This window comes from Prescottella soli, from assembly GCF_040024445.1.
Classification (GTDB): Bacteria; Actinomycetota; Actinomycetes; order Mycobacteriales; family Mycobacteriaceae; genus Prescottella; species Prescottella soli.
The window spans coordinates 2,738,456-2,796,126 of sequence record NZ_CP157276.1 but is presented as its reverse complement, the minus strand read 5'-3'; the positions used below and the strand labels follow the sequence as shown (position 1 = coordinate 2,796,126).

The window sequence follows — 57,671 nt, the reverse complement described above, 5'->3', positions numbered from 1 at the left end:
CAGCAACTCCCGTCGGGCATCCATCGAGGATCGTCGTCGAGAGGAAATGCATGTCTGACAGGAACACCCGCCGCGTGCTTGCAGGCCTGAGCACCTTCGCGGTGGCAGCCGGATTCGCGGTCACTGCGGGTATGGGTTCGGCGAGCGCGGCGCCCGGTTCGCTCACGTGGGATGACGGCAGTAGCCGGTTCACCCGGACGGTGAGCAATACGACGCCGAACGAGGGTGACATCGTGACGGTGTCGACGAAGTTCGAGCGGACCGGGATTCCGGTGGAGTACATCTACGCGGTCAAGGATGCGCATCCCACCTGTCTGACGTACGTGGACGGGTCGGCGAAGGTGGATGGTTCGCCGCGTGGGCTGCAGAGTCAGGCGGCGGATTACGTGCGGGTTCAGGGTTCGAGTATCGAGTGGCCGGTGTATCCGAACATCAATCCGAAGTCGCACACGTTCGAGTTCTCGTATCGGGTGGGTGCGGATTGTGCGCGTGGCGTGGCGTTGCCGACGTCGATGTACTACAGCGGTTCGCTGGGTGACGGTAACTACACGAACAAGGGTCCGGCGATCACGGTCGCCAAGAACACCACGACGACGGCGCTCGCGCAGGTCGCCGGTGCCCAGGTGGGTCAGGCCACCACTCTCGCCGCGACCGTGACCGGTGGCGCACAGGGCGACACCGTCGAATTCCTCGACGGCGGCGCCAAGATCGGGACCGGCATCCTCAACGCGAACGGCACCGCGACCTACGCGTGGACCCCGACCGCAAAGGGCGCGCACGAGTTGATGGCGCGCTTCCCCGGCACCGCGAGGGCCGACGACTCGGAGTCGTCGAGGCAGAACATCGACGTGCTCTCCTCCGACATCCAGTCCACGACGGTGATCGCCGCCGTGACGAACGCCCGGGTCGGCCAGTCGACGACGTTGAAGGCCACGGTGACACCGACGGCCGCTGCCGGTGGCACCGTCAAGTTCAAGGACGGGGGACAGTTGCTCGCAGAGGTCGTCGTCAACGCCTCCGGTGAGGCCACCTACGCGTGGACCCCGACGGCCGACGGCAATCACTCGATCACTGCCGACTACTCCGGACGCGCCGGCGTCGCGGCGTCGACCGGAACTGCGACCGTGAACGTCGCCCCGAAGCCGGCCCAGAACACCGACTCGACCACGGTCATCTCCGTCGGCAAAGCCCAGGTCGGTGTGGCGCAGACGATTTCGGCGCAGGTCACCGGCGGTGCCGGCGGTACCGTGACCTTCAAGGACGGCAACACCGTCATCGGCACCGCGGCGGTCGACGGCAGTGGCCGCGCATCGATCAGTTGGACCCCGGCGGTCCAGGGGCAGCGTGTCATCCGGGCCGAGTACTCGGGATCGGGCACGGTCAACGCCTCCGACGACCAGCAGTCGGTGGCTGTCGCACCCGCCGCCCCGGGCGGAGACGGCGGCCCCGGCGGCGGCACGGGCAGCGCCGGTTCACTCGGCACGATGTTCGGCTCGCTGGGCGGCTGACAGCACATCGATTCACTTCCGGTTCGGGGTCCGCAGGACCCCGAACCGGAAGATCCACTTCTCACCGTGTGACGGCCGGCGAAGTCTGTCGTCGAGAGGAAGTCCATGTCTGACAAGAGAGTTCGCCGGATCATCGGCGGTGTGGGTGCGGTAGCCGTCGCTGCGGGGTTCGTGGCGACGATGGGTGTCGGTTCGGCCGGTGCGGCGTCGGGTTCGCTCACGTGGGATGACGGCAGTAGCCGGTTCACCCGGACGGTGAGCAATACGACGCCGAACGAGGGTGACATCGTGACGGTGTCGACGAAGTTCGAGCGGACCGGGATTCCGGTGGAGTACATCTACGCGGTCAAGGATGCGCATCCCACCTGTCTGACGTACGTGGACGGGTCGGCGAAGGTGGATGGTTCGCCGCGTGGGCTGCAGAGTCAGGCGGCGGATTACGTGCGGGTTCAGGGTTCGAGTATCGAGTGGCCGGTGTATCCGAACATCAATCCGAAGTCGCACACGTTCGAGTTCTCGTATCGGGTGGGTGCGGATTGTGCGCGTGGCGTGGCGTTGCCGACGTCGATGTACTACAGCGGTTCGCTGGGTGACGGTAACTACACGAACAAGGGTCCGGCGATCACGGTCGCCAAGAACACGACGACGACGACGTTGGCCGCGGTGTCGGGTGCGCAGGTCGGAAAGCCGGTGACGTTGAGCGCGACGGTGACCGGTGCGGCACAGGGCGATTCGGTCGACTTCTACGACGGCGGCACCAAGGTCGGTTCCGGCGCGCTGAACGGTTCGGGCGTGGCCACGTACTCGTGGACGCCGTCGACTGCGGGTGCGCGGTCGGTGCAGGCGAAGTTCGCGGGCACGGCGTTCGCGAACGGATCGGATTCGACGGCGCAGTCGGTGCAGGTGGCGGCGCCAGATGTCGCGACGTCGACGTCGGTGCAGGTCCCGGCGACGGCGACCACCGGTGTGCCGGTGACTCTCACGGCGTCGGTGGCCCCGGCGAATGCAGCCGGCACGATGCAGTTCAAGGACGGCGCCGCGAACATCGGTGCGCCGGTGGCGGTGTCGAACGGTGGTGCGAGCCTGGACTACACGTTCACCGCAGCCGGTGCGCACGACATCACCGCCGTGTACTCGGGGGCGCCGGGCTTCACCGGTTCGACGTCGTCGCCGGCGCAGACGGTGACGGTCCGCGACCCGGACGTCGTGACCACGACGACGCTGCAGGTGCCACCCACCGCTGATCTGGGCACGGCGGTGACGTTCACCGCGACCGTCGATCCGGCGACCGCGGCCGGCACGGTGCAGTTCAAGGACGGCGCCGCGAACATCGGTGCGCCGGTGGCCGTGTCGAGCGGCAAGGCGCAGCTGTCGCACACCTTCTCGGTGGCAGGCAACCACAGCATCTCGGCCGTCTTCACCGGAAACACCGGGTTCCTGGGATCGACGTCGGCAGCGAAGAACGTGATCGCGACCAACCCGCCGGCGCAGGACGTGCAGACCTCGACGGCGGTGACGGTTCAGCCGACGGCGCAGACGGGCGCCACCGTGGCGTTGACCGCGTCGGTCACGCCGGCGAATGCCACCGGCACGGTGCAGTTCAAGGACGGCGGCACGGCCATCGGAACGCCGGTGACGGTGTCCAACGGTGCTGCGGGCCTGCAGCACACGTTCACCACGGCGGGATCCCATTCGATCACCGCGGTGTTCACCCCGGGCGCCGGCTTCGCCGGATCGACGGCACCGGCGCAGGCGGTGCAGGTTTCGGATCCGGCCCCCAGTGACGTGGCAACGACCACCGAGGTGACCGGCCCGGGAACTGCGACAGTCGGGCAGGCCGCAAGCCTCACAGCCCGGGTCGCCGGGGCGGCGCAACTGACCGGAACGGTCCAGTTCTACGACGGCGAAACGCCTCTCGGCGCCGCTGTTCCCGTGAACAACGGTGTCGCGGTGCTCGCACACACGTTCACCACGACCGGTGCTCACGCGATCAAGGCCGTGTACTCCGGTGGCACCGGCTCGCTCGCATCGACGTCGGCACCGCAGACGGTGCAGGTGACCGCCTCGGGCGGCGGCACGGACGGCGGCACGGGTAGCGCCGGTTCGCTCGGCACCATGTTCGGCTCGCTCGGCGGCTGACGATCGACACGAGGCCTCACCCGCACGGGCGGGGCCTCGTGACCGATTGCTCGACCAAATGATCGAACTTCCCGCGCCCGGAGTCGGGCCGGCGCAGGAAGCAGTTGTGGCAGATGTTCTGTTGCGCGGTCCGGCCTTTCGATTTCTCCGGAGCCGCGAGCGCTCTGGAGGGAGAATCGACAATGGCCCGATCGACGGCACGAAGAATCTTTTCGGCCACCGCAGTCGGCGCGGTCGCCGCGGGATTCGTGGTGGCTGCGGGTGTGGGTTCGGCTGGCGCGGCCCCGGGTTCGGCGACGTGGACCGATGGCAGCAGCAAGTTCACCCGGACGGTGAGCAACTCGACCCCTGCGGTGGGTGAAACCGTCACGGTGTCGACCAAGTTCGAGCGCACCGGTGGCGTGGTGGAGTGGTTGCAGGCGGTCAAGGACCTGCACCCGACGTGTCTGACGTATGTCAGCGGAAACACGGGCGGCCCGGAGGTTGCACCGGATTACGTGCGGGTGACCGGTAATTGGCCGGTGTACCCGAACATCGATCCGAAGTCGCAGACCTTCAGCTTCAACTACCTGGTGACCGCGGCGTGTGCCCGCGCGACGCCGCTGATGACGACGATGCACTACTCGGGAAGCCTGGGTAGCGGCACGTACACGGACAAGGGTCCGACGATCACGGTGGCGAAGGATGCCACCACCACCACGCTGGCAGCGGTGCCGACTCCGATGCTCACGGGGCAGTCGGTGACGTTGTCGGCGACGGTGACCGGTGCCGCGCAGGGCAACACGGTGGAGTTCTACGACGGCGGCACGAAGCTCGGTGAGAGCCAGATCAACGCTGCCGGCGTCGGCACGTTCGCGTGGACGCCGGCGACGGCGGGAGCGCGGAGCCTGTCCGCGAAGTTCGCGGGCACTGCCGTTGCCAACTCTTCGCAGTCGGCGGCGCAGAACGTGCAGGTGAACGCCCCTGCCGGCACGACGGTCGCGTTGTCGGTTCCGGGTACCGCGCTGACCGGTGCGCCGGTCACGCTGACGGCCAACGTCGCTCCGCAGAACGCGACGGGCACGGTGCAGTTCAAGGACAACGGGACGAGCATCGGTTCCCCGGTGCCCGTGTCGAACGGTCAGGCGTCGGTGCAGCACACGTTCACGGCGTCGGGTGCGCACAGCATCACCGCGGACTTCGTCGGCGGCTCGGGTTTCGTGAACTCGTCGGCGCCGGCACAGACGGTGAACGTCAGCGTGCCGGACGTCGCGACCACGACGACCGTGACGGCTCCGGGTACGGCGCAGGCCGGTGCTGAGGTGACGTTGTCGGCCGACGTCACACCGCATCCGGGTGGCGGCACCGTGCAGTTCAAGGACAACGGCGCCGACATCGGTTCGCCGGTGGCGCTGTCGAACGGTACCGCGCAGCTGCCGTACACCTTCACGACGGCAGGTGACCGCAGCATCACCGCCGTGTTCTCCGGCTCGGCCGGGTTCGCGGGATCGACGTCGGCGGCGCAGACGGTGAATGTCAGCGTTCCGGATGTCGCGACCACGGCCACGCTCACCGTCCCGCCGACGGCGGAGACGGGGCAGCAGGTGACGCTGACCGCGAACCTGGATCCGACGAACGCGTCGGGCACGGTGCAGTTCCAGGAGAACGGTACGAACATCGGTTCGCCGGTGGCGGTCTCGAATGGTGCCGCGAGCCTGCAGCACACGTTCACCACGGTCGGAAGCCACGGCATCGCCGCGGTGTTCACCGGTAACCAGGGCTTCACGAACTCGACCGCGGCAGCGCAGACGGTGACCGTCAGCAACCCGGTCGTCCCGGACGTCTCGACGACCACCACGATCGATGTTCCAGCGACCGCGGTGAAGGGAACAACCACGACGCTCACCGCGACCGTCAACCCGGGCGACGCGTCCGGCACGGTGCAGTTCCTGGACGGGCAGACGCCGATCGGCAGCCCGGCTACCGTGGCGAACGGCTCGGCGTCCCTGCAGTACTCGTTCCAGACCTCCGGTAGCCACAGCATCTCGGCCGTGTTCACCGGTGCCACGGGCTTCCTCGACTCGACGGCTCCGGTCAAGTCGATCGCGGTGACCGATCCGGTGGCCCAGGACGTCACGACCACCACGTCTCTCACCGCCCCTGCCACGGCTCAGACGGGCCAGCAGGTGACGCTGACCGCGAACCTGGATCCGGCGAACGCCGCGGGTTCGGTGCAGTTCAAGGACGGTAACGCCAACATCGGTGGCCCCGTTGCGGTCTCGAACGGCAAGGCGATTGCGCAGGCGACGTTCAACACGGCCGGTCAGCACAGCATCACGGCGGTGTTCACCGGCAGCACGGGCTTCAAGAGTTCGACGTCGGCGGCCCAGACGGTGAGCGTGAGCAACGCGGTGGCGCAGACGACACTGACGGTGTCGGCGCCGTCCGCTGCCCAGACCGGTTCGGCGGTCACCCTGTCGGCGGCGGTGAACCCCGCCAACGCCGCGGGCACGGTGCAGTTCACGGACGGTGGCAGCAACATCGGAGCCCCCGTCCAGGTCTCCGGCGGTGCGGCGAGCCTTCAGCACACGTTCACCGCTGGTGGTGCGCACACGATCGGCGCGACGTTCACAGCTGCGGCCGGTTTCACGGATGCGACCGCATCGACGAAGACGGTCCAGGTGTCCGTCCCGACCCCGGACGACACGGTCACCACGACCACCGCGACCGCGCCCGCAACGGCGACCGTCGGCCAGTCGGTGACGTTATCGGCCACCGTTGCCGGCGGGCAGAACCTGCCCGGCACCGTCCAGTTCTACGACGGTGACACCCCGATCGGCGGCAACGTCGCTCTCGTCAATGGCGTTGCCACGCTGGCACACACCTTCACCACCGAGGGTGCGCATCTCATCACCGCGCGCTACTCCGGCGGGCAGGGTGTGAAGGCGTCGGTCTCGCCGGCACAGACGGTCCAGGTGACGGCCGGCGGCGGTGGAAACACTGGCGGAACCGGTAGCGCCGGCTCGCTCGGCACCATGTTCGGTTCGCTCGGCGGCAGCTAGGCCTTCGGTTCCAGACGAACGCACGCGGCGAGGCCCCGACCTGCACGAGGTCGGGGCCTCGTGCGCTCTCGACCCGAATCGATCGGTTTCCGCCCTGCGCCCAGGCCGCGCCGTCTACAGTGTGAGCGCAATCCACCCGTCGGGGCAGTTGGGGTGAGGCACGGCACGCGTTCGATGAGGGAGAGCGCATGCCGATTTCGGCAAACGTGTTCTCCTGAGCGTGGTTCCGGCATGCGCACATCCGGTAGGCGCTCTCCGCTGCTTCGAGAGGAATGCCTGTGGTTCGATCCATCACCCGACGCGTAGCGTCGGCGGTCGTCGCCGGAGCGATGACCGTCAGCGTGGCTGCTGTCGGTCAAGTCCTGTGGGGGGCCGGCGCCGCGGCCGCGGCCCCGATCTCGCAGACTGTCACCACTTCCAACATCGTGGCGACCAAGAAGGTCGAACCCGCTGTTGCTCACCCCGGTGAGACCGTCACCACCACCATCACGTTCAAGACCAACGGCGGGGTCGATCGTTACCTCGAGTACCTCGTCGACTACCCGCCGGCCGGATACGTACTGCAGAACGTCACCGGCAACGTGTGGCGCAGCGCGTTCGGCAACCTGAACAATCCGTCGCTGTACGACGGTGCGGCCGTGCAGAGTTCGACCGACGGAGCCGTCTCGCTCAAGTGGACCGACGCGTCGGTCGCGCTCGCACTGATTCCCGGGAACGGGCTCCTGAACAAGACCCCGGAGCTGACGTTCACCTACAAGGTGGCCGACGACGCCCAGCCGGGTCCGCGTAGCACCGGGATGTCGTTCAAGCCCTACGCCGATTCGCGCCAGGACTTCAACCCCATGACCGGACTCGCCGTGCAGGTCGATCCCCGCGCGACGACCACCGAGGTGTCCGCGCCGGCCACCGCCGTGACGGGCACCCCCGTCACCCTGTCCGCCACCGTGACGCCGTCCAGCGCCTCCGGCACCGTGCAGTTCCGGGACAACGGAAACGCCATCGGTGCGCCGGTGCAGGTTTCGGGTGGATTCGCGACCATGTCGCATACGTTTGCGGCGACGGGTTCGCACAGCATCACCGCCGTGTTCACCGGAACGGCCACGTTCGCGTCGTCGACGTCCGAGCAGCGGATCGTCGCGGTCACGGCACCCGACGTCGCGACCACGACCACGCTGACCGTCCCGACCGACGCCAAGACCGGCACGTCGGTGCAGCTGACGGCGTCCGTGGCGCCGTCGGGCGCCTCCGGCGCCGTGCAGTTCCGGGACAACGGCGCCGACATCGGCGCACCGGTCCCGGTGTCCGGCGGCGTCGCGAGCCTGCAGCACACGTTCACGACGACCGGTACGCACAACATCGTCGCGGTGTTCAACGCGGGCAGCGGCTTCGTCGGCTCCACCTCACCGGTGCGTACGGTCCTCGTGACGGAACCGGCGCCGGGCGACATCTCGTCGTCGACGACGGTCACCGCACCCGCCAACGCGACGGTCGGCCAGCAGGTCCAGCTGTCGGCCCAGGTCTCCGGCGCCGCGACGCTCCCGGGGACGGTGCAGTTCTACGACGGCAACACCGCGATCGGGACGCCGCTGCAGCTCGTCGGTGGTGCCGCGACGCTGACTTACACGTTCACGACGGCCGGCACGCACGAAGTCGTCGCCGTCTATTCCGGTGGATCGGGTGTCACCGGTTCGTCGTCGGTACCGCAGGTGGTCCAGGTCACCAACCAGGGCGGCGGCCCAGGTACCGGTAGCGCCGGCTCGCTCGGCGGCATCCCCCTGTTCGGTTCCTGATCCCGGAACCTACCGTCGGTCCCCTGCCGTGATCCGGCAGGGGACCGCGTCGTCTGGGGGCGCGAAGTGCTCTCGATCACGCGTCGCCGACTACGCTGCTCTCTGTGGAACCCTTCTACCGAACGATCATCGGCATCGCTCGCGGCGTGTTCGCAGGCCAGGGGCTGAAGTTCACCGTCACCGGCGAGGAACACATCCCGGCGACGGGCGGTGCGGTGGTTGCCATCAACCACACCGGCTACATGGACTTCACCTATGCCGGTCTGCCGGCGCGGGCGGTCAATCGATACATCAGGTTCATGGCGAAGAAGGACGTCTTCGTCCACAAGATCTCCGGCCCGATGATGCGGGCCATGAAGCACATTCCGGTCGATCGCGCCGCGGGCAGCGAGTCGTACCGGGCCGCGGTGCAGGCGCTGCGCGACGGCGAGCTGGTGGGCGTGTTCCCCGAGGCAACCATCAGTCGCAGCTTCGAGCTCAAGGAGTTCAAGTCCGGCGCCGCCCGCATGGCGCTCGAGTCCGGGACCCCGGTGATCCCGATGGTGATCTGGGGCTCGCAGCGGGTGTGGACCAAGGGGTATCCGAAGCGGCTGGGCCGGACCAACACCCCGATCTCGATCGCCGTCGGCGAGCCGATCACGCCGTTCGAACCGGCATCCGAGATGACGGCGCTGCTGCACACCCGCATGGAGGAGTTGCTGCGCGGCGTGCAGGCGAGCTACGAGCACCCGGCGGGCGAGTACTGGGTGCCCGCCCGGCTCGGTGGCGGGGCGCCGACGCTCGAGGAAGCGAACAAGATGGACGCCGCGGAGGCCGAAGCCAAGGCCGCGCGCCGCAGCAAGGAGACCGGGGGACGTAACGCCGCGTCGTGAGTTTGCGCTCATCCGCGCGCTTCCGTCGGCGTACCGCCACCCGTAGGGGCAGAATGGCCCGGTGCCCCCCGAACTCCCCAGCCTCGTCGCCAGCGATGTCGACGGCACCCTGATCGACGACGACGAACGCGTCACCGCCCGCACCCGCGAGGCGGTGCGGACCGTCGTCGCGTCCGGCACCCCGTTCGTCCTCGCCACGGGTCGACCGCCGCGCTGGCTCGGCCCCGTCGTCGAAGGCCTCGGGTTCGCGCCGCTCGCGGTGTGCGCCAACGGTGCGGTCCTCTACGACGCGGAGGCCGACCGTGTGCTCGAGGCCGCGACGCTGCCCGTCGAGACCCTCGCCTGGCTCGCCGACCTGGTCGACTACGAGCTGCCCGGGGCGGGTCTGGCGGCCGAACGGATCGGTGCCACCGCGCACGACACCGCCACCGCGCAGTTCGTCAGCGCGCCGGGGTACGAGCACGCGTGGCTCAACCCCGACCACACCGAGATGGCGCCCGAGGACATCCTGTCCGCGCCGGCCGTCAAGATGCTGATCCGCATCCCCGGCGCCAGGAGCGCCGACATGGCGGCGAAGCTCCGCCCGCTGGTGGGGGAGCGGGCGGACCTCACCTATTCGACGAACAACGGCCTGATCGAGGTGTCGGCGCCCGGCGTGACCAAGGCGTCGGGGCTGCGGCTCGTGGCGCGGCGGCTCGGGGTCGCCGAGTCGGGCATCGTCGCGTTCGGCGACATGCCCAACGACATCCCCATGCTGTCGATGGCGGGACACGGCGTCGCCGTCGAGAACGCGCACCCGGACGCGAAGGCGGCGGCCGACGAGGTCACGGCCACCAACTCCGCCGACGGCGTCGCCCGGGTCCTCGAGCGGATCTGGGCGGACTGAACCCGGAAAACGCCACTGCCCCTTCACGATTCGTGAAGGGGCAGTGGCGTTTTCGGTCGTCCCGATCGGTGATCAGTTGATCCGGACCGGGGCCTCGGAGACCGTGCCGGCCGGGGCCGCGGCCGGAGCCGGGGCGTTGAGGATCGTCGTGACCTGCTTGGTGACCTCGTCGTAGATCATCGAGCCGCGCTCGAAGTCGCTGCGGAAGCCGTTCGAGACCTTGTACTCGTTGGTGATCGGCAGTCCGATGTTGCTCGTGACGCCACCGGATGCCTTCCAGGCGTTGAAGATCTCGCCGACGGTCGAGACCACGCCGCCGTTCGCGGACGTGAAGAGCGCGCCGTTCTGGAAGAAGCCGTACAGCTGTCCCGTTGCCGTGGTCAGCAGGCCGGTCAGCGCGTCACCGAGCATGCCGCGGTTGCCGCCCATGGCGAGCCACTGCCGTGCGATGGGGTTGGAGTCTGCCATCGACAGGATGCCGTTCACGACGGCCGGGATCTGCGCGTTCAGGTCGAGCGAGCCGGCGGGGTTGGGCGCGGGTGTGTTGCCGCCCGAGCTGGGGTTCGTCGGCGGAGTGCTGCCACCGTTGTTTCCGCCGCTGTTGCCGCCGTAGTTGGCCGCGGCGATGTCGCGGATCTGGCCCATCTGGGCGTACGCAGCGCTGCCCGGGCACTCGGTGTAGCCGACGTCGCGGTGCGCGAAGATCGTCGGCAGGACCACCTTCTGTCCCAGCGGGTACTTCGAGTACTGGGTGCCCTCGGAGTACATGGTGACCTGGCCCTTGGGGTTCAGGCCCGCGAGCTTCAGGCGCCATCCGAGGTACTTGCCGACCGACTCGATCGTCGCGGCCGGAGCCGGCTCGTTCACGAAGTTACCCATCATCGCGATACCGACGGTGTTCTCGTTGAAACCACCGGCGTGCGCGCCCTGGACGGGGCGGTCGAGGCCACCGAAGCGGCCCTCGAAGATCTGCCCGTAGCGGTCGACCAGCACGTTGTAGCCGATGTCGCACCAGCCGAGGGTCTGTGCGTGATAGGCGTAGATGCCGCGGACGATGCCCGCGGACTGCTCCCGCGTGTAGTTGTTGCTCTCGGCCGTGTGGTGCACCGTGGCGCCGCCGGTCGAGTCGTCGTAGGTGGGGTTCTGGCAGCGAATGCCCTCGTCCGCGCCCCACGCCCGGCGCGAGATGATGTTGATGCCGTTCACCGACGTCGGCGTGGCGATGTCCGAGAGCTTCGAATCCTGCGGTCCGCTACCGGGATTGATGAGGACTGCCGAGATGTCGTTCGCGGTGACCGTGGCGGCGTGCAGCGGCTTGGACACCGAGGCGGGGACGTAGCCGAGCGGCTGCGGTTCCTCCGTCGACGTGCCCGGCGCCGGCGCCGGTGCGGGTGCCTCCGCGGGGGACGCGCCCGCGTCGCCGGTGGCTGCGGTGCCGGCCTCGCCGGAATCCTTGGGCGTCACCAGGATCTGGAGGGCGTTGGTCTCGCCGACGAAGACGGGATCGGTGCCCTGCTTGCCCGACGATGTCGCCATGTCGGAGCTGCCGGAGTCGATCACGTCGGGAGTGAACCACTCGCCCCACGAGCCGTCGGTCAGCTTCGCGCGCACCTTGGTCACCGTCGACTCGAGGTTCGACGCGGTGAGCGCGACCATCGAGAACGGCTCGTCCCGGGTGATCTCCTTGACCGTCGCGCCGAGCTGATCGGCCGGGATCGTCGTCGCCTCGGGCGTCGGTGCGGGAGCGGCGATGTCGCCGGGCGCAGCCGGTGCGGTCAGCGACGGCAGCGGGATCGAGCCGCCACCCGGAAGCGGGATCTCGGTCGGCAGGGGCAGATCGCGCAGATGGATGTCCGGCAGGTCGAGTCCGGTGAGTTCCTTGAGCGGGATCACGATGTCGGGCACGGACGCGAGCACGACCTCCGCGATCTGCGTGGGGATCGAGGGCGCGGAATCGCTGGCGGAGCGGACGTCCGCGGAATCACTGCTCAGCGCATGGACCGCGAACGGGGTGGCAACCGCCACCGCGGCGACTGCGGCCAGAACGATCGAGTTCCTGGGTCGACGGTGCGGCAAGGCGAATTCTCCTCGTGTTCAGTGCGCGGGGTGTCTTCGTGCGCTGCGAGCGACCTTTCGGCCGAACCGATCCCGGTGGGGTCGGGGTTCGGACTGAATCCTGGGTCCTGTTCCGGGAGGGAGTCCAGGGATCATCCGAGGATGTCTGCAACTTGTGATGCTTATGTTACCGATGTGACTGCAGTTACTTACGTGGCAGATGTTGCCAACACCAGTCACTGTTGCCACACTAGTCGCAACATCCATAACGCTCAACCTTAGCTTGAGCCTTTTCGAGTACCCGGGTCACGGCCGCCCGTTCCGCTCTCCCGCCCGTGACCCACCAGCTGCTACCGCCCCGGAGCTCGAACGATGTCCCGGACTTCAGTGATGAGGAGCGCAGTATGGCGAAACCCCGCCTCCGCACGATGTTGAATCGTGGTGTCCCAATCCGCCGGAAGCGATCCATTGCCGGCCCGTCCACATCGCTCGGCAAGGCCGTCGCGTTCGGTCTCGCGCCGGCGCTCGTCGTCGGCGCCGCGGTGGGCCTGCTCGTCGTCGACCGTGGCGCGAACCCGGAGATCGCTCCCGTCGTCGCCGCGGATACGCCGATCACGCTGAACGGCCACGGCTACGGGCACGGGCGCGGCATGGGGCAGTACGGCGCCTACGGGTACGCCAAGAACCAGGGCTGGTCCGCGGAGCAGATCGTCGGCCACTACTACGGCAACACCACGCTGGGGCGGGTCGACGACCCCTGGGTCGGCGTGCGACTGATCGGCCGCGACGACAAGCCACTCGACGTCTACTCGCCGGCCGGACTGAACGTGGCCGGCCGCTTCTTCGGGGCGAACTCGGCCGCGCACCTCGTCCAGAAGCCCGGTGGTGCCGACGTCGTCGTGACCGACGGGTGCGGCGGTCGCGAGATCTGGCGTGGTTTCACCAACTCGCCGTGGGTCGACCCGGTGAACCTAGGCGGAAACCGTCCGTCGAATGAACACCTGCGGATGTGTGAGGGCAACACCCCGTATCGCGGCGCGATGGGTGCGCTGCGTGACGGCAACGGCGCCTGGCGGACCGTGAACCGCGTCCTGATGGAGGACTACCTCTACGGCGTCGTACCCGCCGAGTCGATCCCGTCATGGGGAGACTCCGGCGGTATGCAGGCGCTGCGCGCCCAGGCCATCGCGGCGCGTTCGTACGCCGCGGCCGAGCGCCGCTACGGGTACGCCCAGACCTGCGACACCCAGTCCTGCCAGGTGTACGGCGGCTCGTCCCGCGAGGACCGCCGCACCACCGACGCCGTGAACACGACGGCCGGCACCGTGCTCAAGCGGGGTAACCAGACCATGGCCGCCGAGTTCTCGTCCTCGTCCGGCGGATTCACCGCCGGCGGCGTCTTCCCGGCCGTGGTCGACGACGGCGACGTCGTCTCGCCGAACCGTAACTGGACGCAGACCGTCAGCGCCGGCGCGATCGCGAACGCGTACGGAGTGGGCGAGTTGATCTCCTTCGACGTGATCGGCCGCAATAACCTGGGCGCCGACGGCGGCCGCGTGACTCGCGTGCGGGTCGTGGGTACGTCCCGCACAGTGGAGGGATCGGGCGACGAGGCGCGCTGGAAGCTCGGCCTCAAGTCGGACTGGTTCACCGTCGGCGGGGGTGGGGGAGCGCCGGGGCCGATTCCGGGGCTGCCGCTGCCGGAGCTGCCGCCGGGTTCGTTGGAGATGCTGGAGACTCTCCCGCTGCCGCCGTTGCCCGGGCTGTCGCCGGGTTCGATCGAGTCGGCGCTCGAGTCGCTCCCGTTGCCGCCGCTCCCTCCGCTCCCTCCTCTGCCGGAGCTGTCGCCGGGCTCGCTCGAGTCGATCCCGTTGCCCATCGCCGCGCCGCTCGATCAGCCCGTCGTCGACACCGAGTCGCCGATCGACGCCAAGTATCGGGAGCTCGGGGGAGCGTTCGGGAACCTCGGTGAACCCACGGGTCCGGAACTGATGTTGGTCGACGAGTCCGGCAAGTTCCGGTCCTACACCGGCGGCACGATCGTGTGGACGCCGACGCTGGGAGCGCGGGTGGTCGACTCGAGCGTGGTCCTGCAGCAGGTGCCGCAGGAGGCCGCCGCCATCACGTAGATCGACCGGACATTCCGAATCGGGCAGGACCCTCGCGCTGCGGGTCCTGCCCGATTCGCGTTTCGCCGCGCTTTCCGCTTGACCTTGACGTTGCGTCAACCTGCACGCTGGGTATACCGACGACGGTCGAGGAGGCGGACACCGTGAACCGAACCGGGGAATGGTCGATCCAGCAGCTGGCGCGGATCACCGGGACGACGAGCCGGACGCTGCGGCACTACGGCAGCCTGGGCTTGCTCGAGCCCAGCCGCATCGGCGCCAACGGCTACCGGTACTACGACCAGCCGGCCCTGGTGCGGCTGCAGCGGATCCTGCTGCTGCGTGAACTGGGGCTGGGACTGGCCGCGATCGCCGACGTCCTCGCCGGCGAAACCGATGCCGCAACTGCGCTGGACACCCACCTCGAGCTCCTCGAGCAGGAACAGGCCCGGCTGGGGCGTCAGATCGCGTCGGTGCGCACAACCCTGGAGAAGACGAGGAGAGGTGAGCCACTGATGGCCGAGGAGATGTTCGACGGATTCGATCACACCCGTTACAAGGACGAGGTGATCGAGCGGTGGGGAGAGCAGGCGTACGAGAGCAGCGACGCATGGTGGCGGTCGCTGTCCGACGACGACAAGTCGGACTTCCGGCAGCGACAGCTCGACATCGCCGCCGACTACGGGCGCGCCCACGCTGCGGGCCTCGCCCCGGACAGCCCGGAGGTGCAGGAGATCGCCGGACGGCACTACGAGTGGGTGGCCGCGGGCTGGCAGGGGCGTCGTCCCGGCGCCGACGCGTTCGCCGGCCTGGGGGAGATGTATGTGGCCGATCCGCGGTTCGCGGAGAACTACGACCGGCACGGCGCCGGCACCGCGGGCTTCGTGCGCGACGCCATGCTCGCGTTCGCCGCGGACCGGCTGTAGCTAGCGCGGGCGGAGGCGGGCGCGCGCGTATCAGGTGGTTGGTGCCACCGGGCACGCGCGTTCCCGCGGTCGTCGCCTACCCTGTCTTCCGTGACTGCCCAAAACGCGCCCCAGTCGTCCGCAGGTCAGTACGACCTCATCATTGTCGGATCCGGATTCTTCGGACTGACGATCGCCGAAAGGGCCGCGACGCAGCTCGGCAAGCGAGTGCTCGTCGTCGAGCGCCGGCACCACCTCGGTGGCAACGCGTACTCGGAGGCAGAGCCCGAGACCGGGATCGAGATCCACAAGTACGGCGCCCACCTGTTCCACACGTCGAACAAGCGGGTGTGGGACTACGTGAACCAGTTCACCGAGTTCACCGGCTACCAGCACCGCGTCTTCGCGATGCACAAGGGGCAGGCCTACCAGTTCCCGCTGGGGCTCGGCCTGGTCTCGCAGTTCTTCGGGCGCTACTTCAGCCCGGACGAGGCCCGAGCGCTCATCGCCGAGCAGGCCACCGAGTTCGACGTCAAGGACGCGTCCAACCTCGAGGAGAAGGGGATCGCGCTGATCGGCCGCCCCCTCTACGAGGCATTCGTCCGCGACTACACCGCCAAGCAGTGGCAGACCGATCCGAAGAACCTGCCCGCCGGCAACATCACCCGCCTGCCGGTGCGGTACACGTTCGACAACCGCTACTTCAACGACACCTACGAGGGTCTGCCCGTCGAGGGCTACACCGCGTGGCTCGAGAACATGGCGAAGGACGACAAGATCGAGGTCCGGCTGAACACGGACTGGTTCGACGTCCGCGACGACATCCGTGCCGCGAGCCCAGACGCCCCCGTCGTGTACACCGGCCCGCTGGACCGCTACTTCGACTACGCCGACGGCGAGCTGGGCTGGCGCACCCTGGACTTCGAGACCGAGGTCCTGAGCGACTGCGGCGACTATCAGGGCACCCCGGTCATGAACTACAACGACGCCGACGTGCCGTTCACCCGCATCCACGAGTTCCGCCACTTCCACCCGGAGCGGGACTACCCCAAGGACAAGACGGTCATCATGCGCGAGTTCTCCCGCTTCGCGGAGAGCGGCGACGAGCCGTACTACCCGATCAACACCCCCGAGGACCGAGCCAAGCTCGAGGCCTACCGGGTGCGCGCCAAGGCCGAGGCCGCGGAGTCGAAGGTGCTCTTCGGTGGACGCCTCGGCACCTACCAGTACCTCGACATGCACATGGCGATCGCCAGCGCACTGTCGATGTTCGACAACACCCTGCGCCCGCACCTCGAGTCCGGTCAGGCACTCGCCGGGGACCTCGCGTGAGCGCGCTCCTGCAGCGGGTCCTGCTGCCCCGCGCCGGTGAGCCGCTCGACGTCCGCAGCCTCTACATCGAGGAATCCGAGACCAACTCGCATCGCGCGCACGCCACCTCGCGCACGTCGGTGTCGATCGGCGCCGAGTCCGAGGTGTCGTTCTGCAGCTACTTCAACGCGTTCCCCGCGAGCTACTGGCGCCGGTGGAGCATCCTCGAGTCCGTCGTGCTGCGGATCGAGCTGTCCGGACACTGCCGGGTCGACGTCTACCGCTCCAAGGCCGACGGATCGCGGATCCACGTGGAGGGCAAGGAGTTCCGCGAGGGCGTCCTCGAGTTCGAGATCGATCTCGGCCCGTTCGAGGACGGCGGCTGGATCTGGTTCGACATCACTGCCGACGCGGACGTCGAACTGCTTAGTGCCGGATGGCATGCGCCGATCGACGCGCCCGGTGAGGCGAACGTTGCGGTGGGTATCCCCACGTTCAACCGGCCCACCGACTGTGTCAAGGCGCTGCAGGCGCTCGCGTCGGATCCGCTGGTGGCCGACGTGGTCAAGAAGGTCATCGTGCCGGACCAGGGCACCCGCAAGGTTCGCGACGAGCCCGGCTTCGACGAGGCCGCGGCCGCGCTCGGCGACAAGCTCACCATCCACGACCAGGGCAACCTCGGTGGCTCCGGTGGCTACAGCCGCATCATGTACGAGGCGTTGAAGAACACGGACTGCGAGCAGATCCTGTTCATGGACGACGACATCGAGATCGAGCCCGACTCGATCCTGCGCGCGCTCGCGATGTCGCGGTTCGCCAAGAGCCCGATCCTGGTCGGCGGCCAGATGCTCAATCTGCAGGAGCGCAGCCACCTCCACACGATGGGTGAGGTGATCAAGCGCGAGAACTTCATGTGGTCCGCGGCGCCGAATGTCGAGTACGACCACGACTTCGCCAAGCGTCCCCTCAGTGATCGCGACCGTTCGCGACTGCTGCACCGGCGCATCGACGTCGACTTCAACGGCTGGTGGATGTGCATGATCCCGCGGCAGGTCGCCGAGGAGATCGGTCAGCCGCTGCCGCTGTTCATCAAGTGGGACGACGTCGAATACGGCCTGCGCGCAAGGACAGCCGGCTACCCCACGGTGACCATGCCGGGCACCGCGATCTGGCACATGGCGTGGAGCGACAAGGACGACGCCATCGACTGGCAGGCGTACTTCCACCTGCGCAACCGACTCGTCGTGGCGGCGCTGCACATGCCCGACAAGAACGGCGTCGCCAGCCTGATCGCCGACACGGTCAAGGCCACTGTCAAGCACCTGCTGTGCCTCGAGTACTCGACCGTCGCGATCCAGAACCTCGCGATCCAGGACTTCCTGGCCGGGCCCGAGCACGTTGCCGAACTGCTGCCGACCGCACTCGGCACCGTGCACGCGCTGCGCAAGGAATACCCGGACGCTGTCGTCCTGCCGTCGTCGACCAGCCTGCCGCTGCCGTCTCGTGAGGACGTCGGCAACGTCAGCCTGCCGACCAACAAGGTGGCCATCGCCACCCGCCTGGTCAAGGGCCTGATCCACAACGCGAAGAAGGCCAAGCCCGAGCACCTCGAGCAGCCGCAGCTGAACGTCCCGACGCTGGACGCGCGCTGGTTCCTGCTGTCGCAGGTGGACGGTGTGACCGTCACCACCGCCGACGGCCGTGGCGTCGTCTACCGCAAGCGGGACCCGCGGATCGCCGCGCGCCTGTTCAAGGAGTCGCTGCGCCTGCGCCGTGAACTCGCCGAGCGTTTCCCCGAACTCAAGCGCGAGTACAAGGCCGCCGTGCCGGAGCTGACCAGCAAGGAGAGGTGGGAACGTGTCTTCGGCATCTGAGGTCCGGATCCTGCAGACCGTGCAGGGCACGATCGGCTCCAAGCCGGCCGTGGTCCGGGCGGCGCGCGGACTGTCGCACTTCGGTGAGCACGCCCTCGGCTGGGTCGCCGTCGCGGGTGTCGGTGCCGCGCTGGACAAGCCGCGCCGCCGCCGCTGGGCCGGTGTCGCCGTCGGCGCCGTCGGCGCCCACGCGGCGTCGATCGTCATCAAGCGTGTCGTCCGCCGCCCCCGCCCGAACGACCCGTCCGTACAGGTCAACGTGTCGACGCCGAGCAAGCTGAGCTTCCCGTCGTCGCACGCCACGTCCACCACTGCGGCGGCTGTACTTCTCGGTCGGCTCACCGGGCTACCCTTGCCTGCGGTACTGGTCCCGCCGATGCTGATTTCGCGCCTGGTTCTGGGCGTGCACTACCCGACCGATGTCCTGGCCGGGTCGGCACTCGGCGCCGTGTCCGCGGCTGCCGTGCTGCGGGCCGAGCAGAAGTTTGGAGTGAAATGAGCGAGGAGCCGGCGGTCGTCACCGGACCCCCGAAGACCCTGGCCGGCGGCATCGTCAAGGCCGTCCGCCCGCGGCAGTGGGTCAAGAACGTGCTCGTGCTCGCGGCGCCGCTCGCGGCCGGGTCCGTCACCGAGGTCGACGTCCTGCTGCCGGTCGCGCTCGCGTTCGTCGTGTTCTGCATGGCGGCGTCGGGCATCTACCTCGTCAACGACGCGATGGACGTCGAGGCCGACCGGGCTCACCCGACCAAGCGGTTCCGGCCCATCGCGGCCGGGGTGCTGCCGGTCAACCTGGCCTACGGCATGGCGTTCGTCCTGCTGGCCGGCTCGATTGTGCTGTCGTTCGCCGCGAACTGGCAGCTCGCCGTCGTCATGGCCGTGTACATCGCGATCCAGCTGGCGTACTGCTTCGGCCTCAAGCATCAGGCTGTGCTCGACATCTGCATCGTCTCGTCGGGCTTCCTGCTGCGCGCGATCGCCGGTGGTGTCGCCGCCGAGATCCCGCTGTCGCAGTGGTTCCTGCTGATCATGGCGTTCGGGTCGCTGTTCATGGCGGCCGGCAAGCGGTACGCCGAGCTGCAGCTGGCCGAGCGCACGGGCGCGAAGATCCGCAAGGCCCTGCAGAACTACACCGGCACCTACCTGCGCTTCGTGTGGACGCTGTCGGCCACCGCCGTCGTGATCTGCTACGGCCTGTGGGCGTTCGAGCAGGATCGCGCCAACGACACCAACTGGTTCGCGATCTCGATGGTGCCCTTCACGATCGCTATCCTGCGTTACGCCGTTGACGTCGATGGGGGCGAGGCGGGGGAGCCGGAAGAGATTGCACTGGGCGACCGGGTGCTCCAGTTCCTCGCGATTGCCTGGATCGGAGTAGTAGGTGTCGCTGTCTACCTCGTCTGAGCCGACACGCACAGCCGACGAACCCGCGGTGGAGCCGCGCCCGCAGGGCGCCTGGATCTCCCGTGCGGTGTTCGTCGGCGGTGTCGTGCTCACAGCACTCCTGTTCGCGTGGGGTGCGTGGCAACGACGGTGGATCGCCGACGACGGGTTGATCGTGCTCCGCACGGTCCGGAACCTGCTCGCCGGCAACGGTCCCGTGTTCAACGCAGGCGAGCGGGTGGAGGCCAACACCAGCACGCTGTGGACGTACCTCGTCTACGCCTTCGGGTGGATCACCCAGGCCCGGCTCGAGTACGTGGTGCTCGGCCTCGCGCTCGTGCTGTCGGTGTCCGCGGTCGTCCTGGCGATGATCGGCACCGCCCGCCTGTACCGGGCACGCTTCCGCGGCGGTGTCGTGCTGCTGCTCCCGGCGGGCGCGATCGTGTACATCGCGGTTCCTCCCGCCCGCGACTTCGCGACGTCCGGGCTCGAGAGCTGCCTCGTGATCTTCTGGCTGGCGCTGGTGTGGCTGCTGCTGGTCCGGTGGGCGCAGAACCCCGCGCCGTCGTGGCGGTCGGTCCTACTGCTGGCGTTCGTCGCCGGTCTGGGACCGCTGGTCCGGCCCGAGATGGCGATCGTCGGAGGCCTCGCGCTGCTGCTGGTCTTCCTCGCGCCCATCGGCTGGAAGCTGCGCGCGTGGATCGTCGCGGCCGCGGGTCTCGCTCCGGTCGCGTACCAGATCTGGCGCATGGGCTACTACGCCCTGCCCTACCCGAACACCGCTGTCTCCAAGGACGCGGGCGGCGCCAAGTGGTCCCAGGGATTCGCCTACCTGTGGAATCTGGTGGGGCCATACGTGCTGTGGCTGCCGCTCCTGCTGCTCGCGGTCGCGGTCGCCATGGCGTGGTGGCGCGAGCCCGCCCGTCCCGCGGACCGTCCGGAACGTGATGTGGATCACTCCGCGGGGGGCGTGTGGGCGCGATACTCGCGGCGACTGCATTCCCCGGTGGCCGTTGTCGTCTTCATTCTCGGGTGTGGATTGATCCTCGCGATCTATTCGATTCGCGTCGGCGGCGATTTCATGCACGGCCGTGTTCTGCTCCCCGCACTCTTCTGTTTCCTCATTCCGATCTCGGTCATACCGATTCGCGTTCTGCCGCGTTCGGAATGGGGGCGAAACAATGCGACGCTCGCGTTTGCGGTTTCCGCGGTCGCGTGGCTGGCCACGATGGTGTGGGCAATCGCCGCCGCGAACACGGTCGGCATGCCCGCCGGGTCGGCCGTCGGGAAGTCCGGCATCGTCGACGAGCGCGCGTTCTACTCGCTCAACACGGGCCACCGGCACCCCATCCTCGCCGAGGACTACCTCGACTACCCGCGGATGCGCGCGATGGTCCAGGCCATCGCCGACACCCCGGACGGCGGCCTGCTGCTCCCGACGCCGTCGTTCACGAACTGGGACGTCGTCCCGCCGCCCGTGCCGATCCCCGAGGGCGGTGCAGGGCACACCGTCTACTTCCTCAACCTCGGCATGACGAGCATGAATGTCGGTCTGGACGTGAAAGTCCTGGACCAGATGGGTCTCGCGTATCCGATTGCGGCGCATACCGAGCGACTCGAGGGCGGTCGGATCGGTCACGACAAGGTGCTCTACCCGGACTGGGTGGTCGCCGACACCGGAATGGTCCCGGTCCACCCCTGGCTGCCGTGGTACCTCGACGAGGACTGGGTGGCCCAGGCTCGGGTGGCCCTCACGTGCCCCGAGACGGTGGAGCTGAAGGAGTCCTACAGCTCCGAGTTGGACTGGCCCCTCTTCAAGCGAAATCTGCGGAATGCCCTCGATTACGCCGGCTATCGATTCGACCGGGTCCCGAAGTACGAGATCCAGCGCTGCGACCTCGAGATGCCCGAGCCGCTGGGTAATCGCTGAGTCTGTCGTCGGGTCGCCGACCACCGGGAATGACATCTGTGTGAGTCATTCCGGGGGTCGGCGGCCCTGTGCTTTTCTTCACGGCGTTCGGCAGTTCTCGCTGCTATTACGGTGAACGGCGCGTTTCATCTCGGATCCGTAACGCGGAACATGCGCGAAACGATGTCTGGGTGGGCCGGAATGGACCCCCGGGCAACCAGACCGGAATGTTTGTCACAGTTCGATCTGTCGCATACAGTCCACGTCGCGCAGTGTGACCTTGAGCAGTAACTCCGCCGACGTACGCGTCGGCGAACGAGTGGCTGCCCACCGACGGAGTCCACCGGGGCCGCCCAGCGGACGCCGGAGATGAAGAAAGAGAGCAGTGTTCATGCGTTTAGCTCGACCAAGGCTGTCGCAGCGTCTCAAGCAGCGCCTACTCGGTATCTCCGCCGTCGCGCTCGTTCTGCCGATGGCAGCCGGAGTCGCCGGCACGGCGGTCGCCTCGGCCGCACCGGTCGCCCATCGGGCGCCCGCCGGTGGCTACGAGGAAGTCTTCGTCGACTCGAGCATGGGCCCGATCAAGGTCCAGATCCAGTGGGCCGCCCGCGGAGGCAACGCCGCCCTGTACCTGCTCGACGGACTGCGCGCTCGCGACGATCGCAACGCTTGGAGCTTCGAGACCAACGCGCTCGACCAGTACCGCAACGACAACCTCACCCTGGTGATGCCCGTCGGCGGTCAGTCGAGCTTCTACACGGACTGGTACGCGCCCAGCAACCTGAACGGCCAGAAGATCACCTACAAGTGGGAGACCTTCCTCACGAAGGAGCTTCCGGCGTACCTCGAGACCCGCGGTGTCTCGCGCAGCAACAACGGTGTCCTCGGCCTGTCGATGGGTGGCTCGGCCGCGCTGACCCTGGCCGCCTACCACCGCGACCAGTTCAAGTTCGCCGCTTCGTTCTCCGGCTACCTGAACATCTCCGCGCCGGGCATGCGTGAGGCCATCCGTGTCGCGATGCTCGACTCCGGCCGCTACAACGTCGACTCGATGTGGGGACCGCCGTGGAGCCCGGCGTGGCTGCGCAACGACCCGTTCGTCTTCGCGCCGAAGCTCGAGGGCTTGTCGATGTACATCTCGGCGGCCAGCGGCCTGCCCGGTCAGTACGACCACCCGAGCAAGGCCATCGACTACTACAACACCGCCAACGCGATGGGTCTCGAGGCGATCTCGCTGATCAACACCCGCGCCTTCCAGGTTCGCCTCGCGTCGCTGAAGATCCCCGCCACCTACAGCTTCCCTGCCAACGGCACCCACTCCTGGGCGTACTGGTCGGCCGAGCTGTGGAAGGCCCGCGGCCAGATCCTCGACACCCTCAACGCCTGGTGACGAGACCATGAGCTGAGCCGGTATGCCGCCTCCCGCGTCCTGCGCGGGGGGCGGCATACCGCGTTCGGCGGAACCCGATCCGCCGATACAGATTTCGCAAATTCACTATCCCAACAGCGCGGCAAACCCACTCCGAAGCTCGTTCCGTGTAGTAAGGAAGCGATCTTCCGGTCAGCCGGGGAGCCCCGCTACTACGAAGGAGTGTTGTCCCGATGCGAGTAGGTCTCGAGCGGCCCCAGCGCCGCGATAGAGCAGGGGGTGGGTGGCGCAAGCGGGCGCTCGGCTTCGCCGCGGCCGCGCTCGTGCTGCCGATCGCCGCGGGCCTGACGTCGGGTGGCACTGCTGTCGCGCAGTCGCTCGGCACGCCCGACTCGCCTTCCGTCACGCAGACCGCGGTCGGATCGGTAAACCGCGTCGACTGGCTCTCCGACCGCCGCGTCGCGGTGTGGGTCAACTCGCCGTCGATGGGCATCCCGATCCAGGTTCAGCTGCTGCTGGCCCGGGACTGGAACGCCAAGCCCGACGCCAAGTTCCCGGTCGTCTACATGCTCGACGGCATGCGCGCGCGCGACGACGAGAACGGCTGGACCATCGAGACCGACGCCGAGTCGTTCTTCGCCGACAAGAACGTCAACGTCGTGCTGCCGGTCGGCGGCCAGTCCAGCTTCTACGCCGACTGGATGGACCAGAACAACGGGCAGAACTACAAGTGGGAGACGTTCCTCACCAAGGAACTCCCGCCGATCCTCGAGAACGACTGGCGCAGCACCCAGACCCGTGGCGTCGTCGGCCTGTCCATGGGCGGCACGTCCGCGATGATGCTGGCGGCGCGTAACCAGGGCTTCTTCAAGTTCGCCGGTTCGCTGTCGGGCATCCTGACGACCACCACGCTCGGTATGCCGCAGGCCATCTCGTTCGCCATGCAGGATGCCGGTGGATTCGACGCCACCGCGATGTGGGGCAACCCCACGAACGACGAGTGGGCGGCACACGATCCGTACCTGCTGGCCGACAAGCTCAAGGGGATGAGCCTCTACATCTCCAGCGGTAGCGGCACCACCGGCCCGTACGATCAGCCGTCGGCCATCCCGGGCATCAGCACCAACTACGCCGGCATGGGTCTCGAGATCCTGTCGCGTCTGACGTCGCAGACGTTCACCACCAAGCTGCGGAAGCTGAACATCCCGGCGACCGTGAACTACCGTCCGTCGGGCACCCATTCGTGGCCGTACTGGGAGTTCGAGCTGCACCAGCTGTGGCCGCAGCTCGCGGGCGCACTCGGTGTCGAGGTCGACAAGCCGGCCTGCAGCCCGTCCGGTGCCTTCGCGCCGGTGGCCAACGGCAACAACTGGATCGGCGACTGCCTCACCGGTCAGTACTCGGTGGCGGGCGGAACCGCGCAGGACTTCCGCCATGGGCGAATCTTCAGCTCGGGCGACGGCACCCACCCGGTCGCGGGTCGTATCGGCGGCGCCTACCAGGCTGCGGGTGGACCGGCCGGCGTCCTCGGAATGCCGACCACCGACGAGATCGCACTCAATGACGGCCGTGGCCGCCTCAACCACTTCCAGAAAGGCTCGATCTACTGGACGCCGCAGACCGGTGCACACGCCGTGAGCGGTCCCATCAGGGACGAGTGGGCCAAGCAGGGCTGGGAACGCGGTCCGCTCGGATACCCGACCGCCGACCAGATCAAGACCCCGGGCAAGGAGGGGCTGGTCCAGAGCTTCGAAATCGGGGCCATGTACTGGAACCCGCAGACCGGCACCAACGCTGTGCAAGGTCTGATCATGAAGAAGTACTCCGAACTGGGTTACGAGAACGGCTGGCTCGGCTTCCCGGCGACCAGCGAGAACGTCATCAAGGACGGCGGCCGCTTCAACCGCTTCCAGAACGGCAACATCTACTGGAGCCCGGCCTCCGGTGCGTGGTCCGTGAAGAACGGCCCGGTCTTCGACGCCTGGGCGTCGGCGGGCTACGAGAACGGCCGCCTCGGCTTCCCGATCTCCGACCAGTTCGACATCGCCGGCGGCGTGCAGCAGAACTTCCAGCACGGCGTCATCACCGTCAAGGGCGGTAAGGCCGTAATCGGCTGACCGTGAGTTGACCTGGTGCGGGCGGTGGCCGGATCTCACGATCCGGTCACCGCCCGCACGTCATCTGTAGCCTGTTCCCAGAGTCGGTACGGGTGCGCCCGCCGACACGACACCGCAAACTCGAGGACTGATATGTCGCACTTCTCCCGTACCCGTTCCGCTCTGGCTCGCACGGTCGCCGTGGGCGCGTTGAGCCTCGTGGCCGGTGGCCTGCTCGTCGCCTGCGGCGACGACGATTCCTCCGCGAAGGGTAGCCCGACGACGACATCCGCCGCGTCCACCACGACGAGCCCGAAGGCGGCCGCCAAGAGCGGTGCGTCGCAGGCGTCGGAGGCTCCCGCGGCCACCAGCGACCAGTCCGACGCTCAGGCCGAGCAGCCACAGGCGGTCCCGAGCGGCTTCCCCGGCCCCACCGAGGTCCCGGTCTCGCCGCGCGCGCAGTCCTACCTGGACGGGCTGAAGAAGGAGGGCATCACGCCCGTCGCCGACGGCGTCATCGCCATCTCCACGGCCGACTACATCTGCGCCGCAAAGGAGCAGGGCAGCTCGCAGCAGGAGATCACCACGTTCGTCACCGCAGCCGTCGGCAGCGAGGCGAGCGCGGCGGGCCAGGAGCTGACCGCGGAGCAGGCCGGGAAGAACGCCGAGGTCTACATCCGTGTCGCGCAGGCCGAGTACTGCAAGTAGCGGCAGATGAGTGTGAGCAGCCGCGGAACGCGGAAGTCCGGAAACAACCGGGGGCGTAGGCGCTTCGGGATCGTCGCTGTCGTGGCGGCGGTCCTGGTGCTGCTCCTGGTCCTGCTGGCGATCTGGTACGTCCTGGCGGGGCGGGTGCCCACGCCGGCGCCCCCGACGCCGCCGGGGCCGACGCCGCCGAGTGCACAGCCGGCGGACTGCCCGGACGTCCAGGTCATCTCGGTGCCCGGGACGTGGGAGTCCAGCGCCGCCGACGACCCGCACAACCCGACGGCGAACCCGGCGTCGCTCATGCTCAATGTCACACGGCCTCTGCAGCAGTCGTTCTCGCCTCAGCGGGCCGACGTCTACACGGTTCCGTACGTGGCGCAGTTCTCCAATCCGATCGCGCTTCCGCCGGACGGTCAGGAGTCGTACAACAACTCCCGCGCCGCCGGGACCGCGGCGACGATCGACGTCATCGAGCGGCGGCACGCCGAGTGCCCGCTGACGACGTACCTGCTGACCGGTTTCTCACAGGGTGCGGTCATCGCGGGTGACGTCGCGGCGCGCATCGGCGCCGGCGACGGCCCGGTGTCGCCGGATCTGGTGTTGGGCGTGGGTCTGATCGCCGACGGCCGGCGGGATCCGGTGGCAGCGCCGACCGTCGGTCCGTCGGTAGCCGGCGTCGGCGCCGAGCTGTCCCTTGCGGGACTGAAGATTCCGGGCATCACCATGACCGGTGCACGCCCCGGAGGGTTCGGGGCACTCGGCGATCGGGCGGTGCAGATCTGCGCACCCACCGACGGCATTTGCGACGCCCCCGCGGACGCGCTCAAGGTCGGGAACTGGCTCAGCAGCGCGTCCCGGCTCACCGAGTACTACAACAATCCGGTTCACGCGCAATACAACTCGTTCGTCGTCGACGGAAACGGGACAACCGCGACCCAGTGGATCACGAACTGGGCCACGGAGAAGGTCGATTCGGCGCCCTCACCGGCGCACGAGTAGCGAGTCTCGCCCGAGTCTGCGCGAAGCGCCTCCCTGACTCGTCTGCGGGCGGTAGTGTCCCACCTCGCGACCCGAGCACGGGTCGCGGGGGTGGGTCCCTATGCTGATGGGTTGGTGCCCGTGGGGTGCCGCCCTGCCTGCATGCGTGAATGAGGAAGAAGGCTTTGATGAGTTCCACCGACGGCTCGGGCGTCAGCTCTGGCGTCCAGGCGCCGCGTAAGTTCCGGTTCGCGGCCGGTGGCGAGGGTAACGCCGAGGAGGGCGGTGCCCGTCGATTCGTCAAGCTCGCACAGAAGGCCGAGGAACTCGGCTACGACAGCTTCATGATTCCCGATCACCTGGGCAACCAGGTCGGGCCCATCGCGGCGCTCGGCGCACTCGCGATCGCGACCGACAAGATCCGCCTGGGTACGGCCGTGCTCGCGAACGGATTCCGGCACCCCGCAGTCCTCGCGAAGGACGCCGCGACCATCGACGTCCTGTCGGGCGGCCGGCTCGAACTGGGCATCGGCGCAGGCTGGATGAAGGAAGAGTTCGACAAGGGCGGCATCGAGTACGAGCGACCCGGTGTCCGAATTGCGAAGCTCGAGGAGTCGCTCCAGATCCTGGACACGCTGCTGCGTGGCCAGGAGTGCAACTTCGAGGGCGAGTTCTACAAGATCAGCGGCCTCAAGGGCAGCCCCCGCCCGCGGCAGGGGCCTCGCCCGCCGATCGCGGTCGGCGGCGGCGGTCCCAAGATGCTCGCGCTGGCGGCCAAGTACGCCGACATCATCTCGGTGGCCACCCCGACCAGCTCCGACGGCCGGCTGAAGCTGTCTGGCATCACGATGGAGCAGACGATCGCGCGCGTCGAGCGGATCCGCGAGGCCGCGGGCGATCGCTTCGACGACATCGAGCTCAACTGGACCATCACGGCGATCATGGTCACCGACGACCGTGAGCAGGCAGCTGAGATGGCGCTGGCCGCAATCGACCAGGGCTTCCCGCCGAACATCGAGGCGGACGTCACACTGTCGGTCGAGGAGATCTTGAACTCGCCGTACCTGGCAATCGGCACCTACCAGGAGATTGCCGACCAGATCCGTAACGTACGGGAGAAGACGTCGATGTCATATGTGGGCGTATTCCCGACTCAGCTGGAAGCTTTCGCGCCGGTGATCCCGTTGCTCCGAGGCGAGTGAGCCGATGCACATCTGTAACATGTTGCTGGTTTCGAGCCGATGGACTGACTCGTAGGTGTGTCGTCTGCGTCCAGATGGTTGCAAGTCGCTACAACTAGGGACTGTAGCGACGACCAGCGAAAACCAGCAGGCAGAACCGACGAAGTAGTGACAATGCAAATGAATCCGCGCGGCGAAGGAAGTCTGGGGCGCAACCATGTCCGTTGATGGTTGTGTGATCGCTTCGACAGGAGAAGGAATGAACGCAATGTTCGACGACTACCTCGACGAACAGGGCCAGATTCGGCTCACGCCGGGTCACACGTTGGTCGACTATGTCGACGACCACACGCGCAACAACGCAAGCGAGCTGGTGTACCGCTACATCGACTACTCGCGTGAGCGCGACGGTGAGGCTCACGAGCTGACGTGGGGTCAGTTCGGTCTGCGTCTTCGTGCCGTCGCGGCGCGCCTGCAGCAGGTGACCCAGCCCGGTGACCGCGTCGCGATCCTCGCGCCGCAGGGCCTGGACTACGTCACGTCCTTCTTCGCGGCCATCCACGCCGGACGGATCGCCGTCCCGCTGTTCGATCCGGACGAGCCCGGTCACACCGACCGCCTCCACGCGGTCCTCGGCGACTGCGAGCCGGCCGCGATCCTGACCGCGACGTCGTCCGCCGCTGGAGTGCGTCAGTTCTTCCGCTCGCTGCCCGCCGCGAAGCGTCCCCGGATCATTGCCGTGGACGCGATCCCGGACAGCGTCGGAGAGACCTGGGTCCGTCCCGAGGTCGGCCTCGACGACATCGCGTACCTGCAGTACACGTCCGGCTCCACCCGCACCCCGGCGGGCGTCGAGATCACGCACCGCGGCGTCGCCACCAACGTGCTGCAGATGGTCGACTCCATCGGTCTGAGCGAGCACTCGCGCGGCGTCACCTGGCTGCCGCTGTACCACGACATGGGCCTGCTGACGGTGATCCTGCCCGCGCTGGGCGGCCAGTACATCACGATCATGAGCCCCCGCGCGTTCGTGGCGCGTCCGCACCGCTGGATCAAGGAACTTGCCGCGGTCGCCGACGGCGCCGGCACCTATGCGGCGGCACCGAACTTCGCGTTCGAGCACGCCGCCGTCCGGGGCCTGCCCAAGGAGGGCGAGCACCTCGACCTGAGCAACGTCATCGGCCTGATCAACGGCAGCGAGCCGGTGACCGTGTCGTCGATGCGCAAGTTCAACGAGGCGTTCGCGCCCTACGGTCTGCCCAAGACCGCGATCAAGCCGTCGTACGGCATGGCCGAGGCCACGCTGTTCGTGTCCACGACCCATCCGGCCGAGGAAGCCAAGGTCATCTACGTCGACCGCGACGAGCTCAACGCCGGCCGCATGGTCCAGGTCGACCAGGACGCGCCCGGTGCGGTCGCGCAGGTCGCCTGCGGCGAGGTCTCGCGTAGCCAGTGGGCTGCCATCGTCGACCCCGACACCGCGTCGGAGCGCCCCGAGGGGCATGTCGGCGAGATCTGGCTGCACGGCGACAACATCGGCCAGGGCTACTGGGGTCGTGAGCGGGAGACCGCGGAGACCTTCCACAACAAGCTGCTCGAGCGGCTGCCCGCGGGCTCGCACGCCGACGGCGCCGCCGACGACGCCAACTGGCTGCGCACCGGCGACTACGGCGTCTACGTGGACGGCGAGCTGTACATCACCGGCCGCGTCAAGGACCTGGTGATCGTCGACGGACGCAACCACTACCCGCAGGACCTCGAGTACTCGGCTCAGGAGGCCAGCGCCGCGCTGCGCCCCGGCTTCGTCGCCGCGTTCGCGGTGCCGGCCAACCAGCTGCCGGCTCAGGTGTTCGAGAACTCGCACTCGGGACTGGCTTTCGACCAGGACGATGCGTCCGAGCAGTTGGTCATCGTCGCGGAGCGTGCTCCGGGCGCTGGCAAGGCGGATCCGCAGCCCATCGCGGACACCGTTCGCGCTGCCATCTCGTCGCGTCACGGCGTCACCGCGCGCGACGTGCTGTTGGTCCCGGCCGGCTCGATTCCGCGTACGTCCAGCGGAAAGCTGGCGCGCCGCGCCTGCAAGGCGGCGTACGTCGAGGGCACGCTGCGCGGCGGTCACGTCCAGATGGCGTTCCCCGACAGCATTTCCGACTAGTCCTTACCTGACCGATTGCTTGGTGATTTGATGGCTGAACACGAGATGACGGTCGCGCAGCTGCGCGAATGGCTGCGCAACTGGATCGCGGAGGCCACCGGGCAACCGGTCTCGGCGATATCCGACGATCGACCGATGGAGGAGTTCGGCCTGTCCTCCCGGGACGCCGTCGCGCTGTCGGGTGAGATCGAGGACCTCGTGGGTGTCACGCTCTCGGCCACGATCGTGTACCAGAATCCGACCATCGCCTCGTTGGCCACGCGCATCATCGAGGGTGAGCCGGACGTACCGGAGGACGCCGACGACGGCGCGTACTACCGCGGCGGCTTCCCGGCCGGGCAGTCCCACGACATCGCGATCGTGGGTCTGTCCACCCGCTTCCCGGGCTGCGGGCAGACCCCGCAGGAGATGTGGAAGCTGCTGATCGAGGGCCGCGACGCGGTCACCGAGCTGCCCGACGGCCGCTGGACCGAGTTCACCGCCGACCCGTACGTGGCGGCGGCCGTCGAGAAGGCCGCCACCAAGGGCGGCTACCTCGACGACGTGCAGACCTTCGACGCGGAGTTCTTCGCGATGTCGCCGCTCGAGGTCCAGAACGTGGACCCGCAGCAGCGGCTGGCGCTCGAGCTCACGTGGGAGGCGCTCGAGCACGCGCACATCCCGGCGAACCAGCTCAAGGGCCGCGAGGTCGGCGTGTTCCTCGGCTCGTCGGCCAACGACTACCAGCTGCTCGCGGTGAGCGATCCGGCGTCGGCGCACCCGTACGCGCTGACCGGTACGTCGACGGCCATCGTCGCGAACCGTGTCTCGTACTTCTACGACTTCCGCGGCCCGTCGATCGCGCTCGACACGGCATGCTCGTCGTCGCTGGTCGCGGTGCACCAGGCGGTGCGCAGCCTGCGTTCGGGCGAGTCGGAGATCGCGCTCGCCGGCGGCGTGAACATGCTGCTCGCCCCGCCCGCGACGCTCGGCTTCGACGAGGGCGGCATCCTCACCGAGGACGGCAAGATCAAGGCGTTCTCGTCCGACGCGAGCGGCATCGTCCGCGCCGAGGGCGGCGGCATCGTCGTGCTCAAGCGTCTCGAGGACGCCGAGCGTGACGGCGACTCGATCCTCGCGGTCATCGCCGGTACCGCCGTCAACCAGGACGGCCGCTCCAACGGTCTGCTCGCGCCCAACCCGGACGCGCAGGCCGACTGCCTCCGCCACGCCTACCACGACGCGGGTATCGCGCCGTCCGGCGTCGACTACATCGAGGCGCACGGCACCGGCACGATCCTCGGCGACCCCATCGAGGCGGACGCCCTCGGTCGTGTCGTCGGCCGTGGACGCGACGACGACAAGCCGGCGCTGCTGGGCTCGGCCAAGACCAACTTCGGTCACCTCGAGGCCGCCGCGGGCGCCGCGGGCCTGATCAAGGTCGTGCTCGCGATGCAGGAGGACGTCATCCCGGCGTCGCTCAACTACGCGGGCCCCAACCCGTACATCCAGTTCGACAAGGCGCACCTGCAGGTCATCCCGGAGGCGACGGCGTGGCCGCGCTACACCGGCACGGCCGTCGCGGGCGTGTCCGGCTTCGGCTTCGGCGGCACCAACGCGCACGTCGTGGTGCGTGAGTACACGGGTCCCGCGAAGACCGACGACGTCGTCACGGAGCCGGTCGACCTCGACAACGAGAACACCACGATCGAGGCCGAGGCCGAGCGGATGCTCGCCGAGGCTGCCGAGTCCGTCGGGCTCGACGAAGCATCGGACGCCGTCGAGGTCGCGGAGACCGCGGTCCTGCTGGCGGTGTCGGCGTCGATGCCGTCGCGCCGTCGCCGCGCCGCCGAGGACCTGGCCAACTGGTTCGAGACCGAGGAGGGAAGCCGCACGCCGCTCGCCGACGTCGCGCGCACCCTCGCCAAGCGCAACCACGGCCGTTCCCGGGCCGTGGTCATCGCGAAGAATCACGCCGAGGCCGTCACCGGCCTGCGCGCCGTCGCGGCCGGCAAGCCCGCCCCGGGTGTGCTGACCGCGGACGCGCCCGCCGCCAAGGGCCCGGTCTGGGTGTTCTCGGGTTACGGCTCGCAGCACCGCAAGATGGCCAAGCAGCTGTACATCGAGAACTCGGTGTTCCGCGCGGCCGTCGACGAGGTCGACGTGCTGATCGAGGACGAGGCCGGCTACTCCATGCGGGAGAAGTTCCTCGACGACTCGCTCGACTACGACGTCGAGACGTCGCAGGTCGGCATCTTCACGATCCAGGTCGCGCTCGCGAAGACGCTGCGCCACCACGGCGCCGACGCGTCCGCGCTGGTCGGGCACTCGATGGGTGAGGCCGCCGCCGCGTACGTCTCGGGCGGCCTGTCGCTCGAGGACGCTGTCCGCGTCATCTGCTCGCGGTCGCGCCTGATGGGCGAGGCCGAGGGCCTGCTCGAGGGTGACGACATCCGCCTGATGGCCCTCGTCGAGTACAGCGCCGCCGAGATCGAGCAGGTGCTGCCGGACTTCCCGCACCTCGAGGTGTGCGTCTACGCGGCCCCCACCCACACCGTGATCGGCGGTCCCGAGCCCGAGGTGAACGCGATCGTCGCGCGCGCCGAGGCGGAGGAGAAGCTCGCCCGCGTCCTGCAGACCAAGGGCGCCAGCCACACGTCGCAGGTGGACCCGCTGCTCGGCGAGCTCGCCGCCGAGCTGGCCGGCATCGAGCCGCACAAGCTGAAGATCGGTCAGTACTCGTCGGTCGACCAGGACGCGTTCTACCCGGCCGGGCACGCGCCGATCCACCCGGTCGAGTACTGGACCAAGGGCCTGCGGCACAGCGTGTACTTCACCAACGCCGTGAAGCACGCCGTCGACGCCGGACACACCACGTTCGTCGAGCTCGCGCCCAACCCGGTGACGCTGATGTCCGTCGCGGCCACCGCGTGGGCCGCCGGTGTCGCCGACACGCAGCTGATCCAGACGCTCAAGCGCAAGGAGGACGAGCCGCTCGGTGTGCTGACCGCGCTCGCGCAGCTGTACGTCCACGGCCACGCCGTCGACCTGCCGTCGCTGCTGCCCGCCGGCGCCTACGCCGAACTGCCGCGCACCGCGTTCCTGCGCAAGCGGCACTGGATCGACGCGCGAGTGTCGTCGTCGGGCAACACCCGGGTCCCGGGTGCGCACGTGGCGCTGCCGGACGGCCGCCACGCGTGGGAGGTGGAGGCGTCCGCCGTCACCGATCTGAACGCCCTCGCGACCGCGGCCGCGTCGCAGCTGTTCGCGGACGTCGCGCTCACCGGTGCCGTCGCGCACGGCGAGGTGCCGTCGGCCGGAACCCTCACCACAACGCTGGTCCCGCACCTCGGTGGTGCGTCCGTGCAGGTGCACGGGAAGGCCGGTGGCTCGTTCGCGCTGCTGCTCGACGCCGTCGTGTCGTCGGGTGAGGCGCTGCCCGAGCCGGTGGTCGCCGTCGTCGCCGCGAAGCCGACGGTGTCGGACGAGGTGTCGGACGAGCCCGCCGAGAGCTTCGGTGACCGCTGGGATCCGCAGAGTTCGCAGACCCTCGAGGACCGGCTGACGATCATCGTCGCGGAGTCGATGGGATACGCGCCGGAGGACCTGCCGGGCGAGATCCCGCTGGTCGAGCTGGGTCTGGACTCGCTGATGGCGGTCCGCATCAAGAACCGCGTCGAGTACGAGTTCGACATCCCGCAGCTGCAGCTGGCGGCGGTGAAGGACGCGAGCATGCACGACGTCGCGAAGTACCTGCGCTACGCGGTCGAGAACCGCGAGGAGATCGCGGCGATGGCCGCGCAGCAGCAGGCGGAGAAGGACGCGGGGGAGACCGTCGCGGCCGCCGCTCCGCCCGTCGCCGAGCCGGTCGACGAGGCTCCCGCCGAGTCCGGCGAGGTGGACGTGCCGCCGCGTGATGCGGCCGAGCGTCTGACGTTCGCGACGTGGGCCGTGGTGACGGGCAAGTCGGCGAAGAGCATCTTCGCGACGCTGCCGATCCTCGACGACGAGACCGCCGAGAAGATGGCGGCGCGGTTGACGGAGCGGGCCGGCGGCGAGATCACCGTGGACGACGTGCTGGACGCGGAGACGGTCGAGCAGTTGGCGGAGACGGTGCGTCAGCATCTCGAGGACGGTCTGAAGATCGACGGTCTGGTGCGGACGTTGCGTCCGCGGTCCGAGGGTTCGGATGCGGTGCCGGTGTTCGTGTTCCATCCGGCGGGTGGGTCGACGGTGGCGTACGAGCCGCTGCTCAAGCGTCTGCCCGCGCACACCCCGATGTACGGGCTCGAGCGGGTCGAGGGCCCGATCGACGAGCGCGCCGCGACCTACGTGCCGCTGCTGCGCGAGATCCAGGGCGACGGCCCGTACGTGCTGGCCGGCTGGTCCCTCGGCGGCGTCCTCGCCTACGCGGTGGCCCGTCAGCTGCGCGAGCAGGGCGCCGACGTCCGGATCGTCGGCCTGATCGACACCGTCATGGCCGGCGAGAAGGTCGAGGACACCCCGGACGAGATCCGGGCCCGCTGGCAGCGCTACGCGGCGTTCGCCAAGAAGACATACGGCGTCGACGCGCCGCTGCCGTTCGACCGCCTGGCGGAGGCCGGCAGCGACGAGGAGCAGATCGGGATCCTCATGGACCTGCTCAAGCTGAGCGGCGCCAAGATCCCCGGCGGCATCATCGAGCATCAGCGCACGTCGTGGCTCGACAACCGGGCCATCCAGACGGCGGACCTGCAGCAGTACGACGGCGACGTCGTGCTGTACATGGCGGACAAGTACCACGACGACGCGATCAACCTCGAGCCCTCGTTCGGAACGCGTCAGCCCGACGGCGGCTGGGGAGAGGCGGCGAAGAAGCTGGAGGTCGTCTACATCGGCGGCGACCACATCCAGATCGTCGACGAGCCCTACATCTCCAAGGTCGGCGCGGACCTGTCGAACAAGCTGTCCGAGATCGAGAAGCGGAGCAACTGAGTGAGCACCACCACCGCAGAAAAGCTTGCGGAACTGCACGAAAAGCTCGAGCTATCGAAGGCCCCGGGTAACCCGAAAGCGATCCAGAAGCGCAAGGACAAGGGCCTGCCGACGCCGCGTGAGCGGATCGACATGCTGCTCGACCCGGGCACCTTCGTCGAGATGGGACAGTTGGCGCGTCAGCCCGGTGATCCGTCCAGTCCGTACGGTGACGGTGTCGTCACCGGTCACGGCATGGTCGACGGTCGTCCGGTCGCGGTGTTCGCGCACGACCAGACCGTCTTCGGCGGTGCGGCCGGCGAGATCTTCGGCCGGAAGGTCGCCGCCGTCAACGACTTCGCCATCAAGATCGGCTGCCCGGTCGTCGGCATCAACGAGTCCGCGGGCGCGCGGATCCAGGACGCCGTGACGTCGCTCGCGTGGTACGCCGAGATGGGTCGCCGCCAGGAGCCGCTGTCGGGCATGTGCCCGCAGATCTCGATCATCCTCGGCAAGTGCGCCGGCGGTGCCGTCTACGCCCCGATCAACACCGACATCGTGATCGCGACCGAAGAGTCGTACATGTTCGTCACCGGCCCGGACGTCATCAAGTCCGTGACCGGCGAGGACGTCAGCCTCGACGAGCTGGGCGGCGCCCGCAACCAGGCCGAGTACGGCAACGTGCACCACGTCGCGGCCGACGAGAAGGCCGCGTTCGAGTACGCACGCCAGTACCTGAGCTACATGCCGTCGAGCTGCACCGAGAAGCCCCCGATCATCAACCCGGGTCTCGAGCCGGAGATCACCGAGGACGACCTGTCGCTCGACGCGTTCATGCCCGACGCCGACAATGCCGGCTACGACATGCACGACATCCTCATCAAGATCTTCGACGACGGCGAGTTCCTCGAGGTTCGTAGCCAGTCTGCGCAGAACCTCATCACCGGCTTCGCGCGGGTCGACGGCCGCCCGGTCGGCGTCGTCGCGAACCAGCCGATGCAGCTGTCGGGCGCGCTCGACGCCGCGGCGTCGGACAAGGGCGCGCACTTCGTACGGGTCTGCAACGCGTACGACATTCCGCTCGTGTTCGTCGTCGACACCCCCGGGTTCCTGGTCGGTGTGGAGCAGGAGAAGGTCGGCGTCATCAAGCGCGGCGGCCGCTTCCTGTTCGCGTACGTCGAGGCGACCGTCCCCAAGGTCACCGTCGTGGTGCGCAAGGCGTACGGCGGAGCGTACGCGGTGATGGGCTCCAAGCAGCTCGGCGCCGACGTCAATCTTGCGTGGCCCACCGCGCGCATCGCCGTCATGGGTGCCGAGGGTGCGGTCAACCTCATCGGTCGCAGGCAGCTCGAGGCCGCCGGCGAGAACGCCCCCGCTGTCCGCGCGCAGCTCATCAACTTCTACAACGAGCACGTCGCGACGCCGTACATCGCGGCCGAGCGCGGCTACATCGACGCCGTCATCGAGCCGTCGACCACCCGCCTCGAGATCCGCAAGGCACTCACCCTGCTCCGCGACAAGAAGGTGTTCAAGAACCCGCGCAAGCACCACTTGCTCCCGTTCTGACCCTGCTCCGAAGCTGAAGGGACCGTTCATGCGCTGGCAGCGCATGAACGGTCCCTTCAGCCGTTCGAGGAGGTCGCCTGCGATGCCATCCGCAGCGGCGGACGGGGTCGGGTGCATGCCAGTTCGTAGTGGGCGCGCAGGTCGGCCAGTGCTCGATCCGGTGCGTCCCGGAGCTGACGTGGAATGACGGCGAGGACGATGATGCCGGCGTTCTGCATGCGGGCCCGTCGCGCGAGCGTTTCCTCGTACTCGTCCGGTGACAGGTGCCAGTCGAGTGAATCGATCTCCCAGGCAAGTGCCACCTCGTCGATCCATCCATCCGGTTGGGCGATGAATTCACCTGTAGTGCTTTCAATTCGACGGTTGAAGTCCATGGTCGGCAGGCCGCTGCGGAGCCACAGTGCCCGGGCGTCGGCTTCTGCAAGGGAATGGACGTCGGCGCTCACCTCGCGAAGGATCTTGCGAGGAAGGGCGGATCCGCGGTTGCTGCCGGCATCCAGTTCGCGTGCCAACGCAGCGGCCGTGACATCGCCACACTGAACTGCCTCGGCAATAAGTGCCCGCGCCGAGCGCGTGGTGGTGCAGCGCCGTGCCGCGTCGAGCAGTGCTCGTGGCAGTGGACTGCACGCGAGCCCGCTCCGGGTCACCGGCGCCGGCAGTCGGATTGTCCGCTCCACCACCAGAAACCCGGTCGATTGCGTCCGCTTGGCGTGTGCGATCAAGACGTGCACGTCGGAGAACGATTCGGACGATCGGTATCCGTGCTCGGCGAGAGCGGCGCGACCGGTGAGCATCGAGTCGGGCCCGCAGTAGAGGAGGGCGGCCGTGCGCCGTTCGCGCTGGCTCGGCACGCCGTTGTGCATGAGGACGAGGCCGGGAAGAATCCGTTGCCACGGTCCCTCCGGTCGGCAGCGGAAGCTGATGGCCGAGCCCGACATTCCCGCCGCGAGCAGGTCGCGCACCCGCACGATCCCGTTGATCGTAAAGCGGCGGAGCTCGTTCACGGCGTCCGCATTCCAGTTTCGTACTCCCACGCCCACAGCATGGCGCCGGGGCCCGACCTCCAGGACCGCTGAACGCCGTCGAAGTCCCGGCCTGTGGATAGCCGCAGTCGCTGTGGAGAAGCGCTCCGACGGAGAAGCTGAAGGGTCCCCTCACACGCTGACAGCGCATAAAAGGACCCTTCAGCTCTCAAACAGCGACAGCTACGGCTCGTACACCCGCATGGTCCCCGGCGACCAGAAGCCGGACCGGTTGATCTGCTCGGTGCTGACGTCGGCGGGCTGGGCGTCGGGGTAGTACCGGTCGTACCGCTCGAGGGAGCCCCAGTCGCGCGCCCAGTCGTTCTTCAGGTACGTCGGGACGGTGGTGGCGCCGGCGAGCATTTCGGTCCAGCCGAGGGGTCCGCCGTTCTCGAGGGACTGCCAGGTGTCGGTGGAGCTGACGGCGAGCGGCCGGTCCGGAAGGATCCGGTAGTTCGGCATTTCGGCGATCCCGTTGAGGTGGTCGAAGGGACGCTGGCACGGGAACTGCAGGCCGACGGCCCAGTCGAGCAGGACGGGCTGCTCGTTGCCAACGACACTGCTGAGCGATTCGAGCTTGGGTACGCGCGGCGGCGTGAACGCGAACCACTGGTCGCCGGTGAGGTTGGGGTCGGCGGCGTTGATCCGCACGACGTCGGTGTCGGCGGGCAGTTCGTCGAGTGGGATCCGCAGGTTCCGCCACGACGGCGCGGGGCCGATGTCGCGGGGCACGTAGGTGCCCTGGATGTCGACGCTGCCGTCGGGCTGGAGCTTGCCGTACTCGAGGTTGAGTGGCTGGCCGTAGTTGGTCTGTCCGCTGATCTGGTCGACGGACCAGATGCGGCCGGCGGCGGAGATCACGACGAGCGGGGAGTCGTCGCTGCGTTCGGGCAGCCGGTACCAGCTGGAGACGACGGACGCCTGCTGCTGGACGCCGTCCTGGTAGCTGCCGAGGATCGGGGTGTGGGCGGGGTCCAGTCCGAACGGCAGTTTGACGGTGCTGCCGTTGATGCCGCGGGCGCCGACGCCGCCGGTGGTGCCGGACCCGCTGCCGGTCTCGAACGTCGGCCCGATGCTCTGGCTGTCGGTGTTGCCCATGCCGGCCTTGACCTCGACGTAGTCGGCGGTGAGGTCGCCGGGCACGCCGTTGGGGGTGAAGCCGACAGGTTTGCTGCCGGCGAGGGGATCGTTCGGGTCGGCGAGCGGGTTCTTCGGATCGAGGACCGGGCTGAGTGCGCCGGCGTTGGGATCCTGTTCGACGAGGACGTCCTCGGCGAGACCGCACGTCTTGCCGGTGAGCGCCTCGATGTTGGAGCGTGCCAGCGAGTACGCGGGGTACTGCGACACCGCGCCCTTGAGTAGCGACAGCACCTCGAAAAGCACCATGAGGCCGGCGACGAGGGTAAGCGGCGCGGCCGCGAACTTGCGGATCCGTCGGCCCTTGGCGCTGCTGGCCTGCTCGGGCGGCGGCGCGTAGCCCTCACGCAGGTACTGCCACGCCACGAGGGCGAGCGACAGCCCGAACAGCGCCAGGAACAGGGTGCTCGATTGGCGGCCGCCGAGGGAGACGGTCTTGTCGAACCACGGCACGCCGTAGCTGGACACGTACCAGTAGCCGTTGATACCGGAGAACGTCAGCGCGAGCACCAACAGCAGCCCGGCCAGGAACATCGTGCGGTTGCGGCGCGAGCGCAGCGCGCTGGCGGACACGACGACGGCGGCCAGCGCGGCCAGCGATCCGGCGATGCCGGCGTACGCCCCGAAGTGGTGGGTCCACTTCGTGGGGTTGAACATCATGAGGAAGATCGTTCCGAACACGATGCCCATGAGTCGCCACGACGGCCCGGCTGCGACGCCGGGGATCCGCTTGCGGCGCAGGAACACGAACAGCACCGTGAACAGGCACAGCAGCATGATCAGGAACGCGAACCGGCGGGCCAGGGAGCCGTCGGTGGTAGGCAGGAGCAGCCAGTAGTAGCGCTGGAAGTCCTGGTACCACTCGACGTTCGGTCCGATGATGGTGCGGACGCGGGTGGCCTCCATGACGGCGGCGAACGTCTGGTCGGCGAACACGACGACGAGGACCAGGGTTCCGGCCGCGGTGAGCGGCAGCAGCTGCGACAGCGTGCCGATCCGGTGGCGGCGTCGGACGATCAGGCGGGTGAGCGGGCGCAGTCCGGCGAGCAGCGCGGCGATGCACATGAGGCCGGTCGGGGCGGCGGCGAGCGTGAATGCCCCGATCAGCGCGGCGATCGCGGCGGGGAGTAGACGTCCGGTGGCGATGGCGCGTTCGATCGAGCACCACGTCAGCAGCGCGCCGACGGCGACGATCGGTTCGGGGCGCAGGCCGTTGTTGTAGGGCAGCCAGAACGCGAGGAACACCAGGCCGCCGGTCCACAGTGCGACCGAGTTGTTGCGCACGGCGCGACCGAGGCGCGGGATCACCTCGCGGCTGATCACCATCCAGCACAGGATCGCGGCGATCAGCGCGGGCAGGCGCATCCACGGGCTGGCGGTGGAGACCTTCGCGAACGCGGCGAGGACGTCGTAGTACCAGCCGAACGGGGCCTCGGGGACGCCGAACCAGCGGAAGTAGTTGGCCATGTAGCCCGAGTGCTCGGATGCGCGGGCCATGGTGAGCAGGTAGCCGTCGTCGGCGGTGTTGGCACCGAAGAAGTGCCAGCCGACGAGGGTGCCGACGACGACGGCGTCGACGCCGGTGATCTTCCACCAGCGGGCGGGCAGGAAGCGGCGGGAGCGGCGGCCGTCGACACCGTCGAGGCGGTGCAGGGCCACCAGCGACACGATCGTCGCCAGCACGGCGCCGAGCATCGCGACGAGCTTGATCACCGTCGGGCTCGACGAGAACCGCGAGTCGACGTCCATGGTGAAGCTGAGGCCGGGGACGGACTTGCCGTCGAGGTCGGTGAAGATGCCGACGACCTGCGGGCGGTAGTCGTGGAGCAGTTCGCCGGTGACGGGCTTGCCATCGTCGGTGAGGCCGACGAACTCCGCGGTGGTTCCGGTGACGTCGGAGGCGATCCGGATCTCGGTGCACTGCCCGGACTCGACGTCGGCGCGCGGCGCCGACGCGACGATGACGTTGCGGTCGAGGACGTCGACGGTCTCGGAGGAGACGCGCACGAACATCGCGTTGACCGCGGCCTTCTCACCCTGCGGTGGCGCGGTGGCGAGCAGGATGCCACCCGCGTCCGGCAGTTCGGCGACGGCCCGGCAGGGGATGGTCGCCGACAGCGACACCGGCACCTGCGAGACCAGCGGGGCCTCGACGTTGGCGGCGACACCGTTCTCGGGCCACGACACGGTCGCCGCGGTCTGCTCGACCGGCAGGAACGGCGTCGCCAACGCCAGCAGCACACCGATCAGACCGGTCACGACGGCGATCAGCCGCGCCTTACGGACGTCCGTGTCGCGGGCTGTCGAAGCCGGGGGCGGAGCGCTGGCTTCGGGACCGGGCGCGGGGGCTGTTACAACGTCTGGCACGGTTGTCGATCGTAGGCGAGATGCTTCCGTTACCTAAACGAGGTCGACGGCTCTCAGCTGGTTCACAGGCTGGTCAGGCGGGCGGGGTCTCCCGGATCGGACCGGGCGACCACAGACCCGATCTGGTGGTCTGCTCGACGTCCACGTTTGCCGGCTGCGCCGACGGGTCGATCGGCGTGAACCGCTCCAGCGAACCCCAGTCCCGGCGCCAGTCGTCGGCCAGGTACGTCGGGACGGTCTGGGCGCTGCGCAGCAGCGGGGTCCAGCCGAGCGGTCCGCCGCCGATGGCGTCCTGCCACGCGTTGGTGGCCTGGGCGCCGACGCGGTCGGGAAGGATCCGGTATTCGGGTACCTCGGCGACGCCGTCGCGGTGGTCGAAGGGCCGCTGGCACGGGAACGCCAGGCCCACCGACCAGTCCAGCAGCACCGGTGCGTCGCTGCCGACGACGGTCTGCAGCGTCTGCATGTGTGGCACGCGGGGCGGGGTGACGGCGAGCCACTGGTCGGGCGCGAGTGCGGTGTCGGACGCCACCAGCCGGACGGCGTTCGCGTCGGCGGGCAGCTGATCGAGCGGCACCCGCAGGTTCCGCCACGACGGGGCCGGTCCGATGTCGATCGGCGCGACCCGGCCGCGCACGTCGACGTTGCCGTCGGCGGTGCGGGTGCCGTACTCGACCTCGAGCAGTCCGCCCTCGGTGACCAGGCCGTCGGCGTCGACGGAGTGGATGCGTCCGGCCGCGGCGATCGTCAGGATGGGGGCGTCGTCGCTGCGTTCGGGCAGCCCGTACCAGCCGGTGACGAGGTCGGCGGCCTGCTGGTCGCCGGACTGGTGGCTGCCCAGCACCGGCGTGGTCGCCGGATCGAGCCCGAACGGCAGGCTGACGGTGCTGCCGTTGACGCCGACGGTGGTGGCGGTGCCGCCGCCGGTACCGGCACCGGTGCCGGTCGGCTCCGTCTTGGAGTTGGAGTCGGTGCCGCGGTCGACGCTGTTGGCGCCGCCGGTCGCGACGTTCTCCTTGTCGGCGGTGAGGTCGCCGGCCACGCCGTTCGCCGTGAACCCGGTGGCCGTGGTCGCGCCGAAGGCTCCGGCCCCGGCCTGGTCGCCGGGCGGGTTCAGCAGCTTCAGCGTCGCCGCGTTCGGGTCGTTCTCGACGAGGACGAAGTCCGCGAGCGCGCACGTGCTGCCGGTCATCGAGCGCAGGTTCGACTGCGCGATCGAGTACGCCGGGTACTGCGCGACGGCGCCCTTGAGCAGCGAGAGCACCTCGAACAGCACGACGGCGGCGGCCGCGAGTGTGAGCGGCGCGGGCGACCAGCGTCGGATGCGGGCGAGTCGACCGCCGTTGCCGTTGCCGTCACTGCGGGCCTTCTCGTACGGCTCGCGGAGGTGGTACCAGGCGGCCAGCAGCAGCGCGAGCACGGTCAGCCCGAGCAGCGCGGTGGAGAAGCCCTTGCCCGCGATGGACGGCGGCTTGTCCCACCACGGGACGCCGTAGCTCGAGACGTACCACCAGCCGTTGGACCCGGTGAACGACAGCGCCAGGATGAACAGCACTCCGGCCGCGAACAGGGTCCGGTTGCGCTTGGACCGCAGGCTGGCACCGGCCACCGCGACGGCGGCGAGCGCGGCCACGGAACCGGCGAGACCCGCGTACACGCCGAAGTGGTGGGTCCACTTGGTCGGCGTGAAGCTCATCAGCAGCAGCGACGCGAAGATGATGCCGAGGATGCGGCGGGACGGCCCGAGTGAGGTGCCGGGGATGCGGCCCCCGCGGCGCAGCATCATCATCACGCACACCACCAGGCACAGCAGCATGACGAAGACGCCGAAGCGGCGGGCCAGCGAGCCGTCGGGGGAGATATTGAGCAGCGCGTCCCAGCGCACGCGCTCGTCGAACCACGGGACGTTGGGGCCGACGGCGGTGCGGACACGGGTGGCCTCGAGGACCGAGGCGAGGGTCTGGTCGGCGAACACCGCGACGAGCACCACGGTGCCGGACGCGAGGATCGGCGCGATCTGCCCGACGACGCCGACCTTCCGGCTGCGGCGCACGACGATCTGCACGATCGACCGGGCCCCGGCGATGAGTGCGGCGATGGCGATCATCCCGGACGGGCCGGCGGCCAGGGAGAACGCGGCGATCAGCACGGCGACCGCGGCCGGCAGCACGCGACCGGTGGCGATGGCCCGTTCGATCGAGCACCACGTCAGCAGCGCGCCCAGGGCGATGATCGGTTCGGGGCGCAGGCCGTTGTTGTAGGGCAGCCAGAACGCGAGGAAGACCAGTCCGCCGGTCCACATCGCGACGCTGCTGCGGCGCACCGCCGTGCCCAGCCGCGGGATGACCTCGCGGCTGATGATCATCCAGCAGAGGACGCCGGCGATCAGCGCGGGCAGGCGCATCCACATGCTGGCGGTGCTCACCTTCGCGAACAGCACCAGCACGTCGTAGTACCAGCCGAACGGGGCCTCGGGGACGCCGAACCAGCGGAAGTAGTTGGCCATGTAGCCGGCGTGCTCGGATGCGCGGGCCATGTTGAGCAGGTAGCCGTCGTCGGACGTGTTGGCGCCGATGACGTGCCACAGCAGCAGTCCGCCGATGACGACGGCGTCGATGCCGGTGAACTTCCACCAGCGGGCCGGCAGGAAGCGGCGGCCCCGGCGGCCGTCGACGTTGTCGAGGCGGTGCAGTGCGACCAGTGACACGATCGTGGCCAGGACGGCGACGATCATCGCGACCAGCTTGATCAGGGTCGGCGTGGACGAGAACCGGGAGTCGAGGTCGGCGTGCACGTCCAGGCCCGGCGGCGGGGTGCCCTGCAGGTCGGAGAAGATGCCGACCATCTGCGGCCGGACGTCCCCGCTGATGGTGGTGGCGTGCTGGTCGGGCAGCCCGGCGACGGCGGCGGTGGTGCCCTGCGCGTCCGACGTCACGACGATCTCGGAGCAGCCCTCCAGGTCGCTCACCGGCAGCGACAGCAGCGAGGTGTCGCGCAGGACCGCCCGCAGCCGCGCGGGTTCGGTGTCCGAAGCGGCGTCGACCTTGATCACCAGGCCGTCGGCCTCGGTGCGCCCGGCCTGCGGGGGAGCGGTCGCGACCAGCGCGCCGCCCTTGTCGGCGAGCTGCCCGACGGCGGTGCACGGGATCGTCACGTGCAGCTGCTGCGGGGTGTACGACACGAGCGGTGCCTCGACGCTGGTGAGGCTGCCGTTCTGGGGCCAGCTCACCGACGACGCGTCCTGCTTCACCGGCAGGAACGGTGTCGCGATCGCGAGGATCGCGCCGAGCAGTCCGCTGACGATGGCGACGAGGCGGGCGACCCGCACGTCCTTCGCGGAGGCGCGTTCGGCGGCCGGGGCTGGGGCGGTGAGGACGTCGGGCACGTTCATCGACTCTAGGTGAGGGGCTCGATCAGGTCAGATTCCGCACGTCCCACACCCAGACGCCGTCGACGCGTCGGCCGGGGAAGCCGAGAAGTTGGTCGACGGTGGCGCGGAGCACCTGATCGTTCTTCCCGGGTGGCAGCACGACGACGTCGGCGTTCCAGAACCTCAGGTCGTCGAGCGCGGTCGCGCGGGTGGCGTCGTCGATCGTCGGTGTCACGCCGGTGTTCTGCGTCTTGCCGAGCAGCATCGCGGTCGGCCGGTCGTCGGGGCCGTACTTGCCCTTGTCCTCGGGCCCGGCGGGGCCGACGAAGTAGCCGCCCGCGATCGGGTAGCCGAAGTTCTGCTGCACCTGCCACTGCAGGGCCTTCGCGTCTTCGGGGCGCGGCAGCGGGACCGTGACGACGGATCCGTCGGACACATACGAGCGCCACGTTCCGTCGGCGAAGAACGCGGGCACCGGTGCGCGGTGCGCGATGGGGGCGGGTGCGGGGGCCAGCGGCAGCAGCGACACCGCCAGCCAGCCCAGCCACAGCAGCGTCGTCGACCGCTGGCCGTTGCGGCCGGCCGCGATCGCCCGGTCGGTGCCGAGGGCCAGCAGGATCGCGATGGCCGGGATGCAGCCCATCGCGAAGCGGGACTCGAGCACGGACTCGAGCAGCGGCAGCTTCGCGAACCACGACCACGGCAGGGTGATGCCGGTGTCGTTGTGCGCGACGGTCAGTTCGACGCCCATGGACAACACAGCGAGCACGACAAATGTCGCGGCGGCGGCACGGGCCAGTCGCACCCGCCACAGCCACACCGCGGTCATCGCGACCAGCAGCAGCAGCGGCCAGCCGAAGAAGGCGTTCTCCTCGGTGGCATTCATCGACAGGCCCACCGCGGATCCCGGGTCGCCCGCGAGGGACTGGGAGGGGAAGCGGGTGAAGGCGTTCGCGTCGTTGCCGACCGGGCCGTGCTCGATCGAGTGGTAGCTCTGCGGTCCCAGGAACTGCCACCACAGCGGGACGGCGACGATCGCGAGCGTGACGACGCCGGCCACGCACAGTCCCTTGAGTCCGCGTCGGGCGGCGGCGATCGCGTCGCCGGGTCGTGCTGCGCCGTAGGTGATTCCGAATATCGCGAACGCGATCGAGTAGATCAGCAGTGGCTCTTCGCCGAGGAAGATCTGGTAGGCGACGGCCAGGCCGAGCATCACGCCGTTGCGGACGGGACGTTCGCCGCTGCCGAGGCGGATCACCAGCAGCGCGATGAACGGCAGCAGGAACAGCGCCACGAAGTTGGGGTGGCCGTTGGTGTGCGAGATCATCGCCGGCGCGAAGCCGCAGAACAAGCCGCCCACGGCGGCCGCGAGCCTCGACGTCACGACGTGCCGGGACAGCACCCAGTACCACGCGGTCGCGGTGCCGGACAGGCCGAGCGTGAGTGCGAGCGTGAAGGTGACGGTGGGGCCGAACAGCAGCGTGATCGGCGCGAGCGGGACGCTCACGCCGAACATCGCGGTGTTGGCCATGAAGTTCACGCCCAGCGGGTAGTTCTGCAGCGTGCTCGACAGCGGATTCTCGAAGTTGGCGAGCGAGTGGGCGGTGACCGCGAAGAACCACTCCCACATCGTCTGGTCCTGGCCGCTGGTGACGAGATACCCGTCGCCCAGGTGCCGCCACTGCCGGCCCAGCACGAACAGTGCGAGCGCGACGAACGACGCCGTGGCGACGGCGTCGGCGGGGGTGATCCGGATCCGGCGCGCCGGCGTCGGCGTCGCGGTCGTGGTGGTGGTGGTTGCGGCCGCGGTGTCCCCGTCGACCAGATGCAGGGTCTCGCTCACGCGTCCCCCTTCCGTCGCTGGACGGGTGGGGCGTGGCGCCGCGCAGCCGTCGGTTGGCCGGAGGCGAGAATACCGCAGCTAGCTGGGGGCTAGCTGTGAGAAGTTGCCGTCCCGAAACCTGGGGTGGGCATAGGGGACAAGGCGACCGGGTGGAGCCGAGCCGGACGCGCCGATGTGCAACTTGAGGGTTGCATCGCCGGCGGCATCCTGCAATTCTGGGGTTGCAGATAATTCTCGACGTACGAAGGGATGGACCGATGGATGTCTTGGATCGAATCGAGCGGGAGATCGCGATCGACGCCCCCGCGGCGCGAGTGTGGAAGCTCGTGAGCGAGCCGGGTTGGTACATCAACGACGAGCGGATCGTGACGCACCGCATCGAGCGCCGCGGCGACTTCGACGTCGTTCACGACCCCGACCACGGCGCGTTCGCGTTCGCGACCGTGGAGCTGGACGAACCCCGCTACGCGGCCTTCCGGTGGTTCACCGACGTCGAGGCGCCGGACGGGGCGTCGACACTGGTGGAGTTCCGGATCGAGGAGATCTCACCCACGAGTGTCGTATTGCGGGTCACCGAAAGCGGATTCGCGTCGCTGCCCGAGGGTGCGGCGGAGCGGCGCAGCCGGTACGACGACCACGTCGGGGGCTGGCGGATCGAGATGGCGCTCGCGAAGAGTCACGTGGAGGAGGCGGTCGATGCGGTCGGGTGAATCCCTCGATCCGCCCGTGGTGTTCGCGGCCCTCGCCGACGACACCCGCTGGAGCATCCTGCTCCGGCTCGGCCGGTCTCCGGCGTCGGCGTCGGCGCTCGCCCGCGAGCTTCCGGTGTCGCGGCAGGCGATCGCCAAGCACCTCGCGGTGCTGCAGGACGTGGGGCTCGTCGAGTCCGAGCGCGACGGTCGCGAGGTCCGATTCGTCGCGGTCGGGGCTCGGTTGAACGAGGCGGCCACAGCGCTCGAGCGGATCGCCGCCGGGTGGGATCGCCGCCTGGAGCGGATCAAGATGCGTGCCGAGGCGCCGGACCGGGATTGAGACATGAGCGGTGGATTTCCTGTTCTGCGGCTGTATCGGAGCCCGTCCGGGGCGGAGGCCTCGCATGTCCTCTGCTGCGTGCGGCACCCCGACTATCGGGGGTGGTCGACAGACGACGAGAGCGCCGCCGCGCGGTTACTGGAGCAAGCGATCGAATCCATGCTGGTCGGGTCGGGGGTCGATCCGTCCACGCTGACGCTGATCGGTGAGCAGCAGGGGTACCCGGTCGGCGATCGGCTGTTCGAGACGCCGGCGCCGGAGCGCGCGATGGTCTCGTACGCGTTCCTGCGTTCCTGCGCTCCGGCGGACCGTGGATCGTGCTCGGCCTCGACGTCGAAGCGGACGATTTCTGGGGTGAGGTATCCGAGGACGAGGACCTGCGTGTGCTGGACCCGGGCCCGCCGCTGTCGACGGTGTCCGCCACGGTGCTCACGGAACTCTGACGGCCGCGGTCACACCGTGAATCCCGTCAGGATGCGCGCCGAGGTGACCGATCCGGACTGACCGTATCGGTCTGGAGCGCCGCGGCGATCTCGTCGAGGGAGATGTCGAGGACGCGCGCGACGGCGGTGATCGTGAAGAACGCCGGCGTCGCGATGCGGCCGGTCTCGATCTTGCGCAAGGTCTCCACGGAGATCCCCGCGTCGAGGGCGACCTGCACCATGCTCGTCTCGCCCCGCGCGGATCGCAGCAGCTCGCCGAGCCGCTGCCCACGTTCGAGTTCCTCCGCCGTCAACGGCACGCGCACCATGCTGCCTATAGTAATACCGGTATAGTTATTCGAACCGGAGGTGTGCAGTGGTCGAACTCAAGACCGAATCGGAGATCCAGGGGATGCGGACGGCAGGCCGCGTGGTCGCGGACGCACTCGCGGCCGCACGTGACCACGCGCAGGTGGGGGTGAGCCTGCGCGAGCTCGACGTCATCGCCGCCCGCGTCATCTCCGACGCCGGTGCGGAGCCGCTTTTTCTCAACTACCGACCGAGCTGGGCCCCGACCCCGTTCCCGGGTGTCATCTGCGCGTCCGTGAACGATGCTGTCGTGCATGGCATTCCGTCGGACTATCGGCTGCGCGACGGTGACCTGGTGAGCATCGACGGCGGTGCGAGGCTGAACGGCTGGTGTGGCGACTCGGCGATCAGTTTCGTCGTCGGCGCCGCGGATCCCGCCGACGAGGCGCTCGTCGCGGCCACCGAAGAGGCCCTCCGCCTCGGTATCGAGGCCGCCCGGGTCGGGAACCGTCTCGGCGACATCGGTGCCGCGATCGGCACGTTCGCCCGGAGCCGTGGCTTCGGGCTGCTCGCCGACCACGGCGGACACGGCATCGGCCGTGTCATGCACGAGAGCCCGGACGTGCCCAACGAGGCGCGTGCCGGCAAGGGGATGCGACTGCGCGCCGGCCTGGTCCTCGCGATCGAACCGATGCTTATCGCCGACGGCTCCGACGACTACCGCCACGACGCCGACGGCTGGACCCTGCGGACGGTGACCGGCGCCCGCGCCGCGCACAGCGAGCACACCGTCGCGATCACCGACGACGGCCCGGTGGTGCTCACGGCCCGGCACTAGGCTGCTCGTATGCCGGACTGGACGCCGATCTCCGACGCGCTGCGCCGCGCGGGGGTGCGGGACGTCCGGGACGACGGCACCACGCGGGCGATGTACTCGTCGGACGCGTCGCTGTACCGGGTGCCGCCCACGACGGTGGTGTTTCCGCGTGCGGTCTACGAGGTCGCCACGGTGCTCGACGTCTGCCGCGCCGAGGGGGTTCCGATCACGGCGCGCGGCGCCGGGACGTCGGTCGCGGGCAACGCGGTCGGCCCGGGGGTGGTCCTCGACTTCAGCCGCTATCTCGGCCGGGTGCTCGACGTCGATCCGCAGGCGCGCACGGCGGTCGTCGAACCGGGTGTCGTGCAGGCGACCCTGCAGCGTGCGGCGGCGCCGCACTGGCTGCGGTTCGGTCCCGACCCGTCGACCCACAACCGCTGCACCATCGGCGGGATGCTCGGAAACAATGCATGTGGCGCAAGGACTCTCGGCTACGGCCGCACGTCGGACAACGTCGTCGGTCTCGAGTTCCTCTCCGGCGCCGGGGAGGAGCTGTCGCTGCCCGCCGCGACCGATGCCCCGATCCTCGCGGCCCTGCGCGACGTCACCAGTACCGGATTGGCCACCATCCGAACGGAATTCGGCCGCTTCGGACGCCAGGCGTCGGGGTACGCGCTCGAACACCTGCTGCCGGAGAACGGCTTCGACGTCCGGAGGTTCCTCGTCGGCAGCGAGGGCACGCTCGGCATAGTCACGCAGGCGACCGTGCGTCTGGTGCTGGATCCGGCACACCGGGTGCTGGTCGCGCTGGGCTACGACGACATCGCGTCCGCCGGCGACGACTCCAAGGCCGTGCTGGGTTTCCGTCCCACCGCGTGCGAGGGCATCGATTCGCGCCTGGTCGACGTGGTCCGCGACCGCCGCGGGTCGCAGGCGGTGCCCCCGCTGCCGCGGGGTGCGGCGTGGCTGTTCGTCGAGATCGCGGGGGACGCGCGTGACGAGGTGCTGGGCCGGGCACAGGCACTGGCGAAGGGGTGCGGTGCGATCGACGCCCTCGTCGTCGAGGATCCCGCGCGGGCCGCGGCCCTGTGGCGGATCCGGGAGGACGGTGCCGGCCTGGCCGGGCGCAGCCCCGCCGGCAAGCCCGCCTACGCGGGTTGGGAGGACGCCGCGGTCCCGCCGGATCGGATGGGCTCCTACCTGCGCGACTTCGACGCCCTGCTCACCGACTTCGGCATCACCGGCCTGCCGTACGGGCACTTCGCCGACGGGTGCCTGCACATCCGGCTGGACCTGCCGATGGACCGGCCCGACGGCACCGCCGTCTTCCGTCGTTTCCTCACGTCTGCCGCCGAACTGGTCGCACGCTACGACGGGTCTCTGTCCGGTGAGCACGGCGACGGTCGCGCCCGCAGCGAACTGCTGCCGCTCATGTACTCGCCGGACGCGTTGCGCCTGTTCGGCGCCGTCAAGCACGTCTTCGACCCCGACAACGTCCTCAATCCCGGCGTCCTCGTCGACCCGCGGCCCGTCGACGCGGACCTGCGCGTCCCGCAGACGTCGCCGCTGCGCCGGAACCTCGCGCTCGCGTACCGCGACGACGGCGGCGACTTCGCCCAGGCCGTGCACCGCTGCACGGGTGTCGGGAAGTGCCGCGCCGACACCACCGGCACCGGCGGCGTCATGTGTCCGTCCTATATGGCGACGCGGGAGGAGAAGGACTCGACCCGCGGACGCGCCCGCGTCCTGCAGGAGATGGTCAACGGCAGCCTGGTGGGGGAGGGGTGGCGCTCGCTGGAGGTGCACGACGCCCTCGAGCTGTGTCTGTCGTGCAAGGGCTGCGCGTCGGACTGTCCCACCGGCGTCGACATGGCGTCCTACAAGTCGGAGGTCCTGCACCAGAGCTATCGGAAGCGGCTGCGTCCGGTCTCGCACTATTCATTGGGGTGGCTCCCGCGGTGGGCGGCGATCGCGGGACGGGCGCCGAAACTGGTCAACGCCGTAACTCGGCTGCCCGGTGTGGCACCGGTCGCGTTGACGCTGGGCGGTGCCGATCGTCGACGGAACGTCCCGCAGTTCGCGCCCACGTCGTTCCGGCGCTGGTTCGCCGCGACCGCCACCGAGCGCCGCACCACCGGCGACCCTGTCGTGCTGTTCGTCGACACCTTCACCGACCACTTCACGCCCGAGGTCGGGATCGCGACGGTCCGGGTGCTCGAGGATGCGGGCTTCCGGCCGCGCCTCACCCAGAGGCGCCAGTGCTGTGGCCTGACGTGGATCACCACCGGTCAGCTCGACGCCGCCCGCCGCATCCTCGGCCGCACTGTGACGGCGCTGGCCGACGAAGGTGTGCCGATCGTCGGGATGGAGCCGTCGTGCACGGCAGTGCTGCGCGCCGACAGCCTCGAACTGCTCGGTACCGACGCCTCGCGCGCCGTCGCCGAGTCCACCCGCACCCTCGCCGAACTGCTCACCGACCGCGACGGCTGGGAGCCGCCGGATCTCTCGGGCACCTCGGTCGTCGCGCAGCCGCACTGTCACCATCATGCGGTGATGGGATGGGGAGCGGACGCGACACTGCTGCGTCGGGCCGGCGCCACGGTGGAACGTCTCGGCGGGTGCTGCGGGCTCGCGGGGAACTTCGGGGCGGAGAAGGGGCACTACGAGGTGTCCGTCGCCGTCGCCGAGCACCAGCTGCTGCCGGCGGTGGCGCGGGCGCGGCCCGGGAGTGTCGTCCTCGCCGACGGCTACTCGTGTCGGACGCAGATCACCGACCTGACTCGACGTGAGGGCGTTCACCTGGCCCAACTCCTGGCCGAACAGGGACAACAGGGCTGAGGCACAATCCAGCCATGGTCTCCACACCGGTCCTCGTCACGATCATCTCCGTCTGTATCGGATTCGTACTGTTCGTCCTGGCGGCGAGCGGCGCGCGGGGGCAGTGGGACAAGCGCCTCGTGGGCGGGCTCCTGGTCGCCGCCGTCCTGTGCCTGACGGCCGTGCCGCTGTCGGTCGCCCTGAGCGCGGCGGTGTGACTCCCGTGCGTGGGGGGAACACCTGGCCCGGCGAGTGGCCGCCGACGGCCCGTCAGATCGCCGTGGCAACCGACGACGCCATCACCGCGGCGCGCGTTGGTTCGCGTGAGCAGTTGACCGAAGTGCTCGACGACATGGTCGCGCTGCCGTTCGAGCAGGTGACGATCGTCCATGCCGGTGTCGTGCGGGCACTGCTGGAGGACCTGCACCCCGACGGCTTCTCCGGGGAGGACATCCAGGGGGCGCTGACGCGGGTCGCCGGCGCCGCGATCACCTGGCTGCCGGACCTCGACGTCACGGCGCTCGCCGCGGTCCTGACCGGTTCCCTCGGTCTCACCGAGATGAGCGACGACGCCCAGAGGATCGGCCAGGCCGACTATCTCCGCAGTGCGGTGTTGGTGATGGCCGATCTGCTCGCGACCGCCGATGTCACTGCCGACCGGTACATCCGCGCCGCCATCGGCGAGATCGCGCGGGCCGAGACCATCGAGATGCCCTGAACTGGCTGCAGGACCGCCGAATCGCAGGGGAATTCTGCAACTCACCGGTTCTGACCTGGCGATTTGGCAATCTTCCGCCGGCTCGCGTAACTTATTCCAGGTCAGAGCGACACGGACACCGACCCGCCGCGATCTTCACAGGTCAGCGAGGGAAAACGAGGTTGTACGGGGAGCGCCTGGCGAATCTGCTGAAACTCCTGCGGGGGCCGGATTTGCATCCGGTGCCGGTGCGGGTTAGGCTGGAACGGTTGCCCCGGAACGAGGAACTGCAAAGTTTCGAGTGATGGTGTGCGCGTGTTCTTTGAGAACTCAACAGTGTGTCGATGAATGTCAGTGCCAATTTTGGTACTCCACCACTTTTTGTGGTGGGTATTTGCTGATCGTCTCATTCTTCCGTCTGGGATGGTCAGCGCAAACAGCTAGTTTGAGTTTATTTTGCTAGTGATTTGACTCGATGTCTATGACTGATTAGTGGCTTCGGCTGCGAAATCTAGAGTCTTCAACGGAGAGTTTGATCCTGGCTCAGGACGAACGCTGGCGGCGTGCTTAACACATGCAAGTCGAGCGGTAAGGCCCCTTCGGGGGTACACGAGCGGCGAACGGGTGAGTAACACGTGGGTGATCTGCCCTGCACTCTGGGATAAGCCTGGGAAACTGGGTCTAATACCGGATATGAGCTCCTGTCGCATGGCGGGGGTTGGAAAGGTTTACTGGTGCAGGATGGGCCCGCGGCCTATCAGCTTGTTGGTGGGGTAATGGCCTACCAAGGCGACGACGGGTAGCCGGCCTGAGAGGGCGACCGGCCACACTGGGACTGAGACACGGCCCAGACTCCTACGGGAGGCAGCAGTGGGGAATATTGCACAATGGGCGAAAGCCTGATGCAGCGACGCCGCGTGAGGGATGACGGCCTTCGGGTTGTAAACCTCTTTCAGCAGGGACGAAGCGAAAGTGACGGTACCTGCAGAAGAAGCACCGGCCAACTACGTGCCAGCAGCCGCGGTAATACGTAGGGTGCGAGCGTTGTCCGGAATTACTGGGCGTAAAGAGCTCGTAGGCGGTTTGTCGCGTCGTCCGTGAAAACTTGGGGCTCAACCCCAAGCTTGCGGGCGATACGGGCAGACTTGAGTACTGCAGGGGAGACTGGAATTCCTGGTGTAGCGGTGAAATGCGCAGATATCAGGAGGAACACCGGTGGCGAAGGCGGGTCTCTGGGCAGTAACTGACGCTGAGGAGCGAAAGCGTGGGTAGCGAACAGGATTAGATACCCTGGTAGTCCACGCCGTAAACGGTGGGCGCTAGGTGTGGGTTTCCTTCCACGGGATCCGTGCCGTAGCTAACGCATTAAGCGCCCCGCCTGGGGAGTACGGCCGCAAGGCTAAAACTCAAAGGAATTGACGGGGGCCCGCACAAGCGGCGGAGCATGTGGATTAATTCGATGCAACGCGAAGAACCTTACCTGGGTTTGACATATACCGGAAACACCTAGAGATAGGTGCCCCCTTGTGGTCGGTATACAGGTGGTGCATGGCTGTCGTCAGCTCGTGTCGTGAGATGTTGGGTTAAGTCCCGCAACGAGCGCAACCCTTGTCCTGTGTTGCCAGCGCGTAATGGCGGGGACTCGCAGGAGACTGCCGGGGTCAACTCGGAGGAAGGTGGGGACGACGTCAAGTCATCATGCCCCTTATGTCCAGGGCTTCACACATGCTACAATGGCCGGTACAGAGGGCTGCGATACCGTGAGGTGGAGCGAATCCCTTAAAGCCGGTCTCAGTTCGGATCGGGGTCTGCAACTCGACCCCGTGAAGTCGGAGTCGCTAGTAATCGCAGATCAGCAACGCTGCGGTGAATACGTTCCCGGGCCTTGTACACACCGCCCGTCACGTCATGAAAGTCGGTAACACCCGAAGCCGGTGGCCTAACCCTTGTGGAGGGAGCCGTCGAAGGTGGGATCGGCGATTGGGACGAAGTCGTAACAAGGTAGCCGTACCGGAAGGTGCGGCTGGATCACCTCCTTTCTAAGGAGCATTCTCCAGTCGAGGGCCGACACAGGTTGTGTCCTCGCTGGCAGAGGCCGTTTAGTCCCCACATGTGGGACTGCGGTTGCTCATGGGTGGAACACTGACAAGCATTTTCTTCATGACTGCCGGCCCGAGTGCCGGTGGGAAGAGAGTTATATCGGCGCACTGTTGGGTCCTGAGAGAACACGCAAGTGTTTCCTCGAAGGAAGAAACGACAAGCGGGAAACGCAGGTCATACCGCAGCGGGAACGGGAGTTCCGGTTGGTCCGGTGTCTGCACGAGTTTTCTGCTTGTGTGTTGTTTGAGAACTGCACAGTGGACGCGAGCATCTTTGTTGTAAGTAATTAAGAGCGTACGGTGGATGTCTTGGCACCAGGAGCCGATGAAGGACGTAGGAGGCTGCGATAAGCCTCGGGGAGCTGTCAACCGAGCTGAGATCCGAGGATGTCCGAATGGGGAAACCCAGCCACAGTGATGTGTGGTTACCCGCGCCTGAATATATAGGGCGTGTGGAGGGAACGTGGGGAAGTGAAACATCTCAGTACCCACAGGAAGAGAAAACAACATGTGATTCCGTGAGTAGTGGCGAGCGAAAGCGGATGAGGCTAAACCATGGGTGTGTGATAGCCGGCGGGCGTTGCATTCGTGGGGTTGTGGGATCCGTCTTGTCAATTCTGCCGGATTGGCCGACAGTAAGAAATCATCGTGTTAGTCGAAGTGGTCTGGAACGGCCCGTCGTAGAGGGTGAAAATCCCGTAGACGAAAACATGGTGACTGTCGTGACGGACACCCGAGTAGCAGCGGGCCCGTGAAATCTGCTGTGAATCTGTCGGGACCACCCGATAAGCCTGAATACTCCCTGGTGACCGATAGCGGACTAGTACCGTGAGGGAAAGATGAAAAGTACCCCGGGAGGGGAGTGAAATAGTACCTGAAACCGTGCGCTTACAATCCGTCAGAGCCTTCGCACCTTCGGGTGGGGGGTGATGGCGTGCCTTTTGAAGAATGAGCCTGCGAGTTAGCGGCATGTCGCGAGGTTAACCCGTGTGGGGTAGCCGTAGCGAAAGCGAGTCCGAATAGGGCGAGTCAGTGGCATGTTCTAGACCCGAAGCGGAGTGATCTACCCATGGCCAGGGTGAAGCGACGGTAAGACGTCGTGGAGGCCCGAACCCACTTAGGTTGAAAACTGAGGGGATGAGCTGTGGGTAGGGGTGAAAGGCCAATCAAACTCCGTGATAGCTGGTTCTCCCCGAAATGCATTTAGGTGCAGCGTCGCGTGTTTCACTCTGGAGGTAGAGCTACTGGATGGCCGATGGGCCCCACAAGGTTACTGACGTCAGCCAAACTCCGAATGCCAGAGTGTGAGAGCGCGGCAGTGAGACTGCGGGGGATAAGCTTCGTAGTCGAGAGGGAAACAGCCCAGATCGCCGGCTAAGGCCCCTAAGCGTGTACTAAGTGGAAAAGGATGTGGGGTCGCGAAGACAACCAGGAGGTTGGCTTAGAAGCAGCCACCCTTGAAAGAGTGCGTAATAGCTCACTGGTCAAGTGATCCTGCGCCGACAATGTAGCGGGGCTCAAGTACACCGCCGAAGCCGCGGCATTCACATAACACCCACTTCCTCCTGCGGGGGGTTGTGCAGTGGTGTGGATGGGTAGGGGAGCGTCGTGCAGCCATGGAAGCGCCGGAGTGATCCAGGTGTGGAGGCTGCACGAGTGAGAATGCAGGCATGAGTAGCGAAAGACGAGTGAGAAACTCGTCCGCCGAATGACCAAGGGTTCCTGGGCCAGGTTAATCCGCCCAGGGTGAGTCGGGACCTAAGGCGAGGCCGACAGGCGTAGTCGATGGACAACGGGTTGATATTCCCGTACCCGTGTGAACGCGCCCCTGGTGAATCAGTGATGCTAAGCGCCCTGAAGCCACTTTCGAACCTTCGGGTTCTCCGGTGTGTGGATGCGCGTGAACCGATCTGGTAGTAGCCAAGCGATGGGGTGACGCAGGAAGGTAGCTGAGCCAGTCAGTGGTAATACTGGTGTAAGCGTGTAGGGCGTGGCCTAGGCAAATCCGGGTCACATATAGCCTGAGACGTGATGCGTAGCCGATTGAGGCGAATTCAGTGATCCTATGCTGCCGAGAAAAGCCTCTAGCGAGCTTTCACACGGCCCGTACCCCAAACCGACACAGGTGGTCAGGTAGAGAATACTAAGGCGATCGAGATAACTGTGGTTAAGGAACTCGGCAAAATGCCCCCGTAACTTCGGGAGAAGGGGGGCCTCGTCTGGTGATCCAACTTGCTTGGTGAGCTGGGTGGGGCCGCAGAGACCAGAGAGAAGCGACTGTTTACTAAAAACACAGGTCCGTGCGAAGTCGTAAGACGATGTATACGGACTGACGCCTGCCCGGTGCTGGAAGGTTAAGAGGACCGGTTAGCCAGTAATGGCGAAGCTGAGAATTTAAGCCCCAGTAAACGGCGGTGGTAACTATAACCATCCTAAGGTAGCGAAATTCCTTGTCGGGTAAGTTCCGACCTGCACGAATGGCGTAACGACTTCTCTGCTGTCTCAACCACAGACTCGGCGAAATTGCATTACGAGTAAAGATGCTCGTTACGCGCGGCAGGACGAAAAGACCCCGGGACCTTCACTATAGCTTGGTATTGGTGTTCGGTTCGGTTTGTGTAGGATAGGTGGGAGACTGTGAAGCATGCACGCCAGTGTGTGTGGAGTCGTTGTTGAAATACCACTCTGATCGTATTGGACATCTAACCTCGGACCATGATCTGGTTCAGGGACAGTGCCTGGTGGGTAGTTTAACTGGGGCGGTTGCCTCCCAAAATGTAACGGAGGCGCCCAAAGGTTCCCTCAGCCTGGTTGGCAATCAGGTGTCGAGTGCAAGTGCACAAGGGAGCTTGACTGTGAGACTGACAGGTCGAGCAGGGACGAAAGTCGGGACTAGTGATCCGGCACCGGCAAGTGGAAGCGGTGTCGCTCAACGGATAAAAGGTACCCCGGGGATAACAGGCTGATCTTCCCCAA

34 protein-coding genes and 2 rRNA genes (1 of these 36 cut by a window edge) are annotated in these 57,671 nt (G+C 67.9%); 30 read left to right on the top strand and 6 right to left on the bottom strand.

What is annotated here, in order from left to right; all coding sequences use genetic code 11:
* The first annotated feature begins 50 nt into the window (after positions 1-50).
* The 6 genes from ABI214_RS13075 (at position 51) to ABI214_RS13050 (ending at position 10,236) form a co-directional block, all read left to right on the top strand.
* Positions 51-1,508, top strand: coding sequence for an Ig-like domain-containing protein (locus tag ABI214_RS13075; RefSeq protein WP_348602973.1), 1,458 nt, complete (start codon positions 51-53; stop codon positions 1,506-1,508).
* A gap of 105 nt (positions 1,509-1,613) precedes the next feature.
* Positions 1,614-3,647: an Ig-like domain-containing protein gene (locus ABI214_RS13070; RefSeq protein ID WP_348602972.1), complete on the top strand. Its 2,034-nt coding sequence runs from the start codon at positions 1,614-1,616 to the stop codon at positions 3,645-3,647.
* Positions 3,648-3,829: 182 nt separating this feature from the next.
* On the top strand, positions 3,830-6,688 hold the full coding sequence (locus tag ABI214_RS13065; RefSeq protein ID WP_348602971.1) for a beta strand repeat-containing protein: 2,859 nt from the start codon (positions 3,830-3,832) through the stop codon (positions 6,686-6,688).
* A 278-nt stretch (positions 6,689-6,966) separates the two neighbouring features.
* Positions 6,967-8,478 carry an Ig-like domain-containing protein gene (locus tag ABI214_RS13060; protein ID WP_348602970.1) on the top strand — a complete coding sequence of 504 codons (1,512 nt, stop codon included), beginning with the start codon at positions 6,967-6,969 and terminating at the stop codon, positions 8,476-8,478.
* A gap of 104 nt (positions 8,479-8,582) precedes the next feature.
* Positions 8,583-9,350, top strand: coding sequence for a lysophospholipid acyltransferase family protein (locus tag ABI214_RS13055; protein ID WP_348602969.1), 768 nt, complete (start codon positions 8,583-8,585; stop codon positions 9,348-9,350).
* A 61-nt stretch (positions 9,351-9,411) separates the two neighbouring features.
* Positions 9,412-10,236, top strand: coding sequence for an HAD family hydrolase (locus tag ABI214_RS13050; protein ID WP_348602968.1), 825 nt, complete (start codon positions 9,412-9,414; stop codon positions 10,234-10,236).
* Between the two features lie 72 nt (positions 10,237-10,308).
* On the opposite strand, the gene ABI214_RS13045 is transcribed toward ABI214_RS13050, so the two are convergent.
* Complete coding sequence (locus ABI214_RS13045) at positions 10,309-12,312, bottom strand: N-acetylmuramoyl-L-alanine amidase (RefSeq protein WP_348602967.1); 2,004 nt, start codon at positions 12,310-12,312, stop codon at positions 10,309-10,311.
* A gap of 383 nt (positions 12,313-12,695) precedes the next feature.
* On the opposite strand from ABI214_RS13045, the gene ABI214_RS13040 reads away from it, so the two are divergent.
* The 15 genes from ABI214_RS13040 (at position 12,696) to ABI214_RS12970 (ending at position 36,763) form a co-directional block, all read left to right on the top strand.
* Positions 12,696-14,420 carry a SpoIID/LytB domain-containing protein gene (locus tag ABI214_RS13040; protein WP_348602966.1) on the top strand — a complete coding sequence of 575 codons (1,725 nt, stop codon included), beginning with the start codon at positions 12,696-12,698 and terminating at the stop codon, positions 14,418-14,420.
* 143 nt (positions 14,421-14,563) lie between these two features.
* The gene (locus ABI214_RS13035; protein ID WP_348602965.1) at positions 14,564-15,325 is read left to right on the top strand and encodes a MerR family transcriptional regulator; all 762 of its coding nucleotides are present in this window, start codon (positions 14,564-14,566) and stop codon (positions 15,323-15,325) included.
* Positions 15,326-15,415: 90 nt separating this feature from the next.
* Positions 15,416-16,636 (top strand): UDP-galactopyranose mutase, encoded by a 1,221-nt coding sequence (gene glf / locus ABI214_RS13030; RefSeq protein WP_348602964.1) that lies wholly within the window; start codon positions 15,416-15,418, stop codon positions 16,634-16,636.
* Positions 16,633-18,489, top strand: coding sequence for a glycosyltransferase (locus tag ABI214_RS13025; protein ID WP_348602963.1), 1,857 nt, complete (start codon positions 16,633-16,635; stop codon positions 18,487-18,489). Before glf ends, ABI214_RS13025 begins: the two co-directional genes overlap by 4 nt.
* Positions 18,473-18,988, top strand: a complete 516-nt coding sequence (locus ABI214_RS13020; RefSeq protein WP_280761515.1) for a phosphatase PAP2 family protein — start codon at positions 18,473-18,475, stop codon at positions 18,986-18,988. Before ABI214_RS13025 ends, ABI214_RS13020 begins: the two co-directional genes overlap by 17 nt.
* On the top strand, positions 18,985-19,890 hold the full coding sequence (locus ABI214_RS13015) for a decaprenyl-phosphate phosphoribosyltransferase (RefSeq protein ID WP_348602962.1): 906 nt from the start codon (positions 18,985-18,987) through the stop codon (positions 19,888-19,890). The genes ABI214_RS13020 and ABI214_RS13015 overlap by 4 nt, the downstream gene beginning before the upstream one ends.
* A 28-nt stretch (positions 19,891-19,918) precedes the next feature.
* On the top strand, positions 19,919-21,799 hold the full coding sequence (gene zomB / locus ABI214_RS13010; RefSeq protein WP_348602961.1) for a flagellar motor control protein ZomB: 1,881 nt from the start codon (positions 19,919-19,921) through the stop codon (positions 21,797-21,799).
* Positions 21,800-22,169: 370 nt separating this feature from the next.
* The gene (locus tag ABI214_RS13005; RefSeq protein WP_348602960.1) at positions 22,170-23,168 is read left to right on the top strand and encodes an alpha/beta hydrolase; all 999 of its coding nucleotides are present in this window, start codon (positions 22,170-22,172) and stop codon (positions 23,166-23,168) included.
* 212 nt (positions 23,169-23,380) lie between these two features.
* Positions 23,381-25,264 (top strand): alpha/beta hydrolase-fold protein, encoded by a 1,884-nt coding sequence (locus ABI214_RS13000; RefSeq protein ID WP_348602959.1) that lies wholly within the window; start codon positions 23,381-23,383, stop codon positions 25,262-25,264.
* Positions 25,265-25,396: 132 nt separating this feature from the next.
* On the top strand, positions 25,397-25,951 hold the full coding sequence (locus ABI214_RS12995; RefSeq protein ID WP_348602958.1) for a DUF732 domain-containing protein: 555 nt from the start codon (positions 25,397-25,399) through the stop codon (positions 25,949-25,951).
* A 6-nt stretch (positions 25,952-25,957) separates the two neighbouring features.
* On the top strand, positions 25,958-26,950 hold the full coding sequence (locus ABI214_RS12990) for a cutinase family protein (RefSeq protein ID WP_348602957.1): 993 nt from the start codon (positions 25,958-25,960) through the stop codon (positions 26,948-26,950).
* Between the two features lie 167 nt (positions 26,951-27,117).
* A complete protein-coding gene (locus ABI214_RS12985) occupies positions 27,118-28,131 on the top strand; it encodes an LLM class F420-dependent oxidoreductase (RefSeq protein ID WP_348602956.1) in 1,014 nt (337 codons plus the stop codon).
* Between the two features lie 238 nt (positions 28,132-28,369).
* A complete protein-coding gene (gene fadD32 / locus ABI214_RS12980) occupies positions 28,370-30,265 on the top strand; it encodes a long-chain-fatty-acid--AMP ligase FadD32 (protein WP_348602955.1) in 1,896 nt (631 codons plus the stop codon).
* Between the two features lie 45 nt (positions 30,266-30,310).
* Positions 30,311-35,218 (top strand): polyketide synthase Pks13, encoded by a 4,908-nt coding sequence (pks13, locus tag ABI214_RS12975; RefSeq protein ID WP_348611593.1) that lies wholly within the window; start codon positions 30,311-30,313, stop codon positions 35,216-35,218.
* Complete coding sequence (locus tag ABI214_RS12970) at positions 35,219-36,763, top strand: acyl-CoA carboxylase subunit beta (RefSeq protein ID WP_348602954.1); 1,545 nt, start codon at positions 35,219-35,221, stop codon at positions 36,761-36,763. It begins immediately after the preceding gene.
* 56 nt (positions 36,764-36,819) lie between these two features.
* On the opposite strand, the gene ABI214_RS12965 is transcribed toward ABI214_RS12970, so the two are convergent.
* The 4 genes from ABI214_RS12965 to ABI214_RS12950 form a co-directional block, all read right to left on the bottom strand.
* Entirely contained in the window at positions 36,820-37,701 is an 882-nt protein-coding gene (locus tag ABI214_RS12965; protein ID WP_408587516.1) for a hypothetical protein, read from the bottom strand.
* Positions 37,702-37,968: 267 nt separating this feature from the next.
* Entirely contained in the window at positions 37,969-41,289 is a 3,321-nt protein-coding gene (locus tag ABI214_RS12960) for an arabinosyltransferase domain-containing protein (RefSeq protein WP_348602952.1), read from the bottom strand.
* A 73-nt stretch (positions 41,290-41,362) separates the two neighbouring features.
* Positions 41,363-44,680: an arabinosyltransferase domain-containing protein gene (locus ABI214_RS12955; RefSeq protein WP_348602951.1), complete on the bottom strand. Its 3,318-nt coding sequence runs from the start codon at positions 44,678-44,680 to the stop codon at positions 41,363-41,365.
* A 22-nt stretch (positions 44,681-44,702) separates the two neighbouring features.
* Positions 44,703-46,502 carry a glycosyl transferase gene (locus ABI214_RS12950; RefSeq protein ID WP_348602950.1) on the bottom strand — a complete coding sequence of 600 codons (1,800 nt, stop codon included), beginning with the start codon at positions 46,500-46,502 and terminating at the stop codon, positions 44,703-44,705.
* Positions 46,503-46,759: 257 nt separating this feature from the next.
* On the opposite strand from ABI214_RS12950, the gene ABI214_RS12945 reads away from it, so the two are divergent.
* The 3 genes from ABI214_RS12945 (at position 46,760) to ABI214_RS12935 (ending at position 47,977) form a co-directional block, all read left to right on the top strand.
* Complete coding sequence (locus ABI214_RS12945) at positions 46,760-47,212, top strand: SRPBCC domain-containing protein (RefSeq protein WP_348602949.1); 453 nt, start codon at positions 46,760-46,762, stop codon at positions 47,210-47,212.
* Positions 47,199-47,534: an ArsR/SmtB family transcription factor gene (locus tag ABI214_RS12940; RefSeq protein ID WP_348602948.1), complete on the top strand. Its 336-nt coding sequence runs from the start codon at positions 47,199-47,201 to the stop codon at positions 47,532-47,534. Before ABI214_RS12945 ends, ABI214_RS12940 begins: the two co-directional genes overlap by 14 nt.
* 317 nt (positions 47,535-47,851) lie before the next feature.
* Complete coding sequence (locus ABI214_RS12935; protein ID WP_348602947.1) at positions 47,852-47,977, top strand: hypothetical protein; 126 nt, start codon at positions 47,852-47,854, stop codon at positions 47,975-47,977.
* Between the two features lie 26 nt (positions 47,978-48,003).
* Here the strand turns inward: ABI214_RS12935 and ABI214_RS12930 are convergent, their stop codons facing one another.
* Positions 48,004-48,285 (bottom strand): helix-turn-helix domain-containing protein, encoded by a 282-nt coding sequence (locus tag ABI214_RS12930; protein WP_348602946.1) that lies wholly within the window; start codon positions 48,283-48,285, stop codon positions 48,004-48,006.
* A 47-nt stretch (positions 48,286-48,332) separates the two neighbouring features.
* On the opposite strand from ABI214_RS12930, the gene map reads away from it, so the two are divergent.
* The 6 genes from map to ABI214_RS12900 all read left to right on the top strand — a co-directional run.
* Positions 48,333-49,103, top strand: coding sequence for a type I methionyl aminopeptidase (gene map / locus ABI214_RS12925; protein WP_348602945.1), 771 nt, complete (start codon positions 48,333-48,335; stop codon positions 49,101-49,103).
* A gap of 9 nt (positions 49,104-49,112) precedes the next feature.
* On the top strand, positions 49,113-51,920 hold the full coding sequence (locus ABI214_RS12920; RefSeq protein WP_348602944.1) for an FAD-binding and (Fe-S)-binding domain-containing protein: 2,808 nt from the start codon (positions 49,113-49,115) through the stop codon (positions 51,918-51,920).
* A 14-nt stretch (positions 51,921-51,934) separates the two neighbouring features.
* The gene (locus tag ABI214_RS12915) at positions 51,935-52,117 is read left to right on the top strand and encodes a hypothetical protein (RefSeq protein WP_348602943.1); all 183 of its coding nucleotides are present in this window, start codon (positions 51,935-51,937) and stop codon (positions 52,115-52,117) included.
* A gap of 5 nt (positions 52,118-52,122) precedes the next feature.
* Positions 52,123-52,617 (top strand): hypothetical protein, encoded by a 495-nt coding sequence (locus tag ABI214_RS12910; protein ID WP_348602942.1) that lies wholly within the window; start codon positions 52,123-52,125, stop codon positions 52,615-52,617.
* A gap of 499 nt (positions 52,618-53,116) precedes the next feature.
* Positions 53,117-54,635 (top strand): 16S ribosomal RNA (locus tag ABI214_RS12905).
* Between the two features lie 337 nt (positions 54,636-54,972).
* Positions 54,973-57,671, top strand: a 23S ribosomal RNA gene (locus tag ABI214_RS12900); it runs 431 nt beyond the window's last position.
* Together the 16S and 23S rRNA genes form the textbook arrangement of a ribosomal RNA operon.

Bases quoted from the DNA above. Each gene is read 5' to 3' on its own strand.
- ABI214_RS13075 (WP_348602973.1), top strand. From the start codon at position 51: ATGTCTGACAGGAACACCCGCCGCGTGCTTGCAGGCCTGAGCACCTTC.
- ABI214_RS13070 (WP_348602972.1), top strand. From the start codon at position 1,614: ATGTCTGACAAGAGAGTTCGCCGGATCATCGGCGGTGTGGGTGCGGTA.
- ABI214_RS13065 (WP_348602971.1), top strand. From the start codon at position 3,830: ATGGCCCGATCGACGGCACGAAGAATCTTTTCGGCCACCGCAGTCGGC.
- ABI214_RS13040 (WP_348602966.1), top strand. From the start codon at position 12,696: ATGGCGAAACCCCGCCTCCGCACGATGTTGAATCGTGGTGTCCCAATC.
- ABI214_RS13015 (WP_348602962.1), top strand. From the start codon at position 18,985: ATGAGCGAGGAGCCGGCGGTCGTCACCGGACCCCCGAAGACCCTGGCC.
- ABI214_RS13005 (WP_348602960.1), top strand. From the start codon at position 22,170: ATGCGTTTAGCTCGACCAAGGCTGTCGCAGCGTCTCAAGCAGCGCCTA.
- ABI214_RS13000 (WP_348602959.1), top strand. From the start codon at position 23,381: ATGCGAGTAGGTCTCGAGCGGCCCCAGCGCCGCGATAGAGCAGGGGGT.
- ABI214_RS12995 (WP_348602958.1), top strand. From the start codon at position 25,397: ATGTCGCACTTCTCCCGTACCCGTTCCGCTCTGGCTCGCACGGTCGCC.
- ABI214_RS12990 (WP_348602957.1), top strand. From the start codon at position 25,958: ATGAGTGTGAGCAGCCGCGGAACGCGGAAGTCCGGAAACAACCGGGGG.
- ABI214_RS12985 (WP_348602956.1), top strand. From the start codon at position 27,118: ATGAGTTCCACCGACGGCTCGGGCGTCAGCTCTGGCGTCCAGGCGCCG.
- fadD32 (WP_348602955.1), top strand. From the start codon at position 28,370: ATGAACGCAATGTTCGACGACTACCTCGACGAACAGGGCCAGATTCGG.
- pks13 (WP_348611593.1), top strand. From the start codon at position 30,311: ATGACGGTCGCGCAGCTGCGCGAATGGCTGCGCAACTGGATCGCGGAG.
- ABI214_RS12965 (WP_408587516.1), bottom strand. From the start codon at position 37,701: ATGTCGGGCTCGGCCATCAGCTTCCGCTGCCGACCGGAGGGACCGTGG.
- ABI214_RS12955 (WP_348602951.1), bottom strand. From the start codon at position 44,680: ATGAACGTGCCCGACGTCCTCACCGCCCCAGCCCCGGCCGCCGAACGC.
- ABI214_RS12945 (WP_348602949.1), top strand. From the start codon at position 46,760: ATGGATGTCTTGGATCGAATCGAGCGGGAGATCGCGATCGACGCCCCC.
- ABI214_RS12940 (WP_348602948.1), top strand. From the start codon at position 47,199: ATGCGGTCGGGTGAATCCCTCGATCCGCCCGTGGTGTTCGCGGCCCTC.
- ABI214_RS12930 (WP_348602946.1), bottom strand. From the start codon at position 48,285: ATGGTGCGCGTGCCGTTGACGGCGGAGGAACTCGAACGTGGGCAGCGG.
- ABI214_RS12920 (WP_348602944.1), top strand. From the start codon at position 49,113: ATGCCGGACTGGACGCCGATCTCCGACGCGCTGCGCCGCGCGGGGGTG.
- ABI214_RS12915 (WP_348602943.1), top strand. From the start codon at position 51,935: ATGGTCTCCACACCGGTCCTCGTCACGATCATCTCCGTCTGTATCGGA.